General features: G+C 52.7%; 47 protein-coding genes (2 of these 47 cut by a window edge). 25 read left to right on the top strand and 22 right to left on the bottom strand.

Features of this window, described 5'->3' with window-relative positions; all coding sequences use genetic code 11:
- A protein-coding gene (locus B3007_RS10090) for an ATP-binding protein (protein ID WP_301378159.1) crosses the window boundary here: on the top strand, positions 1 to 1,020 show its 3' portion. The gene continues 1,002 nt to the left of window position 1, outside the view; the window shows 1,020 of its 2,022 coding nt (coding positions 1,003–2,022); its start codon lies beyond the left edge, outside the window; its stop codon occupies positions 1,018 to 1,020.
- Here the strand turns inward: B3007_RS10090 and B3007_RS10085 are convergent.
- Entirely contained in the window at positions 992 to 1,384 is a 393-nt protein-coding gene (locus B3007_RS10085) for a hypothetical protein (RefSeq protein WP_068442175.1), read from the bottom strand. The two genes, B3007_RS10090 and B3007_RS10085, sit on opposite strands and share 29 nt — an antisense overlap.
- An 89-nt stretch (positions 1,385 to 1,473) precedes the next feature.
- Between B3007_RS10085 and B3007_RS10080 the strand changes: the two genes are divergently transcribed.
- Positions 1,474 to 2,643 carry a 1-acyl-sn-glycerol-3-phosphate acyltransferase gene (locus tag B3007_RS10080; RefSeq protein ID WP_068442172.1) on the top strand — a complete coding sequence of 390 codons (1,170 nt, stop codon included), beginning with the start codon at positions 1,474 to 1,476 and terminating at the stop codon, positions 2,641 to 2,643.
- 48 nt (positions 2,644 to 2,691) lie between these two features.
- Here B3007_RS10080 and B3007_RS10075 read toward each other — a convergent pair whose 3' ends face one another.
- Both B3007_RS10075 and B3007_RS10070 read right to left on the bottom strand, forming a co-directional pair.
- Positions 2,692 to 3,486 carry a tetratricopeptide repeat protein gene (locus tag B3007_RS10075; RefSeq protein ID WP_068434731.1) on the bottom strand — a complete coding sequence of 265 codons (795 nt, stop codon included), beginning with the start codon at positions 3,484 to 3,486 and terminating at the stop codon, positions 2,692 to 2,694.
- Positions 3,487 to 3,594: 108 nt separating this feature from the next.
- Entirely contained in the window at positions 3,595 to 4,488 is an 894-nt protein-coding gene (locus B3007_RS10070; protein WP_301378158.1) for a response regulator, read from the bottom strand.
- A gap of 159 nt (positions 4,489 to 4,647) precedes the next feature.
- Between B3007_RS10070 and B3007_RS10065 the strand changes: the two genes are divergently transcribed.
- Both B3007_RS10065 and B3007_RS10060 read left to right on the top strand, forming a co-directional pair.
- The gene (locus B3007_RS10065; RefSeq protein ID WP_301378157.1) at positions 4,648 to 5,514 is read left to right on the top strand and encodes a cation diffusion facilitator family transporter; all 867 of its coding nucleotides are present in this window, start codon (positions 4,648 to 4,650) and stop codon (positions 5,512 to 5,514) included.
- The gene (locus tag B3007_RS10060; protein ID WP_301378156.1) at positions 5,514 to 6,515 is read left to right on the top strand and encodes a hypothetical protein; all 1,002 of its coding nucleotides are present in this window, start codon (positions 5,514 to 5,516) and stop codon (positions 6,513 to 6,515) included. Before B3007_RS10065 ends, B3007_RS10060 begins: the two co-directional genes overlap by 1 nt.
- Here the strand turns inward: B3007_RS10060 and B3007_RS10055 are convergent.
- Together B3007_RS10055 and cysK are read right to left on the bottom strand one after the other, a co-directional pair.
- Positions 6,502 to 7,098: an alpha-ketoglutarate-dependent dioxygenase AlkB family protein gene (locus B3007_RS10055; protein ID WP_301378155.1), complete on the bottom strand. Its 597-nt coding sequence runs from the start codon at positions 7,096 to 7,098 to the stop codon at positions 6,502 to 6,504. The two genes, B3007_RS10060 and B3007_RS10055, sit on opposite strands and share 14 nt — an antisense overlap.
- A 1-nt stretch (position 7,099) precedes the next feature.
- On the bottom strand, positions 7,100 to 8,050 hold the full coding sequence (cysK, locus tag B3007_RS10050) for a cysteine synthase A (RefSeq protein ID WP_301378154.1): 951 nt from the start codon (positions 8,048 to 8,050) through the stop codon (positions 7,100 to 7,102).
- A gap of 83 nt (positions 8,051 to 8,133) precedes the next feature.
- Here cysK and B3007_RS10045 point away from each other — a divergent pair, with 83 nt between their 5' ends.
- Positions 8,134 to 9,399: a GGDEF domain-containing protein gene (locus B3007_RS10045; RefSeq protein ID WP_301378153.1), complete on the top strand. Its 1,266-nt coding sequence runs from the start codon at positions 8,134 to 8,136 to the stop codon at positions 9,397 to 9,399.
- A 31-nt stretch (positions 9,400 to 9,430) separates the two neighbouring features.
- Here B3007_RS10045 and B3007_RS10040 read toward each other — a convergent pair whose 3' ends face one another.
- From B3007_RS10040 to B3007_RS10020, 5 genes are read right to left on the bottom strand one after another with little or no spacing between them, the layout of a single operon-like run.
- Positions 9,431 to 10,315: an acyltransferase gene (locus B3007_RS10040; protein ID WP_301378152.1), complete on the bottom strand. Its 885-nt coding sequence runs from the start codon at positions 10,313 to 10,315 to the stop codon at positions 9,431 to 9,433.
- A gap of 10 nt (positions 10,316 to 10,325) precedes the next feature.
- The gene (gene pta / locus B3007_RS10035) at positions 10,326 to 12,440 is read right to left on the bottom strand and encodes a phosphate acetyltransferase (RefSeq protein ID WP_301378151.1); all 2,115 of its coding nucleotides are present in this window, start codon (positions 12,438 to 12,440) and stop codon (positions 10,326 to 10,328) included.
- Complete coding sequence (locus B3007_RS10030; RefSeq protein ID WP_297533174.1) at positions 12,433 to 13,617, bottom strand: acetate/propionate family kinase; 1,185 nt, start codon at positions 13,615 to 13,617, stop codon at positions 12,433 to 12,435. The genes pta and B3007_RS10030 overlap by 8 nt, the downstream gene beginning before the upstream one ends.
- A gap of 37 nt (positions 13,618 to 13,654) precedes the next feature.
- Complete coding sequence (locus tag B3007_RS10025) at positions 13,655 to 13,990, bottom strand: PilZ domain-containing protein (protein ID WP_297533173.1); 336 nt, start codon at positions 13,988 to 13,990, stop codon at positions 13,655 to 13,657.
- Positions 13,987 to 14,781: a glucosaminidase domain-containing protein gene (locus B3007_RS10020; RefSeq protein ID WP_297533172.1), complete on the bottom strand. Its 795-nt coding sequence runs from the start codon at positions 14,779 to 14,781 to the stop codon at positions 13,987 to 13,989. The genes B3007_RS10025 and B3007_RS10020 overlap by 4 nt, the downstream gene beginning before the upstream one ends.
- A 334-nt stretch (positions 14,782 to 15,115) precedes the next feature.
- On the opposite strand from B3007_RS10020, the gene B3007_RS10015 reads away from it, so the two are divergent.
- Positions 15,116 to 16,054, top strand: coding sequence for a GGDEF domain-containing response regulator (locus B3007_RS10015; protein ID WP_301378150.1), 939 nt, complete (start codon positions 15,116 to 15,118; stop codon positions 16,052 to 16,054).
- 35 nt (positions 16,055 to 16,089) lie between these two features.
- On the opposite strand, the gene B3007_RS10010 is transcribed toward B3007_RS10015, so the two are convergent.
- The gene (locus tag B3007_RS10010) at positions 16,090 to 16,845 is read right to left on the bottom strand and encodes a GNAT family N-acetyltransferase (RefSeq protein WP_068434755.1); all 756 of its coding nucleotides are present in this window, start codon (positions 16,843 to 16,845) and stop codon (positions 16,090 to 16,092) included.
- Between the two features lie 132 nt (positions 16,846 to 16,977).
- Here B3007_RS10010 and B3007_RS10005 point away from each other — a divergent pair, with 132 nt between their 5' ends.
- Positions 16,978 to 17,541, top strand: coding sequence for a hypothetical protein (locus tag B3007_RS10005; protein WP_301378149.1), 564 nt, complete (start codon positions 16,978 to 16,980; stop codon positions 17,539 to 17,541).
- A gap of 51 nt (positions 17,542 to 17,592) precedes the next feature.
- On the opposite strand, the gene hemN is transcribed toward B3007_RS10005, so the two are convergent.
- The gene (hemN, locus tag B3007_RS10000; protein ID WP_301378148.1) at positions 17,593 to 18,969 is read right to left on the bottom strand and encodes an oxygen-independent coproporphyrinogen III oxidase; all 1,377 of its coding nucleotides are present in this window, start codon (positions 18,967 to 18,969) and stop codon (positions 17,593 to 17,595) included.
- A 366-nt stretch (positions 18,970 to 19,335) separates the two neighbouring features.
- On the opposite strand from hemN, the gene B3007_RS09995 reads away from it, so the two are divergent.
- Positions 19,336 to 19,998: a TetR/AcrR family transcriptional regulator gene (locus tag B3007_RS09995; protein WP_076514057.1), complete on the top strand. Its 663-nt coding sequence runs from the start codon at positions 19,336 to 19,338 to the stop codon at positions 19,996 to 19,998.
- A gap of 31 nt (positions 19,999 to 20,029) precedes the next feature.
- Here B3007_RS09995 and B3007_RS09990 read toward each other — a convergent pair whose 3' ends face one another.
- Both B3007_RS09990 and B3007_RS09985 read right to left on the bottom strand, forming a co-directional pair.
- Positions 20,030 to 20,326: an EscU/YscU/HrcU family type III secretion system export apparatus switch protein gene (locus B3007_RS09990; RefSeq protein ID WP_068443640.1), complete on the bottom strand. Its 297-nt coding sequence runs from the start codon at positions 20,324 to 20,326 to the stop codon at positions 20,030 to 20,032.
- Positions 20,323 to 22,335, bottom strand: coding sequence for a flagellar hook-length control protein FliK (locus B3007_RS09985; protein WP_301378147.1), 2,013 nt, complete (start codon positions 22,333 to 22,335; stop codon positions 20,323 to 20,325). Before B3007_RS09985 ends, B3007_RS09990 begins: the two co-directional genes overlap by 4 nt.
- A gap of 153 nt (positions 22,336 to 22,488) precedes the next feature.
- Here B3007_RS09985 and ccmA point away from each other — a divergent pair, with 153 nt between their 5' ends.
- From ccmA to ccmI, 9 genes are read left to right on the top strand one after another with little or no spacing between them, the layout of a single operon-like run.
- A complete protein-coding gene (gene ccmA / locus B3007_RS09980) occupies positions 22,489 to 23,133 on the top strand; it encodes a cytochrome c biogenesis heme-transporting ATPase CcmA (RefSeq protein WP_068443647.1) in 645 nt (214 codons plus the stop codon).
- Positions 23,130 to 23,798 carry a heme exporter protein CcmB gene (gene ccmB, locus B3007_RS09975; RefSeq protein WP_068435549.1) on the top strand — a complete coding sequence of 223 codons (669 nt, stop codon included), beginning with the start codon at positions 23,130 to 23,132 and terminating at the stop codon, positions 23,796 to 23,798. Before ccmA ends, ccmB begins: the two co-directional genes overlap by 4 nt.
- Positions 23,799 to 23,804: 6 nt before the next feature.
- A complete protein-coding gene (locus tag B3007_RS09970; protein ID WP_068443649.1) occupies positions 23,805 to 24,551 on the top strand; it encodes a heme ABC transporter permease in 747 nt (248 codons plus the stop codon).
- The gene (ccmD, locus tag B3007_RS09965) at positions 24,551 to 24,739 is read left to right on the top strand and encodes a heme exporter protein CcmD (RefSeq protein ID WP_068443651.1); all 189 of its coding nucleotides are present in this window, start codon (positions 24,551 to 24,553) and stop codon (positions 24,737 to 24,739) included. The genes B3007_RS09970 and ccmD overlap by 1 nt, the downstream gene beginning before the upstream one ends.
- The gene (gene ccmE, locus B3007_RS09960) at positions 24,723 to 25,196 is read left to right on the top strand and encodes a cytochrome c maturation protein CcmE (protein ID WP_068443654.1); all 474 of its coding nucleotides are present in this window, start codon (positions 24,723 to 24,725) and stop codon (positions 25,194 to 25,196) included. Before ccmD ends, ccmE begins: the two co-directional genes overlap by 17 nt.
- Positions 25,196 to 27,160 (top strand): heme lyase CcmF/NrfE family subunit, encoded by a 1,965-nt coding sequence (locus B3007_RS09955; RefSeq protein WP_301378146.1) that lies wholly within the window; start codon positions 25,196 to 25,198, stop codon positions 27,158 to 27,160. Before ccmE ends, B3007_RS09955 begins: the two co-directional genes overlap by 1 nt.
- Entirely contained in the window at positions 27,157 to 27,678 is a 522-nt protein-coding gene (locus B3007_RS09950; RefSeq protein ID WP_068437540.1) for a DsbE family thiol:disulfide interchange protein, read from the top strand. The genes B3007_RS09955 and B3007_RS09950 overlap by 4 nt, the downstream gene beginning before the upstream one ends.
- Positions 27,675 to 28,139 carry a cytochrome c-type biogenesis protein gene (locus tag B3007_RS09945; RefSeq protein WP_301378145.1) on the top strand — a complete coding sequence of 155 codons (465 nt, stop codon included), beginning with the start codon at positions 27,675 to 27,677 and terminating at the stop codon, positions 28,137 to 28,139. Before B3007_RS09950 ends, B3007_RS09945 begins: the two co-directional genes overlap by 4 nt.
- Positions 28,136 to 29,374, top strand: coding sequence for a c-type cytochrome biogenesis protein CcmI (ccmI, locus tag B3007_RS09940; protein ID WP_301378144.1), 1,239 nt, complete (start codon positions 28,136 to 28,138; stop codon positions 29,372 to 29,374). The genes B3007_RS09945 and ccmI overlap by 4 nt, the downstream gene beginning before the upstream one ends.
- A gap of 36 nt (positions 29,375 to 29,410) precedes the next feature.
- Here ccmI and B3007_RS09935 read toward each other — a convergent pair whose 3' ends face one another.
- From B3007_RS09935 to B3007_RS09905, 7 genes are all read right to left on the bottom strand, one after another.
- On the bottom strand, positions 29,411 to 30,433 hold the full coding sequence (locus tag B3007_RS09935; RefSeq protein ID WP_301378143.1) for a DUF2804 domain-containing protein: 1,023 nt from the start codon (positions 30,431 to 30,433) through the stop codon (positions 29,411 to 29,413).
- A gap of 118 nt (positions 30,434 to 30,551) precedes the next feature.
- On the bottom strand, positions 30,552 to 36,413 hold the full coding sequence (locus B3007_RS09930; RefSeq protein ID WP_301378142.1) for an OmpA family protein: 5,862 nt from the start codon (positions 36,411 to 36,413) through the stop codon (positions 30,552 to 30,554).
- Positions 36,414 to 36,450: 37 nt separating this feature from the next.
- Complete coding sequence (locus tag B3007_RS09925) at positions 36,451 to 37,581, bottom strand: DUF11 domain-containing protein (protein WP_301180012.1); 1,131 nt, start codon at positions 37,579 to 37,581, stop codon at positions 36,451 to 36,453.
- Positions 37,582 to 37,601: 20 nt separating this feature from the next.
- Positions 37,602 to 38,060, bottom strand: a complete 459-nt coding sequence (locus B3007_RS09920; RefSeq protein ID WP_301378141.1) for a hypothetical protein — start codon at positions 38,058 to 38,060, stop codon at positions 37,602 to 37,604.
- 14 nt (positions 38,061 to 38,074) lie between these two features.
- Entirely contained in the window at positions 38,075 to 39,055 is a 981-nt protein-coding gene (locus B3007_RS09915) for a hypothetical protein (protein ID WP_301180011.1), read from the bottom strand.
- A gap of 10 nt (positions 39,056 to 39,065) precedes the next feature.
- Positions 39,066 to 43,838, bottom strand: coding sequence for a hypothetical protein (locus B3007_RS09910; RefSeq protein ID WP_301378140.1), 4,773 nt, complete (start codon positions 43,836 to 43,838; stop codon positions 39,066 to 39,068).
- Positions 43,839 to 44,251: 413 nt separating this feature from the next.
- Positions 44,252 to 45,364, bottom strand: coding sequence for a DcaP family trimeric outer membrane transporter (locus B3007_RS09905; RefSeq protein WP_301378139.1), 1,113 nt, complete (start codon positions 45,362 to 45,364; stop codon positions 44,252 to 44,254).
- A 358-nt stretch (positions 45,365 to 45,722) separates the two neighbouring features.
- Here B3007_RS09905 and acs point away from each other — a divergent pair, with 358 nt between their 5' ends.
- Together acs and B3007_RS09895 are read left to right on the top strand one after the other, a co-directional pair.
- Positions 45,723 to 47,687 (top strand): acetate--CoA ligase, encoded by a 1,965-nt coding sequence (gene acs, locus B3007_RS09900; RefSeq protein ID WP_068435137.1) that lies wholly within the window; start codon positions 45,723 to 45,725, stop codon positions 47,685 to 47,687.
- Between the two features lie 85 nt (positions 47,688 to 47,772).
- Positions 47,773 to 48,456 carry a response regulator gene (locus B3007_RS09895; RefSeq protein ID WP_301378138.1) on the top strand — a complete coding sequence of 228 codons (684 nt, stop codon included), beginning with the start codon at positions 47,773 to 47,775 and terminating at the stop codon, positions 48,454 to 48,456.
- Positions 48,457 to 48,479: 23 nt separating this feature from the next.
- Here the strand turns inward: B3007_RS09895 and B3007_RS09890 are convergent, their stop codons facing one another.
- Positions 48,480 to 51,920 carry a PAS domain-containing hybrid sensor histidine kinase/response regulator gene (locus B3007_RS09890; protein ID WP_301378137.1) on the bottom strand — a complete coding sequence of 1,147 codons (3,441 nt, stop codon included), beginning with the start codon at positions 51,918 to 51,920 and terminating at the stop codon, positions 48,480 to 48,482.
- 173 nt (positions 51,921 to 52,093) lie between these two features.
- On the opposite strand from B3007_RS09890, the gene B3007_RS09885 reads away from it, so the two are divergent.
- From B3007_RS09885 to B3007_RS09860, 6 genes are all read left to right on the top strand, one after another.
- Positions 52,094 to 52,438 carry a DUF485 domain-containing protein gene (locus tag B3007_RS09885; RefSeq protein ID WP_068435142.1) on the top strand — a complete coding sequence of 115 codons (345 nt, stop codon included), beginning with the start codon at positions 52,094 to 52,096 and terminating at the stop codon, positions 52,436 to 52,438.
- A 5-nt stretch (positions 52,439 to 52,443) separates the two neighbouring features.
- A complete protein-coding gene (locus B3007_RS09880) occupies positions 52,444 to 53,919 on the top strand; it encodes a solute symporter family protein (protein ID WP_297533152.1) in 1,476 nt (491 codons plus the stop codon).
- A complete protein-coding gene (locus B3007_RS09875) occupies positions 53,916 to 55,712 on the top strand; it encodes a DUF294 nucleotidyltransferase-like domain-containing protein (protein WP_301378136.1) in 1,797 nt (598 codons plus the stop codon). Before B3007_RS09880 ends, B3007_RS09875 begins: the two co-directional genes overlap by 4 nt.
- The gene (locus B3007_RS09870) at positions 55,709 to 56,323 is read left to right on the top strand and encodes a 3'-5' exonuclease (protein ID WP_068435149.1); all 615 of its coding nucleotides are present in this window, start codon (positions 55,709 to 55,711) and stop codon (positions 56,321 to 56,323) included. Before B3007_RS09875 ends, B3007_RS09870 begins: the two co-directional genes overlap by 4 nt.
- 216 nt (positions 56,324 to 56,539) lie before the next feature.
- Positions 56,540 to 57,232 (top strand): methylamine utilization protein, encoded by a 693-nt coding sequence (locus B3007_RS09865; RefSeq protein ID WP_301378135.1) that lies wholly within the window; start codon positions 56,540 to 56,542, stop codon positions 57,230 to 57,232.
- Between the two features lie 4 nt (positions 57,233 to 57,236).
- A protein-coding gene (locus tag B3007_RS09860) for a bifunctional diguanylate cyclase/phosphodiesterase (RefSeq protein ID WP_301378134.1) crosses the window boundary here: on the top strand, positions 57,237 to 57,671 show its 5' end (the start). It continues 1,944 nt past the right edge of the window; 435 of the gene's 2,379 nt are visible here — the first part of the coding sequence; the start codon lies at positions 57,237 to 57,239; the stop codon falls past the right edge of the window.

The following is a 57,671-nucleotide window of genomic DNA, read 5'->3' as shown; positions in this document are numbered from 1 at the left end:
CCTTACCTTTTTGATGAATACAGTGCCGCCCACGATGAGCGTTCCAGGGCGTTGGGTGGCACGGGCTTAGGCCTGAATATCTGCAAGCGCCTTGTTGAGGCAATGGGCGGTAATATTGGAGTGGCCAGCACGCCCGGTACCGGTTCCTGTTTCTGGATGAACATCCCGTTAACGGCGACCCATGAGGGAGTTGAGACCTCCACGGATCTTAAATTCCGTGACAGGACGCTCTGGGTGGCTGACTCCTACGCGGTAAATCGCTCCTTCGTTATGGGGGTTGCCGGACGCATGGGCATGAATGTGCGTGGCTTCGATCGCCTCAGGGACTGTATTTCAGCCTTGCTGTTGGATAAGCCTGACGTGCTTGTTCTGTCACGCCGTTTTTTTGCGGCACCTGATATGCAGCTTCAATATGACTCTCTGGGAGACGTCAAGTTGTGCGTCAGCTGCGATGAAAGTTTTTCTGAGAATTGGCAGCCTCCGTCTGAGCTTGTTCGTGGTGCCTGGGCCTGGCCAATAGATCATCGCCATCTGAGTTCGCTTTTAGGGCGTGTTCTTGAAACAGAGCCTGTTGGTGATCAGGTGATCCGGCCGTCGGGCACAGAATCAAAACAGGTAGTTCGTTCCTCCCTTTACTTATTACAGGTTCTTCTTGTCGAAGATAATCCTGTGAATCAGAAGGTTCTGGAGCAGCTACTGAAGCGGCAGCAGTGTCAGGTGATCGTGCGTAGTAGTGGTATCGAAGCTATCGAATATCTGACCAACAACGCTGGTACAGAGCTGGTCATAATGGATCGGCATATGCCCGGTATAGATGGCATAGAGACCATGCGACGTATCCACGCATTGCCGGGGTACGAAACTCTGCCGGTCGTTGCCTTATCTGGAGATGCTCTGGAGGAGCAAAAGCTTGAGTTTCTTCAGGCGGGAGCGATTGACTACCTGCTTAAGCCAGTGAGCCCACAGCGCCTGAAGCAACTGGTTGATAGCTTCAGGTCAGAGCATCGCCGTGCGGTATAAAGCGGTTGTCTGTTTCTGCTTTCATTTTGCGCACGATGTCTTTTTCTGGTTTCCGGCCTTGCGACTTCAGATATCGGAATATACGGATGGCTGGGTTATTTGACCCAGATTCAAAACCACTCAGCGTCTGTTCTGCGCGGATATAAAAAAAAGCGATATTAATGAGCTCAGCATCCGTCAGGTCTGAGAGAGATTGTTCCCAGTCACCCTGGCTGTTGCGAATCCAGTTCGCCGCCTGATTTCTGAGTTGCTCCGCTGCGCTAGCGGGATTGTCTGCGGCGGCTGCAAGCTGTCGTAACTCGTCGTTCGTTGGAACGTTCTCAGTCTTTGTTGTGGTCGCTGACGGGTTCCATTCACCGATCATACATTCTACTCCGCAGTTTTCTGCCGTTGCTCTGTCGTATATGGTAGCGATATTACCACAGAGCGAAACAGGTCGGGACGCAGGGCATCATGAGTGACATTGAAGAAGATCGTTATCATGACATACGGCCATATAAGGACGAGGAAGTCAGGCAGGTTCTGGAAAGATTAGGGCAGTCTTTTGAACTACATCGGGCGTTGGTGTCCTATCGCTTTGCCCGATATCCGCAATGGCTGCAGCGAATACTGGCTCGGATGGTTGGCTGGCAGCTTCGTCGCCATTTTGCACCAATGACAACCGTAGATGCCTTTCAGGGATGGTTGAAAGACTGGATAACAGCCCTGATAGACTCGACCACTGCAAATGTGGAGGTTCATGGCCTGGACCTTCTGAACAAGGGCCAGTCGTATCTTTGGCTGTCCAATCACCGCGATATTGCCATGGACCCCACGCTGATAGGTTACGCCCTTGTCTCGTCTGGGTGGCCAACAGCAAGAATTGCGATTGGCGATAATCTGCTGGCCAATCCGGTACTGGCGGATCTGATGAGGCTGAACAAAAGCTTTATCGTTAAACGTTCAGTTTCAGACCGTCGGGCACGGCTAAAGGAATTTCAGAAACTGTCAGGTTATATCCGCCACTCACTCGAGGATGGCCACTCTGTCTGGCTTGCACAAAGAGAAGGGAGGGCGAAAGATAATCTTGATCACACGGATACCGCAGTTCTTAAAATGCTGTCTCTTAGCGGGCGGGATGACCGGCTCACTTTCGCTGAAACTTTGCAGCGGCTGCGGCCAGTACCTGTATTAGTTCAGTACGAGTGGGATCCTTGTGATGTATTGAAAGCCCGCGAACTGGTGGCACTGGAGGAGAACGGTGTTTACAAAAAATCTGAAGGAGAGGACACACACAGTATTCTCCTTGGTATGAAAGGGCAGAAGGGCAATATCCGTATTTGCTTTGGGCGACCCCTGGCGATGGCTGACATGCAGGACGCGAACCTGATGGCAGCAGCAACTGACCGGGAGATTGATCTGATGAAAAAACTGTTTCCGGTTAATTATGCGGCTTTACGCTTGCTGCAGAGTGAGCACCAGCTCTATCAGGACCTGAACTGGCAGTGCCCTGTTGGTATGGAACTACCGTTGAATGAGTTGAGTATGCGGTGTTCGGGAGAGCCGACCGCAGTGAAGATCAGAATGTTAAAAACTTACGCCGCGGCATTGATCAGCCGCTTGTCGAGCCCGAGTAATCAGTAATTATCCGGCGTCTTAATCGCCGGATAATTACCAAATCTACCCGCTGCACTATTGCGCGTTCAGAAGCTCAGTAATACGAAGGTCAACGTTTGGACGAATACTGACGTCAGGGAACTCCTCAGTAATCATACGGAAGTATTCCAGTGCCTTCAGACGACTACTCTGGGAGTTGTATGGGCTCATGTAAATCAGTCCCATCTGGTAAAGAGCTTTAGATCGGATCTCTTTTCCTGACGCCTCATTCTCATAAACGATGGTGTATACGGTAACGGCTTCTTCGATGCGGTCTTCAGTAATCGCACGTTCACTCATCGGATTCAGTTCATCGTCATATGGAATGTTTGGTCTTGACAGTAATTCCTCACGATTCAGATTATTCAGAAGTTCTTTTGCTGGCACGAAAACCGGATTTTCTGCGCGTTGGTTGAGCTCTGCAAGGTGCGATTGGATGCGGCTGGAAATACGTGAAGACGGGAATTCCTGGCGGTGTTTCGTGAAAAACTCACGTGCCTTGGCGTCATCACGCTGATCATTGAAGCGATTCATGTAAATCAGGCCAATCTGGTACAGAGCTAACGATTTCATGTTATCGCTGTAATCCGGGTTGTTGTAACCCATCATGTAGGTATCGACCGCTTTTTCAGTCTGGCCGCGTGCAATTGCCTGAATGGAAAAGGTTAGTAAGTCTGGCTCGTCTCTCAAAGCCGCAGCTGCTCGGAGGCGAATGTTTTCTTCATATTTAGCGACTTCATACGCTCCTGCGCCCGCGACGGCAAGTGGTGCCGGTGCAGCACATGAAGCAAGTAAAAAAGGTGTGACGATAAGTAGCAGACGGATCAGCATAGTTATATCCCTGTTGTTGTCATAATGCCCACTGGATCAGAGTAAGCTTGTAGCCAGTCTAAATTGATGACAACGGGAAGGAAAGTCAGTTCATCGGGAAAGCGTAGATCAGCGTATCACCGATGCGGCCAGGACCGCGGCAAGAACACCGATCGAAGCCCCGGCAATGGCTGCTCGCAAAGCAGTGGATCTGACCATTCTGACGGTGGCTCGACGGTGATCCTCGAGTGCAGAATCAAAAGCCATTTTCTGAACCTGAAGCTTGCTGGTCAGTTCATCAGTGGCACGTTTTACCATACGGTCTGCGACGGCAGCGGCCAGTTTCTGGTTCGCTGTTTTAGTTCGGTTAAATAGTCGTTCAGATTCAAACTCCGCATCCAGCTCTTTCTGAACTTCGCCGACTTGTTGCTGTAGTTGGCGGCGCATTACTTCAAGCTGATGACGCTGGTGCTGCTGAAGTTGAGAGGCAGTGGTGTCAATGCCAGCGGTAATTTCTCCTTTGGCCTCCGTCAAGGCACTTCTGAGGTGCTTCTGTACCAGGCGGTCAATCTCTACTAAGGGAATAGAAGCAGTAGGCAAAGTAGTCACGTCCTTATTCGCGTCATTTGCAGCGGGCTTGTCGAGAGAGCGAATGACTGCCATGACGGCTTCCTGATCCGCTGGTTTGCAAAGAACACCGTTGGCGCCTTTCTGCAGTGCAATCCGGAAATAGTCTTCGCCGTCTTTCGACGTATACATGATGGTAGGGATGGCAGAGGTCTTGGGATTTGCCCGAATCATCTGGGTGGCCTCAAGCCCATCCATTCCCGGCATCATATGATCCATGAATATGATGTCTGGCTGACGATGCTCAAGGAAAGCTAATGCAGCTTCGGCGCTCTCGACAGTGTCGACGTTTACCTGAATGCGAGCGAGGAGTCTTTGCAGCACCAGGCGTGCAGACTTGGAGTCATCAACAATGAGGGCACTTTTTATCAGCATGGCTATATTATTGTTATGCAAAAATGCAATCTTTAGTCGATTCCATATCGAAATCAAGGATTTATTACGCCTAACTTGAACCAGGTCACAGGGGGGGAGTGTGAGAATGGCCCGGGGAGCATCAGAAATTGAATGGATCTGGCATAATAGATAAGCGAGATATCTGGCAGGGGGCCAATAATGACAGTACAAGACCATGGGCATTTAATTAAGCGGGCTGCTGTAGCGTCTCTGGTGACTGCGACAGTTCTGTTGCTTTCAAAAGCCGCGGCGTGGTCTGCCAGCGACTCGGCGAGTGTTCTGTCCTCTCTGCTTGATAGTCTGATGGACATTGCAGCCTCCCTGATCAACTTTTTCGCAATACGTTACGCATTAATGCCACCAGATGACGAACATCCTTTTGGTCATAGCAAAGCAGAAGGACTTGCTGCATTAATGCAGTCAGCTTTTATCCTTGGCTCGGCGACTATGTTGCTGCTTCATGTGATCGACCGCTTGCTGAAACCTCAGGAATTAACGGCCCTGCCGGAAAGTATTGGTGTGATGGCTTTTTCTACGTTAGCCACTGTATGCCTTGTGATGTACCAACGTTATGTCTGGCGAAAAACCGGATCACTCGCGGTTAAAGCAGACTCGGCACACTATCTCAGTGATATTCTGACTAATATTGCAGTTATCGTTGCGCTTGTCGGTGCTATGTGGGGGGTGTTGTGGCTCGATGCCGTCATTGCGTTACTCGTTGCTGCGATACTGGTGTTCGGAGTTATTACTATCGTTAAAGAGGCTCTTGCCGTACTTATGGATCAGGCACTGGATGCAGATGATGAGGCGGAGCTGATCAATATCATTAATACCACTGAGGGGGTACTGGGTTACCATGACCTGAAGACGCGCCAGTCGGGTGTGGTTCAGTTCGTGCAATTCCATCTTGAGCTTTCGGCAGATCAGTCGCTGAAGCAGGCACATGCAACCGGGGAAGCGCTTGAGCAGAGAATTCTGGAGCGTTTTCCGCGAGCTGAAATTCTGATACACCACGATCCTATCTGATGATTCGCAGTGTATTTTTAATAGTTTCTCTGTTGGTATTCTGCTCATCAGATTGTCTGGCCAGCGGCTTCGACGAGCCAACGCTTATTCCTTACGGAACCGTATGGCCCGAGAAACCAGAAACTGAAGAAGACGTTCAGACAGAAGTTACTGATGATATGGCAGAACGGTCACGTCGTTGGTTGATTGATCATCTGGATAATCTGTCGGGTGGCATCGACAGTTTTTTCGTTGATCGATTTTTTAACGATGATGTGACCGATATTCAGGGACATGGCAGCCACGCTAAATTCTCTTTTTTTACGCGTCGTGAATTGGGTGACCCAGTGGACTACAAGTTTGGAGTCAGCCTCAATATCGAACTTCCTCATACTAATGACAGATTAAATCTCCTACTGGAATCGGAAGACGAGGACGTTCGGGAGTCACAGGTATTAGAAAGCCCGGATAACGTTACCTACAGTTCAGCACTGCGATTTATTATCCAGCAGACAGAGCGTTGGAGCTCGTCGGTTGATGCCGGTATACGCTGGGGAATTCCGCCTGATCCGTTTGTACGCTTTCGGGCTAAGCGTCCCGTGTATTTTGACTACTGGAACTTCACTTTTCGTCAGGAGCTGAATTACTACACCTCAGATGGTTATGGTTCAGTGACGGATCTGACATTTGACCGTCCGATTGATACGCAGCGCTTATTTCGCTATGAAATGGAGAGCGAATATCTCCTGAATAATGATTATTTTACTCTTATGTACGGTGCTGGCCTGTACCATGAAATTAACCCTATTTATGCCTATGCGATTCTGGCAAAAGCAACGGGGGATACGGAATACGGAGCTACGTTTGACGCCTATGAATTCGGCGTGCGTCTGCGTCGACGTATTTATCACGACTGGATGTTTGCTGAGTTACATCCTCAGTATATCTGGACTCGTGAAAATGACTGGGAACCGACGCCGGTACTGATGCTGCGTTTGCAGGCTGAATTCAGACGGCAATAATTCTGCGGAAAGTCAGATTGATGCGCGGCTCTGTTACCCGTGCGCGGCGGGGAAGGGCGTGCTGCCAATCGGACTGCATGCCAGCCTTCATGATGAGCAGGCTACCGTGTTGAAGGGCCAGGCAGTGTGCCTGTCGCGTTGCTCCAGAAGGTCGTAGAGTAAAGTCTCTTGCAGCTCCCAGGCTTACAGAGGCGATCACTGGTGCTTCGCCTAATTCAGGCTCATCGTCGCTGTGCCATCCCATGCTGTCCTGTCCATTGCGATAGAGGTTAAGCAACACCGAGTTAAATTCAACGCCTGCTATTCGGGAGAGGTCTTTCGCTAACGAGGCAAGGTAGTCTGGCCAGATAACAGAAGTGAAGTCTGTTCCTGAATATCGGTAAGTATGAGGGCGATCTCCCATCCAGGCCTGCAGCCGTGGAATCGGGTGTCTTTTTCCGTAGATGGTGATGCTTGGCTGCTGCCAGGCAATGTCAGACAGCAGGCGACTCAGTAATTTATCGCTGTTCCCGCGGGATAACCAATGGGGAAAATATTCCATGCTGCCATCCGGCAGCATGGTTTGCCCGAACAGGTCACTCATCTCAGTTATCGAAGAAACCTTCAAACAGAGGAGAGGTCAGGTAGCGTTCGCCAGAGTCTGGGAGAACGACAACGATGGTCTTGTCTGCATAGGCGGGATCTTCGGCCAGGCGCAGAGCACCAATCATAGCTGCACCGCATGAAATACCCGCGAGAATACCTTCTTCGGACATGAGCCGATGTGCCATTGCCATCGAATCGTCATTGGAGACAGGTTCGACTCTGTCCAGCAATGAAATATCGAGGTTGCCCGGAATAAAGTTGGCGCCAATGCCCTGAATCTTGTGTGGTCCAGGAGTCAGTTCTTCACCTGCAATTTTCTGCGTAATAATGGCTGAGTCAGCAGGTTCAACAGCAACCGCTTCGATAGAGCTCTTCTGGCTCTTAAGGTAGCGGGCACAGCCACTGATCGTGCCACCAGTACCGACACCTGCAACGATAACATCGACGGTTCCGTCGGTATCATTCCAGATTTCCGGACCCGTTGTTTTCTCGTGGATAGCCGGGTTGGCCGGGTTTTCGAACTGTTGCAGCATAATTCGGGAGTCAGGCGACTCGGCCAGAAGTGCTTCTGCTTTCTGAACTGCCCCTTTCATACCTTTAGGACCTTCAGTCAGAACCAGGTTAGCGCCCAGGGCTTTCATGACTTTACGGCGTTCCATGCTCATGGTTTCTGGCATGCATAGGGTGACCTTGTAGCCGCGTGCTGTCGCGACAAAAGCAAGAGCAATACCTGTATTGCCACTGGTCGGCTCGACAATTTCCATGCCGGGCTTGAGAAGCCCATCCTGTTCAGCTTGCCAGACCATGTTGGCGCCGATGCGGCACTTCACAGAATGCGCCGGGTTCCGGTTCTCAAGTTTGGCGTATAAACGTGGGTGTTGCGTCAGTTTACTGATGCGGACGAGTGGGGTGTTGCCAATTGACTGGGTAATGTCGTCGTAGACCTTCATAGTTTCCTCAGTGACAATATTTCTGGTTGGGCTAAACTTAGGCCGATATGTGATGTACTAACGACAGCAAACCGGGAGAGAAGTTGCCCAGTTCCAACGTTCAGCGAGACAGCGATACCTTACGGCCCCTTGAAAGCCAGATCAATATGCTTACAAGCCTGATCGAGCGTAAAAAAGCTGGGGGGCGCTTCCCGGCAGCCCTGGAGGCCAGTTATCAATCGTTTCGTCTACGCCAGTTTTTCAGCGTGGATCTGCGTGTCATCATGTCTGGCCTGCTGGTCTTCGTGGTCTTTGGCTGGGCGGATTTCTCATTTGGAGGTGCCCAGTCAGTCATGTTGTTCAGTGTCAGGGTGCTGATCGCTGTGCTTCTGATGTTGGCTATTATCTGGATTCCCCGCAGTCGCTTTGCACCATACTCTCTCTACGCTCTGGTGGTTGGGGTGTACATATGTTTCCTTTCAGTGCTCTGGAATATATATATCGTTGATCTGCCGTGGGGCTATTTTTACCATCTGGGTATGATTCCCATGCAGGTCTTTGCTTTACTCGGCTTGCGTAGCAACTATCGCGCGATGTTTTCCTGCTCGTTGGCTATGTTGCTGAGTTATACCGCGTTTATCGTGTTGCTGCCGGGCCCTGCGGAGCTAACCGAAGTGAAGCGTCTGGCCATGGCCATGGCGCCTTATTACATCCTTTTCTGGGCGATACTCGTCATTATGGCATCCTATTTGTCGTATACGATTGAGTCTGGTACCCGCACTGACTTCATCAAAAACCGCTTATTGGCACTTGAGGCGGATAGGTTGCAATACCTTGGTAGGCGCCTGCAGCAGTTGTCGACGACGGATTCGCTGACAGGGATTGCCAACCGGCGCCATGCAGAGACTCAGCTTTCTGAAGAGTGGAGACGTTGTCTGCGCAGCAATGAACCGCTTGCGGCACTGATGGTCGATGTGGATCTGTTTAAGGCTTACAACGATCAATATGGACATCAGCAGGGGGACACCTGCCTGCGCAGTATTGCTCAGAAAATGGCTGAGTTCTGTCGGCGCCCTGGGGATGTTTGTGCGCGTTATGGCGGAGAAGAGTTTGTGGTCGTTTTACCTGAGACGACGCTGAATCAAGCCGAAGAACTGGCGCAGGAACTGTGTGAGGCCATAGCCGGTCTGAACATTCCTCATGCCCGTTCCCCTCACAGTGTTGCGACTGTGAGTATTGGTGTGGCTGCTGAGATTCCCAGAGCAGGTGAAAATTATGAAGGGCTTCTGAAGCGAGCAGACGTTGCGCTCTATCAAGCTAAAGACAACGGTCGTAATCAGGTAAAACGCCAGTCAGTCACACAGGGCTGACTGACGTTTTCCGGCAGCTACTAGCTAGCTACTACTGGCGGTTGCGCAGTGCTTCCAGGCGGGCATCTTTCTCTTCCCAGAGCTTCTGTACCCATTGCTGAAAGTGCAGGCGGTAGCTGTCGTCTGTCTCGTAGTCACCGTTAATCAATTCGGCTGGAATCGGCTTCTCTTCGACTATCACATCACAGCGTGGCATTTTTCCCTGCATAAAATCCCAGAACGTTGGAATGCCATCCGGGTAGTTGATAGTCACGTCCAGGATTGACTGGAACTGATCACCCATAGCGCTCATGGCGAATGCCATGCCACCCGCTTTGGGCTTCAGCAGGTGCTTGAAAGGCGAGCCGGTTTCGTCATGCTTCTTCTGAGTAAAGCGTGTGCCTTCGAGAAAATTCATCACGCTGGTTGGCATGTCTTTGAACTTTTCACAGGCCGCGCGTGTTGTATCCAGGTCTTTACCCTTCATTTCCGGGTGTTTCGCCAGGTACTCTTTGCTGTAGCGCTTCATAAACGGGAAGTCGAGTGCCCACCAGGCCGCGCCCATAATAGGCACCTTAATCAGTTCCTGCTTGAGGAAGAATTTCAGCAGGGGGATACGGCGATTCAGCGTGTGCTGGAGAACCAGAATATCGACCCAACTCTGGTGATTACTCAGAACGAAATACCAGCCGTTTCGGCTCAGGTTATCGGGGCGCTCTATTGTCCAGTTCATTTTCTGGGTCAGGGTCATCCAGCCTGAGTTGCAGCTGATCCAGGCATTGGCGACAGCTGCCAGTAGGTAGGTAAGGAGCTTACGTACCGGAGCGACTGGAATGATCACTTTCAGGAAGGTCAGTGGAAACAGTAAGCACGCCCAGAACAGGGTGTTAATCAAAAGCAGCAGGCTTGCAATAATGCCGGTTACGATCGGTGGCATGTCAGATACCTTATTTCTGATGTTGGGACTGAATCGCTGTCAGGGCGATGGTGTAGACAATGTCTTCTACCAGAGCACCTCGTGACAGGTCATTTACCGGTTTCGCGAGGCCCTGCAGCATCGGTCCGATACTGATGACGTTGGCACTTCGCTGCACCGCTTTATAGGTCGTATTACCTGTGTTCAGATCCGGGAATATCAGCACGGTTGCCTGTCCTGCGACGGGGCTGTCCGGCGCCTTACTCTTGGCAACGCTGGCGGTGGTGGCCGCATCATATTGCAAAGGCCCATCAACTACCAGATCAGGACGGCGCTCACGTACGATGGCCGTAGCCTCACGGACTTTCTCTACATCGGCGCCGCTCCCGGATTCGCCTGTCGAGTATGACAGCATGGCGATCCGTACCGGTATATTCATCTGCATGGCCGATTCAGCGCTCTGAATCGCGATATCCGCCAGCTCTTCCGGGCCGGGATCCGGGTTTACAGCACAGTCACCGTAGACGAGAACCTGATCTGGCAGACCCATAAAGAACACAGAAGAGACAAGCTTGGCGTTCGGGGCTGTTTTGATCAGCTGCAGAGCAGGGCGGATCGTATTCGCCGTTGTATGGATGGCGCCGGACACCAGCCCATCAACTTCATCCTGTGCCAGCATCATGGTGCCGAGCACGACGTTGTCCTCGAGCTGAGCGAGTGCCATGGGTTCTGTCAGGTTCTTATGCTTGCGGCGTTCAACCATGCCTGCAACGTACTGATCGCGGACGTCGTCCGGATTTACGATGCTGAGATCATCGGGAAGCTCAACTTCCTGCGCGCGTGCAACCTGACGCACGCTCTCCTCGTTGCCGAGCAGAATGCAGTTGGCAATGCCGCGGCTCTGACAGATGGCTGCAGCAGCAATGGTTCTTGGTTCTTCACCTTCCGGGAGCACGATCCGGCGCTTATTGGCTCTGGCATGAGACACCAGCTGGTGACGGAAAGCCGCCGGGCTCAGGCGCGGTGTATGTGGCGCGCCGATACGTTCTGACAATGTTTCAACATCAAGATGCTGGGATACCGCATTCATGATGCGCTTAACCCGCTCGGTGTCATCAACCGGAACGTGCGTATCCATGTGGGTCAGGGCGCGGGCGGTGGAGTAACTGTCGCTTTCAACACTCAGAACGGGGAGGCCGGTTTGCCATGCGCGCTCGCACAGGTTGTGCAAGGCATCGGTTGGTGTGTACCCCGATGTCAGCAACAGGCCAGCGAGAGGGGTGCCATTAGTCGCGGCCATTGCACTTGCGACAATAATGTCATCGCGATCCCCTGGGGTCACAACCAGAGTTCCCGGGCGAAGGTGGTCGATCATATTGGTCAGTGTGCGGGCGCAAAGAGTAATGCGCGCCACGCGTCGCTGATCAATGTCCCCCTCACTGATAACGTCTGCGTTCAGTGCGCGGGCAATATCAAGCGTGCGTGGGCTGAGCAGGTCAGCCTGCCATGGAATGACGCCGAGCACAGGGCAGTCATCAATACTAATCTGCTCGCATTCTTTGGCGCTACAGCCTGCCGGCGGCATGTCCGCCGGAGACTCCTCCGAGGTGGGCAGAGCGCCATGAATATCCGGTGCACCGGCTTTGTTGATAATACAGCCCATCATGCTGGCTTTTTTACCGCCAAAGAGACCGACCTGTAGCTTCAGGTCTGAACGGATCTGGCTGGCACTTTTGCCCTCTGCACTGGTGACCAGCAAAATGTCGGCACCCATGGCTTTGGCAATTTCAACATTAAGTTTGGCGGTATAGGGCTCGCTCCGGTCTGGTACCAGACCTTCGATGATCACCACATCGCAGCCTTCGGCCACCTGAGCGTGAAGGCCGACGGCATCCTCCAGAGTGCGATCCAGCATGCCATTACTGACCGACTGCTGAACATCCGCCAGTGCCATCGGTTCTGGGGTGTCGAGGTGGAGAACACTGCGGATGAGCTGAGTGGAGCGTTCGTTGGCCGAAGAACCTGGGGCGATCGGTTTCACAAAGCCGACTTTCAGGCCCTGAGCATCGAGGGCCTGAATCAGGCCAAGGCTGATGGTTGTCAAGCCGCTTTCAGTATCGGTCGGGGCGATGAAAATATTAATCATGGTCAGATGTCAGCCTGTATGTGTCCTGCGCGATCATGCGCTCTTCGTCGGTGGGAACTACCATGACCAAGGGGGTGCCCTGTTCACTGATTCGCCCGGTTTCGTTGCCGTTCGATTGGTTAAATTCGCTATTGAGACGATACGGAATGTTCTTCCAGCACGCCAGAATGCGCTGCCGAATGTTGGCCGAATGCTCGCCAATGCCGCCGGTGAATACGACTGCATCGGTGTGCGTGAAGTTGGTGCTGAGTGCAGCTAGGTGACGGGCAGTACGGAAGCAGAATGCATCGATCGCACGTCGCGCGGCTTCATCCCCCTCAGATTCCGCTTCAAGAAGAGTCCGCATGTCGTTGCTGAGCCCACCGGAAAGTCCTAACAGACCGCTTTCCCGGTTGAGCGAAGTCATCAAGTCATCGAGTGGCTGCTCCGCGGCCTTACTCATAAATTCAATCAGCCCTGGGTCAATATCACCACTGCGTGTGCCCATAACCAGGCCTTCAAGAGGAGTCAGCCCCATGGTCGTATCAACGGACTGACCCTGGCGGATTGCGCAGGCACTGCAGCCATTCCCTAAGTGAGCAATGATCAGATTGAGGTCTTCGGGCGACTGCTTTAACCGGCGCGCGGTTTCAGCAGCAACAAACCGATAACTTGTACCGTGAAAACCGTAACGGCGGACACCGTAATCTTTGTACCAGGCATAGGGTACGGCATAGAGGTACGTAGACTCAGGGATGGTCTGGTGAAATGCGGTATCAAACACAGCAACGTTGGGCACGCCCGGGAGTAATTCGCCGCAGAGTTCGATTCCCATAAGGTTCATCGGGTTATGCAGTGGTGCTAGTCCAGACACTTTCTTGAGTTCTACAATGGTTTCCTGATCCAGGGTACAGCTCTGGATAAAAGATTCGCCGCCATGGACAACCCGGTGTCCAATACCTCTGAGCCCTTTCAACTGAGCTTCCGCGGCCTTGATGAATGTTGTCAGTGCGGCACTGTGATCCATGCTACCCGAGGTCTGAAGTTCAATCTCCCCCGAGACTGACAACGAGGCTTGTTCTGTTCCCAGGCGGTCGGCATTAGCCTCTATAACCGGGTTAGTTTCTTCAGCGTTATTGTATAGGGCAAGCTTGAGAGAGGAGCTGCCACAGTTAACTACCAGTACCGAGCCTTCCATCGGTGTTTATATCTCCTGTCCGTATGTTGAGTCGGGGTTAGCCTGGCCGGATATTCTGGCTTGCCAGGTACCCCAATAATCTCAGGGTGATATCGCCGTCGTGCTGTAAAAGTCGCTCTTTATGGAAGCGGAGGCTGTAACGACTGCCCTGTGCTCCGGGCTCCGCTCGAACGATCTGAGCCGGGATATTCTTCAATTCATGTTCTGCAGCGGAAATTGTCAGGTTGACCCGTGCGCCAATTGGCAATTGCCCCTGGCTTATGACTGTTATGCCGTCGGTGGAAAGCCAGGTTACTGTGCCTGAGATACTGCGTCGCTTCAGAGGAAGCCAGTGATGACGAAACAGCGTGACCTCGATATGTGACTCTGTCATGAATCTGAGGTTTCCGGCTGATCGTACTTTCCCAATTTGTTGAATCTGATCATGCTGCGCACTTCATCTATGTATTCATGGCCTCGTTCGGAATAACTTTCGAGCCCACCTGCGACCACAGTGCCGCTGGCAAAGCCTTTGCTTTTCATTGCTTCTGAGCGGATGCGGCGTAATTCGCGATACGCGTCATGGCGGTTAATGTTCAACATGTAGCTGCGCACGCTGGCGTACGGACTTTTGAAAGAAGCCACTTCGTGAAATGCATCGCCTGCTCGCTGCTCAGGCACAATACCGCAGCCCTTGCTGAAGCACCACTGACCAAACAGATTGTTACCTTTCACGGCAAACCTTGAAGTTCCCCAGGCCGATTCGTTGGCTGCCTGCGCCATGGCGAGGCTTGGCGGGACCGGAGCTACGCGCACTAACAGGCGTTCTATCAGCTTACTGGTCTCTTTTACGTCCTCGAGTCGGTACTTTGCGGCCAACGTCTGCAAAAATTCGTTCGCTTTGTCATCCAGCTCGTCGTACTTCCCATACTCCTTTATAGCGAGAAGGGCTGAACGTTCGGCCATAATCTCCCGGTTCGCTTCATCTGCCAGGCGTTCGATAAATGAGAAGAAGGCCTGCTTCTTTTCTTTGACATTGGTGTATGAAGAAAAGTCCGGGAGTTTCTCTTTGCTGATCGTTTTATCCACGGTGAAGTCTGTTGCGACATCGGGTTGATTGCTGCATCCGGAAAATAGAAATGCCGCTATCACGAGGCCATACAGACAGATCGTACGTACGAACATAGGGAGAAACTCCTCTTAAAAACATGAACTTAGTTTATCAGGTTCCTCTGTGGGGGTTGAAGGTGCCTGTAACAATGGCCTTCTGCAAGTCACTGCTGGGGCCCGGAATAGGACAAATCGGGTTAAGGTTGACAATATCCTGACGGAAAAAAGTGCTTAACTTTTAATTTAACTGGCGTCCAGTAATTAAACGTTAAATTTTATTAACAAGGCGCAAGAATACGATATGCTGGCCGATAATATTCAAGGCAGGTTTGAGAGTTTTCAGTGCAGACAGTGAACGGTTTTGCGACTCAGACCAGCCTAACTTGGACAACGGTCGGGGCACCGGAATATGGCAACAGAACCCATTATTTTAATTGCAGATGAGACTCTGTCTGTGCAGGCTCAGCTTGGTGAAGCGCTGGGTAAGCAAGTATCGCTGGTAAGCGCGATGAATCAGGAGCAACTGGATTACTGGATCGATCAACCAGACCGCAAGCCAGACCTGTTAGTCGTAGATCAGAATTTTACCGGACAGCAATTGTCGCGCTTCTGCCATTATTGGAAGCAGGACCCTGAAACCCGTCAGATCGGTCTGATTGTGATGGGCCCTGATGATGACGATGTGGAAATCTCTTCACTGGGTGCAGGTGCTGATGCGTATCTGCGTAAGCCGCTTAATTCTCAACTGTGCCGTCTCCGGATTGATCAGTTATTGGCAGCGCGCAAAGAAATGCAGCGTCTGGAATCATTGTCTGTTACTGATGGCCTGACTGGTATCGCAAACCGCCGCTATTTCGATGATTTTCTGAAAGCCGAATGGCTGCGAGCGAAGCGTGAGGGCGGCAATATCGGCCTGATCATGGTGGATATCGATCATTTCAAAGCGTTTAACGACCACTATGGTCACCTTGAGGGCGATCACTGTCTGCAGAAAGTAGCAGCGACGCTGAAAGAGCAGGCGCAGCGCCCGCGGGATCTGGTCGCCCGCTTTGGCGGTGAAGAATTCGCGGTGGTTCTGCCATCCATTCATTTTGATGGCATGAAAGTGGTGGCGGATCGAATCCGTTCTTCACTGACAGAAGCAGCCATGCCTCACGAAGCGTCGGATACCAGTGATATTCTGACGGTAAGCATGGGACTGGCATGGGCAGAGCCGTCTTCGTCTGACAGTATGGAAGCCTTGATTGAAGCAGCAGATGAAGCCTTGTATGCGGCTAAAGCAGGCGGGCGCAATCGTTACAGCGAGACGGTTGATCTTGCTTCTATCCGGTCGTTGATGACCAATTGAAAGACAGGGGGCAATTAGCCCCACTGTCGGATTCTTCAGCCGCGCAGAATGCGGCTGAGGAAGCGGTAGTTCATATCTTCCCGGCGCAGCAGAATCATAGCGTCGGCGACTCCGAAGTCTGCATCCAGGTACGGTTCACCACAGATTTTTACGCCAATTCTCAGGTAGGCCTTCAGCAATGACGGAACCAGGGACTTACCGTCGAGTTCAGTATTGGTCGCAGGCACCGGAATTTTGGGAACAGCGCGCAGGTTGTCAGGGGTCATATGTTTTTCACGCAGATGATCCATGATGGCGTTGGCCTGCTCGAAACCACCAGATACAGGAATTGAACAACACCCCATCAGGTAGTCGATGCGGTTCACTTCCATATACTCTGCAAGGAATCCCCAGAGATAGCCAATGGCGGCACCCGTGCGGAAATCAGGATCAACACAGGTACGACCGATTTCCATGTACGTCTTGCCCGGTTTCAGGACTTTACTCAGGTCAAACTCGGTAGACGAATAGAAGCCGCCGGCGCGGGCTGCCAGGTCATTGGTCAGGATACGACTGTAGGCAACGACGGTATCGGTATCGTTGTCCTTTACGATCAGGTGCATGCAGATGTCATCGAAACGATCTTTATCGATGCCCATGTCCGCGCCTTGAACGTCGGCACCCATGTCTTCGGCAAAAACACGGTAACGGAGCTCAAGCGCCTGACGAATCTCACGCGGATCTGAAGTAATGCGTGCCACCATGCCGGTTGCTGGCTCTGTGGCTCTCAGTTGGGCATTAGACTGTGCCATGTGTTTTCCTGTTTCTTTTTTCACGCCGGAATTTATAACAGTTCTGTGACAAACGGATGACATTTCCGTGCAGAACCTTACCTCTCGTGTGGCCTGTCAGAAAGCGGCTATCCTAAGTGCATGGAGGTAATTATGAAACCTTTGTTACAGATATTTTTATTGTTTTTCTGTGCGTCTTCACATGCTGTCCCCTATATCAGTCCGGAAGCAGCGATTGAGGTACTCAATCGTGATTACGCTGGTGAAACTTTATACTGGAAACCAGCTTCCTTGCCATTGACTCTATCGCAGTCAGATCGCAGCGCTGAGGCCAGTCAGCTGGCGGAACTCTTCGACATGGAGTTGATCGGGCGTGAGCGGAAAATTTCGACTGAGGAAATAGAAAAAGGGCGCAAGCGTGTGGTCGTTGCCTGGCGTTACTACTGGTTAGATGACGCAGTTACTGGGATGCCATACGGTACGCGGCGTGTAAAGTCTCTGGTGACGATGACGGACCCGATCGAGCGCGATGCCCGATGGTTTGTCGAAGTAAATATTCGGTGGTTTGTCGACGGTCTGGCAGACTGGATCAGCGAGCCGGTCTTCAGGCGTGCAAGACCTCTCAGGCGCGCTATGGAGTCCGAAGAAAAGCCCTTTGAAGCGACCCTTTACCTTGAGTACGTCGATCACCACTGGCGTTTGTGGCAGCCAGAGTAGGTCTGGTGCCACATCGTTCGATGCATAGCTCTGGCAGGGCGATAAAGCGATTCAGATGGCCTTAGAAAACCGCGGAGTTTCGTTCTCATCCCGGTATGCATCAAACGCCATACATACCTGACGGACCATCAGGCGTCCGGCATTGGTAACACTGATGGCTTCACTTGTAACCGTCACCAGTCCATCCTTTTCCATTTCACGCAATTGTTCTGTCGAGCGACTCAGATAGGAGCGGCTGTCGATGGCAAAGAGTGTATTCAGATCATCGAACTTAACCGTCAGATGACAGAGCAGGCTCATAATGACTGTCTTTCTGATCAGGTCGTCTGTGGTTGATGAAACTTGCCGCATCGTTGGAAGCAGCCCCTTGTTGAGTTGCTCGCCCCAGTTGCCCAGGTCCGTCTGGTTCTGGAAAAAAGAAGAGCCAATCTGACTGATGGAAGACACGCCGAAGCCGATCAGGTCACAGTTACCATGAGTGGTGTAGCCCTGGAAATTACGGTGTAGCTTGCCTTTCTGTTGAGCAATGGCCAGCTCATCGTCCGGTAGGGCGAAGTGGTCCATACCTATGTATTGATAGCCCGCTTGATCGAGCCTGGTGATGGCCGTACCGAAGATGGCCAGCTTCTCAGGCGCATCCGGGAGGTCCTCTGAGTTAATGCGACGCTGAGGCATAAAACGCTCTGGCAGGTGAGCGTAATTAAAGATGGAGAGTCTGTCCGGGCGCATATCGATGATGCGCTCCAGTGTCTCGGCAAAGGTTGATCGGGTCTGGTGAGGTAAACCATAGATAAGATCAATATTAATAGACCTGAACCCCAGCGCCCGCGCGTCTCGCATCACAGCCTCAATCATTTCCTCTGGCTGAACACGGTTCACAGCAATCTGCACACGCTCGTTCAGATCCTGAACACCAAAGCTGACGCGGTTAAAGCCTAGGTCCCGTAGGGTCTTCAGGGTGTCAGGGCCCAGCTCTCGAGGGTCAATTTCAATCGAGAAATCTGAACTCTCGTTATCCTGAAGGCTGAACCTCTGACGAACGTATGTCATCAGTTGTCGCAACTGATCATCACTCAGGTACGTTGGCGTGCCGCCCCCCAGGTGCAGTTGCTCAACCGGACGTGAGCGGTCAACCAATGCCGCTTTCAGATCGATTTCACGGTAAAGCTCTGCCAGGTAGGCTTCTGCGCGGTCTCTGTGTTTTGTCACTATTTTGTTGCAGCCGCAGTAGTAACAGACGTGACGGCAGAAAGGGATGTGAAAGTAGAGCGATAGTGGTTTATCAGAGTCAGCAGCCAGCGCGGAGCGCTCACAGGCATCAGATGTCGCCGGTGTAAATTCCACCGCTGTAGGATAAGAGGTGTATCTCGGCCCGGCGCGGTTATAACGCTGGATCATCAGTGGGTCCCAAGTAAGGTGTTGCGACATGTGCTGGCCTGTTTTTTGAATATTTGAATAAGTATTGAAGAAGTAAGTGACGATGAATTAGCAGAAGAATACGCTTGCGATCAGCCGGGCATCTTGTCCTGAATCAAATCACGGGTAGATTCAAACGTCTCTTAGTCGGTTACTGATGGATGCTGCCAACAGCCTGATGAGGAATTTGGCGGGTTTGGTCTGGTGCTGGACAGGATAGTCCCTTAAAGTGTGGGGGATTGTTGAGGTTAGGCCTCTGATGGCCTTGATTTTATCAATGATTGATCGTTTTATAGTCGCTTTCCTGACTATGTACATGAAGTGCAGCGAAAAATTCTAATAAACATGCGTACATGATTGGAGCATTTGGGGTCAGCTATGCCTAAAAAGCCGTTTACACCGGAAGAAATTGCCGCGCAGCGCGAACGAATTATGGACAGCGCGTCGCACGTGATGGCTGAGGTTGGCTTTCATCATCTGTCGATGCGAAAACTGGCATCTCAACTCGGGATGACAGCAAGCAACATCTATAACTATTTTCCTAACAAAGAATCTCTGTTCGTTTTCACCCGTCGCCGCGGTTTTGAAATGGCGTTCCAGGATATTAACGAGCAGATGAGTCAGCATCTTGACCCGCGTTCGGCACTCTATAACTTTGCCGGGCACCTGATTCAGTTTGCGCAGCGCTCACCGGGCTATTACCAGCTGATGTTCCAGCCACCCAAAATGACGCTGACGGACCCGGAAGTTGTCGATCGTGACGTGCTACTCCAGGTGGATCGTCTGGCCGAAGAATGGCAGTCGCACCTGTTATCTATGCTGGCAGATGCGGTTCCGGCCATCTCTGCTGCCTCAGAGGCACGACAGAAACAACTGGCGTTGTTTTTCGTTTCGTCTCTGCATGGACTCATTGATACTTATTACTACAAAGCCCTGCCTAAACTGCTCTCAGGCGTTGATCTGATTCCTGATGATGTGGTCGAAACACACATCGGTTGGTTGCTGGCTTCCCTCGAACATCAGGCCGAGAGCATTCACTGAGGTGGCTCAGTGCTTCGATAACAGATCGGGTTTACTTGCTGCCTTTCGGTTGACCCGGAAGGCGGCCTTCTAAGCGATAAACGAAGGCCAGGATCTCAGCGATCACCTGATAGAGCTGTTCAGGAATTTCTTCCCCGACCTCAAGTTGCCCCAGCCAGGTGGCAAGTTCTGCATTCTCATACACCGGGACTTCGTGCGCGATGGCGACGGAAATGATGGCTTGTGCAAGATCGTATTCGCCGCTGGCACTGACGTGAGGGGCGTGTTCGCCATCGTAGGCCAGAGCAATGGCTTCGGTTGCGTTCAGCAGGTGCTCAGGAATCGTCATGTGTGAATATCCACCAGTGAATGTCTAATAACTGGCTGCTCGCCGGGTAATTTTCGCCCATGGCGCGCTCGCAGCTCGCCCACGTCTGCTCCGAGTAAGGTCAGGGTTTCTCGCAGTGGTCGCAATGCCTGTTGAATTTCCGACAAGGTATCTGAGGTTTCTGACCAGAAGGTCGCAGATACCGCCGGGGGACATAAGTCCAGTTCGATATCCAGCGGGCCGAGCGTTTCCAGATCAAAGTGCAGGGTGAGTTGCCAGCGCGACTGTTTCTTCTGGTCATCCTCAGGTGCGCCTTGATCGTCATCTCGTTTAAGGCACAGCAGGTCCTGCTTGATCGTGTCGTTGTCCCGCCACATCAGGGGGACCTGATACTGAGTTGTATCCTGTGTCTGCACCAGGCGAACCTGCTCGGATTCGGTCTGGGACAGGGCGGTCTGCAGTAAACGGAAGGTTTCGGGGCGCAGCCCCTCGTTGAGCGCACCTGCCAATGGATTGGTCTGGGCGCCTGATCGTGCCGCTGCCATCGTAGCGCTTCCTGTAGCGCCTTCTGACGTGGCGGCTGGGTTGCTTTGACTGCGCCCCAAAATAAACAGGAGTAATCCTTTGAGGTTATCGCCGGGAATGACCGGCGAGCTTTGCAGTGCTGAACTTGCGGTTGAACTGGCCGATGAGCTACTTAGCAGAGCGGCCAGCTGGGCGGCACTTGTCTCAGAATTAGCCGGGCCCTCAGAAGACAGTTGCTTCTGCAGTGTTTCAATCGCAGATAGCAGCGATGGCTTGGTGATCGCAGAGGTGTCGGTGCTGATGGACTGACGTAAAGACTCTGATGCGCCGTTCGCCGCTGAGCTTGCCGTTGAACTTGTTGGGGCTCCAGCGTGTGCAGAGGCCTTGCTCCAGAGCGCCTTAAAAACAGATGCGACGGTTGTCGGTGATGAAACAGGCTCACCGGACCCGGACGCAGAAGCACTGCCCTGCGGTGTCGCAGCAAGACGAAATAACTGGCTCTCGTAATTCAGTGGGCTATTGGATATGGCTTTGTGAAGGCCTGATGGTGAACTGAGTTGCGCCGCATCGGGCAGGTTTCTGACTAACGACTCGGTCGCTTGCAACAGGCTGGGCTGGCTATTTCTGTTAGCTCCGGCAGATGTCAGGTCATTTAACACGGCGCGCAGAACAGCACTGTAGTCGGGGGTAGAGGTTGTCGCGACAGAGGGGCCTCGCAGTCCCGCACTGCTACCGACTGAATACCCGTTAGATACTGAGGCTGCCTGGGTTGGAGCTTGTCCTGACAATGTTGCTACTGATCCTGACTGCAGTGAACTTCCTTGTGACCAGCCAGCACGCGCCATCAGTAGGGCTTTTATCGTATCCGGTAACGCTGCTGTGGAAGACGTTGTAGCGCCAGCGCCAGAGGCAGATGTTGGGTTCTGCTGCAGGATGGCAGAGGACGCGGTTATGCCATTGCTGGCTCTGGCGAGCTGGAGCGCGGCGGTTAACTGCAACTGTTGCGCCATCGACTGTAACTGTGAGGCCAGCGAAGCATTCCCGGAGGCCTGAGAGGCAGGGTTGGTTGATGTCTGTGACGCCTGACCTTGTGGAAGTTTAATCTCTGTAATTACGACACTGGGAGGCGTTTGCTCGGTCACCCGCAATGATACTTCGGCGCCTACCGGTAAGGGATGCGAGCTCTGAAGGTTCAGCGACTTCCCTTGAGAGGTGACTGTGATCTGCCAGTTGTTTGGGCTTGAGGGGTTTCTGTCGCGTGAGCCGTTTTCTCTGCCGTTATTCTTCGCGCTATCAGTGACGTCAGCGCTCGTCTGGCGACCGGATGTTGGAGGTTCAGAAGTACGCCGACTCGCTGTCACTGTGGCTGAAAACTCGACGTCTGATTTCGCGGAAGGGCCCGACGAAGCAGCTGACGATGAGCGCGCAGAAGAAGCCCCTGACGTTTCGCTGCGTACAGCCTTTGTCAGCGCGCTCTGTATCAGGGGCATATCAGGTGTTTTCATAGTTCACCTTATCGGCGCAGATTGACAAATCTTTATTGCGCTGGCTCAGCGTTGTCGTTGGCTTTTTCGGTATAATGCGTGCGCCAGATTTATTGATGACTCGCTGGCGCTTCACTTATTTGGCCATAGTATGGCCCGGAAATCGAGGTTCTGATGACGCCACAGCAGGGCGCCCAGCAAACATTACTCAGCGCGAGCGAACTCTATTGCGAGCGTGATGACCGTGTCCTTTTCGAAGGGCTGTCGCTGAGTATCTCAGATGGTGAGCTGATCCAGCTGGCAGGTCCTAATGGTGCCGGTAAAACGACGTTACTGAGGTTGCTGGCCGGGCTGAACCGCGATTTCAATGGGCAACTGCTCTGGCACAATGCGCCTATGACGACGGTGTACTCTGAGTATGCCCATCACCGCTTGTATATGGGACATCTGTCCGCGGTAAAAAAATCCCTGACCGCACTCGAGAATCTACGTTGGTTGACCGCGCAGGATAAAGCATCGGAAGAGGAACTCTGGGACGCTCTCGAACAGGTCGCGTTGGCGGGTTACGAGCATACTCCCTGCCTGCAACTCTCGGCCGGTCAGCAACGCCGTGTTGCGCTCGCACGTTTAAAAGTCAGCAAGGCCCCACTCTGGATATTGGACGAACCTTTTACCGCTCTGGATAAGGACGGTGTTTCATGGCTTGAGCGCGAACTGCAGTCTCACGTATCGAACGGTGGTGCTGTGATCATCACCAGCCATCACGCGCTTGAAGGTATTCCGGGATTACGCCGGATAGAGCTCGGAGGTGTCGCATGAGCCTGGTTCGGGCTACGGTTCGTCGAGACCTCTTGCTGGCTGCCAGAAACCCTGGTGAGTGGGCAAACCCGCTGATGTTTTTCCTGATGGTCGCGGCTTTGTTTCCGATGGCGGTCGACCCGAATCCTGAGTTTCTCTCAAAAATCGCGGGCGGCGTGATCTGGGTAGCCGCCTTGTTGGCGACGCTGTTGTCGTTAGACTCCCTGTATCGTGCCGATGTTGAAGACGGTTCACTGGAGCAATGGCTGGCATCGGGTGAATCTCTGTATGCGATGTCGCTTGGAAAAGCCTTGGTGCACTGGTGCATCAGCGGCCTGCCTCTGACTCTGATGTCGCCCTTATTAGGTGTGATGCTGCATCTGCCGGAACACGCCTATTTCGCTTTATTTATCAGCCTGGCCGTGGGGACCCCAGTTCTGAGTCTGCTGGGCGCCGTCGGGGCCGCGCTGACTGCCAGTCTGAGAAGCGGCGGTCTGTTATTGACGCTGTTGATTCTGCCTCTGTACGTCCCTGTGCTGATCTTTGCAGCCAGTGCGGTTTATCACGCCGGGATCGGAATGGCTTACAATGGCCAGGTTGCTATGTTGGGGGCCATGTTAGCGCTGGCTCTCGCATTAACCCCTTTTGCTGCTGGTGCAGCCTTAAAACTGAATTTATCGCGGTAACTGAATATGTGGCAGTGGCTTGTACGACTCTATCATCGACTCGGATCACCTAAGTGGTTCTATGAAATGACCGAGCGCTGGATCTTCTGGCTAGCGTTAGCGGCAGGTGGCTCGGCGATTGTCGGTCTGGTGCTTGGTTTGTTGTACGCGCCTGCAGATTATCAGCAAGGCGATAGCTTCAGAATTATCTACATCCATGTACCTGCGGCTCTGTTGGCTCAGAGTGCCTATATGATGATGGCGGTTGCCGGTGCTGTGTACCTGATCTGGCGTATGAAAATGGCCGCCTGGGTGGCGAAGGTGATTGCGCCTGTCGGTGCGGCATTCTGCCTGATCGCGCTGCTGACGGGGGCTATCTGGGGTAAACCGACCTGGGGCACCTGGTGGGTCTGGGATGCGCGCCTGACGTCTATGTTGATGCTGTTGTTTCTTTATTTCGGCGTAATGGCGCTGCAGCAGGCGATGGAGTCAGAGGAAGCATCGTACAAGGCGGGGGCTATTCTCGCGCTGGTCGGTCTGGTGAATATTCCGATCATTAAGTATTCGGTGGAGTGGTGGAATACGCTGCATCAGCCAGCCACTCTCAAGTTGACCGAGAAACCGTCCATGCACCCGGATATGCTCTGGCCACTGCTGATCATGATTGTCAGTACTTATCTGTTTTTCGCACTGGTCGTCATTTTGCGTACACGTAACGAAATCCTCTGGCATGAGCGTAAACGCCAGTGGGTTCGAAAGATTCTGGAGTCCTGATGGAATTTTCTTCGTTAGCTGAATTTATTGCGATGGGAAAACACGGTTTTTATGTCTGGCTTTCGTACGGACTGACCGCCGTGATCATCGCCTTTGTTGTGATGCAGCCGATTCTGCATCGCCGTCGTTTATTGAAAGAGCAGGCCCAGCGTCTGCGTCGGGAGAAGCGTAATGCACCCTCAGCGTAAAAAACGTCTGCATCTGATTCTGTTTCTGGTTCTGGCTGTAGCATCTGCGGTCGGACTAGCCATGTACTCACTGTCACAGAATATCAACCTGTTTCAGACGCCGACACAGATTGCTAACGGCGAAGTGCCACCGGGCCGCACGATTCGTGCGGGTGGTCTGGTCGTTGAAGGAAGCGTTGAACGCGATCAGCAGGGGCTTGGGGTTACCTTCCGTGTGACCGATGGTCAGTCTGAAGTGCCTGTTTTCTATGACGGTATCCTGCCGGACCTGTTTCGTGAAGGTCAGGGGATTGTGGCCTTGGGTGAAGTGAACACAGAAGGACTGTTTGTTGCTTCAGAGGTTCTGGCGAAACACGATGAAAATTACATGCCGCCTGAAGTTCAGGCAGCGCTGGAGCAGGCCCATCAGGACGGTAAAGCCCAGATGGAAGCAGCGGCCAAGGAGGCAAGCTACTGATGCTGAATACCGCAATGCTTCATCTGCCGGAGATCGGGCAGTTTGCACTGATACTGGCCTTCATTATGGCCGTCCTGCAGGTCATCATTCCGCTCTTCGGTGTAAACCGCGGGCAGCTCTGGTTGATGGGCTATGCGCGCCCATTGGCCGTGGGTCAGGCGCTGTTTCTGGTGATCAGTCTGGTATTGCTGGCGACCAGTTTCGTGATGGATGATTTTTCGGTTGCTTACGTGGCCGCTAACAGCAACAGCCTGCTGCCGACACCTTATAAAATAAGTGCTGTCTGGGGGGCTCACGAGGGCTCGCTGCTGCTATGGGTCACTATGCTGGGTCTGTGGGGCGTAGCCGTTGCTTTACTCAGCCGCTCACTGCCATTGGATATGGTTGCGCGTGTGCTGTCGATCATGGGGATGGTATCGGTTGGTTTTATCCTGTTTACCCTGGAAACCTCAAACCCTTTTGCTCGTATTCTGCCAAGCCCGCCGCAGGACGGTGCTGACCTCAATCCGCTGCTGCAGGATTTTGGTCTGATCGTACACCCTCCAACACTTTATATGGGCTATGTGGGTCTGTCGGTTGCGTTCGCTTTCGCACTCGCAGCACTTATGAGCGGCCGCCTTGATGCTGCCTGGGCACGCTGGTCACGCCCATGGACCACGGCTGCCTGGATCTTTCTGACCGTCGGTATTGCTCTGGGAAGCTGGTGGGCGTACTACGAACTCGGCTGGGGCGGCTGGTGGTTCTGGGACCCGGTAGAGAATGCATCGCTTATGCCCTGGCTGGTAGCAACGGCGTTACTGCACTCTCTTGCTGTGACAGAAAAGCGTGGTCTGTTTAAAAGCTGGACGGTGCTGCTTGCGATTTTTGCCTTCTCTCTGAGTCTGTTGGGGACTTTTCTGGTGCGTTCTGGCGTTCTTACGTCGGTGCATGCATTCGCATCCGACCCGGAGCGGGGCGTATTCATTCTTGCCTTGTTAGGGATATGTGTTGGCGGCTCCTTGCTGCTTTACGCGCTCAAGGCGCCGACCGTCGCCTCGGTGGGGCGGTATGACGTTGTCTCGCGGGAGACCGCACTGCTGGTCAACAACCTGTTGCTGGTGGTGATGGCTCTGGCGGTACTGACCGGCACACTGTACCCGCTGGTGTACGATTTTATGGGGCTGGGTAAGCTGTCGGTAGGCGCGGCCTGGTTCAATACCATGTTTGTTCCTTTGACCGTGGCGCTGGCGCTATTGATGGGCGTGGGTGCTATGACCCGCTGGAAGTCCGATCGTGTCAGTCGACTCGGCGGCCAGCTTTGGATCGCAGGCGTTCTGGCCATCGTGTTCGCGATTGTTGTGGCGCTGCTGCTGTCTGAGGCTGTGAACGGCAGTGTGGTTCTTGGGCTGGGTATCTCTTTCTGGCTGATCTTTGCAACCTGTGCCGATGTGTGGAAAAAATCGAGAGGCCGTTTAGGCAAAATACCTTCACTCGGTGTGAGTTATCTGGGCATGGTGATCGCTCACGTGGGTGTTGCTGTGACGATTATCGGCGTCACTATGGTGTCCAATTACAGCATCGATAAATCGGTGCGCATGGTACCGGGGCAGGTAGAAACTCTGGGTGATTATCAGTTCGAATTTACTGAAGCCGGAACGATAGATGGGCCTAACTACACATCGCAAGCGACGCGTTTCAACCTCTATAAAGAAGGTAAGAATATTGAAGTGCTGACTGCGGAAAAGCGCCGTTATCACGCCCGAGGCAGCGTTATGACCGAGGCTGCGATAGACGTCACTCTGTTCCGTGATGTTTACATCTCTATGGGTGAAGCCCTGGAAGGTGACGCCTGGGGGATGCGTCTACAGGTTAAACCTTACATGCGTTGGGTATGGCTGGGCGCTATCTTTATGTCGCTCGGTGGCTTTATGGCCGTGCTGGATAAGCGTTACCGCCGTCGTCAGAAAAAGGAGAAGCTGGCATGAACCGTCTGCTGCTATTTATCCCGCTGGTCATCTTCGCTCTGATGGGGTTGGTCTTCTGGGTTGGCCTGGGTATCGAAGATAAAACCAGTCTGCCGTCACCGCTTATCGGTAAGCCATTTCCGGAATTCGAGCTGGGTGTCGTCGAAGACGGCAGAACCCTGACAACGAAAGATCTGCAGGGGCAACCGGCCCTGGTGAATGTGTGGGCAACCTGGTGCCCGACATGCAAAGCCGAGCACGCCTTTCTGAATGAGCTGGCAGAGCAGGGCATCCGCATCATCGGAATTAATTACAAGGATGATGTGATGAAAGCACGGGACTGGCTCAAGGCTTACGGCAATCCCTATGCATACAACCTGTCTGATCCTCAGGGAAAGCTTGGCCTCGAGCTGGGCGTGTATGGCGCTCCTGAAACCTTTCTGATTGATTCAGAAGGCATTATCCGCGGTAAGCACATTGGCGACCTGAACCCTGTGGTCTGGGAATCTCTGGGTAAACAATTCGGAGAGATGCAATGAAACACTGTCTTTGGTTGTTGTGCCTGATTGCATTGCCTTCATGGTCGGTGATTGATGGGCACAAGTATCTGTTTCAGGACCCGGAAGATGCAGCACGGTTTGAGCAGCTTGCAGAAGATCTGCGTTGCCCTAAGTGTCAGAACCAGAACCTGGCCGATTCCAATGCGCCGGTCGCTGCGGATCTCCGGGACAAGGTGTATGAGCTGATGCAGGAAGGTAAGTCTGACGATGAAGTCGTGACTTATCTGGTTGATCGCTACGGTGATTTCGTTCGTTATAAGCCACCATTCCGGTTGGATACTCTGCTGTTGTGGGGAGGCCCTGCGCTTCTTTTGCTCTCCGGAATTCTGCTGCTGGCGCTGTTGCGACGTCAGCAGGCTCAGCCCGTTGCCGAGTTGTCTGCGGAAGAGCGGGCCCGCCTCGAAGCGTTGAAATCCAGTCTCGATGAGGAAAACAAATGATTACTGGTCTGATCGGCCTGTTGGTTGTACTTCTGCTGGTGCTGTTATACCCAGCCATTCGAAATGCTCAGGCTGAAGCGGCAACCCCCGGTAAACTACAGGCTCAGGAAAACCTGAGACTCTATAAAGAGCGGGTAGCTGACGTCGAGGCGATGGACATCAGTGAAGACGACCGTAAGGCTATGATGCTTGAGCTGGACCGGGAGCTGCTGGCTGCTGCGGACAAAGCGGCAGGATTTCACACCGGGCCGGGTAAGGCTGCGCGTTTTGCCTTCACATCATTTCTGATTCTTCTGTCTCTTGCGGCGACCTACTCACTGTACATGAGCTGGGGGGCTGGCAACGAAGTCCGGGCGACACAGCTACTGGAATACTCGGCAACGTCAGAGCTATCTGAAACCGAATACAAAGAATTGGAGAAGCGACTTGATTCTGCCGGTGCTCGTGACCCCGAGAATCTGGAGTGGGCGTTTCTGAGAGGGCGGCTACTGGAAGCAGAAGCACGTTTTGCCGAAGCGGCAGAAGCCTACGAAAATCTGCTGACCAAGCTTCCGGATGAACAGGTGCAGGACCGGGCGGCCATCATGACGTCAATGGTTCAGGCGCGCTTCTTCTCGACTGGGCAGCAGGCTACGGATGAGCTCTACAATACCCTGAAAGAAGCGCTGGCACTGGCGCCAGGGCAGCGTAAACCGCTGGGTTTAGCCGGGATCATGGCTTATGAGCTGGGTAATTATCAGCAAGCCATCGAACACTGGAAGGCTCTCTGGATACAGTTGCCGGAAGGCAGTATGGAAGCCCGAACCATTGCTAATGGTATTGGTCGCGCTGCTGAAGTCTTGGAAGAGCAGGGCACTCGTGTTGACCTGAGCTGGATGGTCCCTGCGCGAGTTGAAGTGTCCGTTGCGCTGGCAGACGACGTTCGTCAGCAGGTGCCAGTCAATGCGACCGTATTTGTTCTGGCGCGTAAGCTGGATGGGCCGCCGATGCCACTCGCAGTTCAGCGTCTTGTGGTTTCCCAGTTGCCGACCACGGTCGTGCTGGATAACTCGATGGCGATGGCAGCAGGCGCCAGTATTGGTGACGTTGATGAGGTGACCATTACTGCCCGAGTTTCTCTATCCGGCCAGCCAATGGCTCAGGCGGGAGACTGGCAGGGGCAGGTCTTTAATGTTCCGACCAGAGGCTCTGAGGCCATTCAGGTGACTATCTCAGAGCAGGTCAGCGGCGAATAACAAAGCCACAAAGCCAGATAGAACAAGCAAAGATCATTACCAGCGCGCGTAATGGTCTTCGGCCAGTCCCCAGAGATTGTCGATATGGATGGTCTCGTGGGGAAGGTCGATCTCACCGCTGTATCTGCCCAGGTACTGGCGGAAGTTACTGGCGGCGATGAGGGCGTTCGTGTGATCGTGATAATTCACTACCGGATCGAAGTGGAGACGTACGCTGTTGTCGTGTGATGTGACTGACCAGCCAGAGTCTGTATCTTCTCGGTTAAACTGAAAATGGACGCCGGGCATGACCGTCGGTACCCCATCTATCCATAGCGTATTTTCACTGAAGCCAGTTTCGTTCACGCCAGCAGACAGGTTCAGCCCGATCTTACGTTGATCGTTCAGGCGCCCGGAAATACTGGCCCAGTTCCAGCTGGTTTCATGGCGCATGTAGCCACCTGTCCAGTCGACACCGGCCAGTGCCCGAAGTGATTCGAGATTATAGGTGCGACCTTGCCACTGCACTTCACCCTGACACACCCGAGCATTGCTTTTCTGGGTATATGTCCAGCCACTGAAGCCGGTGCGGGTACAGACCGACATCGGGAGGTAATGCGTGCTCTCATCGATACTGGCCCGAATACTGGTGCCATCGGCCATACTGACGCGCACCTGTCGCACGCCGGGTCGGTTACTGGCTTTTATGGTCAGTCGGTTGCGGCCTTTTACGAAGCTGACGATGTCCTGATTAGGTTGCTGCCCGAAACGAAGTCCACGACGGAAGGGGCGCGTGAACCGATATTCTTTCCAGCGTTCTGCTGACTGATCATACAAATACAGAAAGGCATGACTGGCGAAACGAAGGCGCACAATAGCCAGACCGATGAACAAAGGATCTGCAGAAATAGAAACAAACTGGAACTGATTAAAGTGCTGGTCGCGCTTTTTCGGCAGGATTGGCTTTCCCATCGGGGTGCGCAGCTTGTAGTCGCGAAAATTTATATCGCTGACAGGGGTGTCAAAGCGCCCAAAAAGAGGTTGTCCATGTTCATCAATCAGGCGGTCACGCGGCGTCATCATCTTTCCTGTAGCTGTTTACGCATGCGGCTATTAAAACAGAAAAGATGGCCTGATTAGAGGTGTCTTATGAGACCTGCGTCACACCCATTGAAGTCCCTGACGGGTGTGAGGCGTATTAACGGAAGGCGGCGCGCATGGCTGCCAGAGAATCCTGGTCGGCTTTGAAGCGCAGTTTCAGGTAGACACCCTGTGCGGTGAAGTTCGCGGCAGAGAAGTCGCTGTCGATGAAGCCCGTGAAGTTATAGCCCACGCCAACCCAGGTGTTAGTGGCTGGAATAAAGCCAACGGAGAGGCCTGCGCCGTGGCTTACCTGGCCTGCTTCGTAGGCGTGTAGACGGCGACCATGGGCACCGACATCCCAGCGGTCTGTCAGGTGGTGGCGCCATTCTGCGGCCATGAAATCGGTGGTCGAGGCGTAATTATCGCCATCGTATTGGTTAAGAACACGCTTGATGCCATATTGCCCAGCGAGCTGATCGCGGCCGGTAATCATCCAGTTCAGGTGCGCATTGTTAATCAGTTTGCGGGTACGGTCAGGGGCACCGATACCGCCGATGGTGTCCTGAACCCAGCGCGTCTGCCACAGCAATGCATACGGGTTTACGCGAGGGCGCAGGGCCAGATCAAAACGCAGGTCGAGTTGGTTTGCGTAGTACTCAGTGCCTGATTCATTGAACCAGTCGACGCTGCCGCCCGCCGCCAGCGCATCGTTCAGCGGATGATACAGATTACTGCGTGCTACCCACTTATCGAGGGTCGTGCCGTTGCGGTATTCGAGGCGGTTGTTCCACTGCCACTGCTCGGTTCTGAACGCCGAGCCTGCGTGGACTGCGTGGAAGTTTTCTGTGGTGGCATCTTCCACCGGCACGCTGTTCTCAAGGTCTTTGGATTGCTCAAAGCCAGCGCTCAGGCTCCAATTATCGTTGAGTAGGAAGTCCTGAGTTAAGCCAGATACAGCAAAGAGACGGTAGTTATCATCGACTTCAACCTGTTCAATGCTTTGTTCTGCGCGTGCGCCGGCCCAAGGCGTCGCGCGAATACCCATAATAGAACGCTCCGGCGCATCATCGCTGAACCCGGTTTCGTGCTCGGCGAAAATACTGTAATTGCGTGAAATCTGGTAATCAGCGCCAAGCAGCATACGATCGTAAGCATCTGAGCGTTCAGAGATATTTGTCAGAAGCTGGCTGCTCAGGGTCAGTCTATTATTCAGGACGCGCTGGCTATAGCCCAGGCTCAGCTGATCGGTATACAAGGTGTTATCCAGACTCTCCTGCTGAGCTGCAATCAAGCCCAAAGAAACCTGTTGGTTGTCGCTCAGGCGGTGAATCCAGTCGGTCTGAGCCTGATAGCTATCGAAGCCTGTGGTCAGACCCAGACGGTGGAAGGTCATGACCTGCAGGCGGTTATCATCATTGATGTACCAGTTACCTTCGATACCTTCTTTGCGGAAGTCATTTTCGCCGACGGATGTCTGGTCCAGACCAAAGCCATCTTCCTGTTCGCGGATATACGCACGGGCATCAAATTTATCGTCGCGGTGAGAGACTTCAACCAGATGAGCGTTCGCAGTATCAGTGTTACCGGAAACCACTTCTTCAGATTGAGCAATCTCGGCTTTGACTTCGGTTTTACCGAGTTTGAGCGTCGCGTCAGCAGCGCGCAGATGACGGTCGTCTCCGCTCTGGTTCTGCGTAATCGTCGTCACGCCGGCACGAACCTTATCGTCAAGCAGCTTTACGCCTGCGCGACCACCGGCGATGTAGCCCAGGTCTCCGTCTGATTCGACTTCGTATTCGACAACGATGTACTGAGGGTTAAAGCTGTCATCGGTGCTGGCGACTGGCCCTTTGAAGTAGAGCGTGCCGTCAGAGTAATCGATTACGTAATCGACGTTACGGGTCAGGGTGGTGGTCGACAGAATGTTCTCACTGCGGTAACGGTCACGGACGATCAGGCGAACCTGCTCGCTGTTGAGTACCAGCTGCTGATTTTTCAGGCGATACAGACCAGAAGTACCATCCCCCTGAATCTCCTCACGCATAAAGCCCTGATCCGTCTGGCTGACGAAACCGGAGAATTCAGCAATGTCGCCCTGATACACGGTCTGGATACCGGTCAGTTTACGACTGTAGCGGCCAAGCTCCGTGACGGTCAGGTTGGTGTCGATATCACCAAATACTGTGTAGAAACGCTCTTTTTCAACCCGGACATACAGTTTACGGGCTGAGCTGGCATCGAGTTGCTGCTGGCTGGCGTCACCGTAGAGGGTGTAATACCGGTCTGGCTCAATGAGGCGCGCGAAAGGCTCGGCGTCTTCTTTGCCCGAGTCGTACGCTGCAGTGACCAGCCACTCGCCCAGAACCTGACCCTGAGCGAAGAAGGCCAGACGCCCGTCGTGGTAAATGTTGTCATCAACCCCGGCGGCTTTCATTGAGTCACTGTTGCCACCATTGGCGTTATAGCCGACGGCCAGATCACCCAGACCCACAAAGATCCATTCACGTTCTTTTGGCTTCAGCCAGGCGCGGATTTCGTCGGTCTGACCATTGCTGTGCTTGAAGCGCATGACCACCTCTCCCGAGCGGAAAGTCGGGGCCAGACGAATATGTGCAATACCATCCTGACCAACCTGATAGGCAGGTTTCTGCATGTCGGTCAGCGGACTGATCTCTTGTTCGCGTTGTTCACTATAGAGAGTGTATGGCTCAAGGATTTCGACCTGACCCTGAACGTTAGCGCGAATCGGGAAGCCTTCTTTGTCAGTCAGGCGCACGGCTACGACAGGTGGATTAATACCGTCGGCGACCAGCATGCTTTCGTCTTTTATAAACTCGGCCTTGGCTGGCGCTTCGGCAAAGTGCACGGTTTTCTTGATACGTTTGACGACACGACCGGCCGTATCCATCACTGTCACTTCGAAATGGTTAGGGCCAGACATCAGGTCAACACCACGCCATTGGCTGATCACCAGATCGCGGGTTTTACTACTGGTGTTGCCGTCGAAGTTCAGGGCACTCACAGGTTTACCGTTCAACGTCAGTGTGGCGCGTTGTTTCTTGGAATGAGATACCGCAATCTTGGTTGAGCTGATTGATGGGCTGCGATCCAGAGGTGGCCAGATCCACTGAGCTTCATCCGGCGCGGTACGGAACCAGTTTTCGTCATATTCAGGGATGGCCATTTCGGATGGCAGGCGTGCTGGATTACCTGCTGCTGTGGCTAATAGGCCGGTAAGTCCGGGAATCAGGGATTGTACTTTAGCGACCTGAACATCACTGCCAGCACTCGCCAGATCAACCACTGCATCAGCGTTGAGGACTTTCACTTCAACACGTCGGTTCTGTGCGCGGCCTTCGGCGGTTCGGTTTGAAGCAACAGGTTCAGAAGGCCCTCGCCCCTCAGCGATGATTTGTGAGCGTGGAATACCCAGTTCATTGGCGAGGAAATCCGCGACCGAGTCAGCACGCGCTTCAGACAGCACCTGGTTATTGGCAAAGATATGCTGCACGCGGCTGGAAATCCGTGAGCTGTCGGTGTGGCCAATCACTTTGAGTTCGAGGTTGCCGAGACCATCCAGTGCTTCAATCACATTCACCAGGTTCAGCTTATCTTCTTCCGTCAGAATGTCTGAGAAGTTGGCAAACTTTGGCGGTACGACAGGTTTCACGTTTTCTTCTTTCGGCGGCAGCACCAGCTTGATTGAGGTGCTGACCGGCTGAATCTGTTGCGGAGACTGAGCATCTGCCTGGAAGCGGGTGACCGCACGAGTGATGAGTTCACCCATGGGAGCGCGGTCACTGATGTACGCATTGAACTCAATGACGTTCTGCCATTCTTCAGGTTTGTCGTTCAGACGGTAAACGAGAGTACCGTAAGTGACCGTCGGGTCTTCAATCGCCCGGCCATCCAGTGTGCTTGAGCCAGTTTCGTATACAAGGCCCTCTGGTAGCGAAATCATGCCTGTCACATTCTGCAGGGGCAGGCCGTTGCCATCCAGTGTAAAGCGGTAACGTACCTTATGGTCAACCGGTGATGCGTATGGACGCTCGTTTATTTCTTCCGCTGTGAATGGCAGCAGAGCGTGGTCAAGTTGTTGGCGAATTTCGCCGACTTCCGGTTCGCGCATCTTCAGGAAGAAATCAACGCGCCAGAAGCTACCCGGCTGCACATCAACGAACTGGCTGTAGCTGCGACCAGCGTGGAAGCCGCGCTGCGGACACTCCATCAGTTCCATGTATGGCGGGATGGTGGCCGTGTCCATCTGCACAACGTGGGTGCCCGGAGTGACGTCTTCGATGTGCCATTCGCCATTTTCATCTGACACGACATAGGTGCCGTCTTCCATAAACAGGCGGATATCCGGGACACCGTCGACCGAGGCCTGGTTGCCTTCACAATCATCAAGGTAAATACGACCGAACAGGCGGGCCGTATCTTTGAAGAATTCATCGCGGATAATGACCTTAGCGCTGGCATCGTTTGCGACCAGTACATCGTCGTTCAGAGATACCCGGTTGACCACTTCACCTTTCGCCAGTGCTGTGACCTGCGCAACATAGGTCAGTTGCAGTCGCTCGAAGGCCTGGATGGTGGCAATGGGCAGGGTCAGGGTGCGACCGTCACGACTGAGGTCGAAGTCGACTTTCTCGTTGTTCAGGCGGGCAGAGCCTTCCATGTAGCGAAGACCGGCGGGCAGCTGGTCGACAAGAGTGACGTCGCTAGCATCAACTTCGTTGTTAACGAGGTTAATGGTGAACTTGAGGCTGTCGCCAATGCCGGCTTCATTGTAATCAGACTGCTTGCTCAGCAGCAGGCTGTTATCCAGCGGGTCAGCACCGATATCTGTGCGGAATACCTGATTGTTAACGCTGAACGTTTCGCCGCGCGAAATGCCTGTGACATCAAACGGGCCGTTGAGCGTATCGCGCAGGGTCTCGTCATCAATTTCCGAAGGCACCCGGAAGGTGGCCGGGCCTTCGATTTCAAGGAAGTAGTTACCGTCTTCAACGTACGGGAACCAGAACTGACCGGCAGCAAACTCGGGTTTCACCGCAGTGGCCTGTACACTGCCAGCCTGCATTCTACTGGCCTGAAGATTACCCGCCGGACCGCTGACAACCGTAACAGGGTAGGGCGTTACACCGTCTTCGTAGAATACCTTGTCAGTTGCTGGTAGTCCGGTATCTGCATTCATCAGAGTTACGCTGACACCGTTCACCGGGCTGCCATCGCTGGAGCTGAATACTCGGGACACCGGATTAAACAGAGTCTGAGCAGCAACGCTGTCGGCAGGGTCGGTCGGGTCGGTATAGCTTACCGAAAGCTCTGTGCCTGTCTTCACCGAAATAATACCGTCGTAGGGCTGTGTGCCCTGATTGGTATCCTGGCTCGGCAGGACGGCAGCGAAAATACCTGTATTATCGCCGGTTTCAAAAAGGGTCAGTTGTTCGGTATCACTGCCGCCTGGTGTTGTGATAGTCACAACTATGGTGTCCGGACGGGCGGGATTCAGGTTCTTGTCCTGATCTTCAACAATGATGATGACCGGCTCACCTGCACGGTAACCGAATTCATCATCCGAAATATTTACGGTGGCCGGGAAGTTAATGGTGTTGCCATTTTCATCTTCAAAGCCGGTATACGGAGTAAAGTTACCCTGCCCATCGCCATAGTCGGTGCCATTGAGAGTTAATGGCGTGCCGTCGTCATCAATATGAGCAAGACGGATATTGGCTGGGGTAGGAACCACAGGACCCGGATTTACTTCCTGAGTCGTCAGGCTGGCCGAGTCACTGCGGGTAAAGCTTTCTGCGTTGACAGAATAGGTCGCGATAACCGTGTTAGTGATCTCTGTTCCGGTTGGCGTCACTGCCGCCTGCGCGGAGTGTGCCAGCAACACAGACAACAGGACGCCCAGAGCGTGCTTGGCGCTCCGGTGCAGTCGGGTTGTCAGTGTCGGGAACAGAGATCTCATTAACATTTTCTGTCAGTTAACCTGGTTAACCATCGTTTCAGTCAATCGTTACCTGGAAGGTAATGACGTTGGTTTCCTGATTCGCAGGGTCAGCATCGCCATCGACGGTGCCCAGATTCACGGTGACTGTGTCGGTACCAGCGTCGTAGCTTGCAATTGCCGCATCGACAGCAACCGGGGTCGTTGCACCGTCCATTGCGACCAGCAGGCTGTCTGCTACGTAGGTGGTATCAGCAGGAATCGCATCGGTAACGACCACATTGGTCGCATCCGCGGTACCTGTGTTTGTCAGAGTGATGGTGTACTCAACTACAGCGCCAGGAATGGCTTTTGGATTATCCGTGCCGTTCAGAGGATCACTGATGATTGCCGATGTTTTGGTCAGGTTGCCCAGCCCCTCAAGGTTCGGGAATACCAGAAGCAGCACATCGGTGAGTATTTCCTGGTTGTCAGCGTCGGTGTCGGCGTAGACCACTTCGATGCTGGTCGCACCGTTGGCGATCGCTGCGTCGTCTTCAGAACCGTTGGTCGGATCGTTGTCGCCAGTATCCAGCTGATATGTCGTTCCGTCGATGGTTGAAGCGACACCGTTGACCGTGACTGTGGTCAGAGCGACATCTTTGTCTGCGCCATCGATTTCCGCCTTCGGTACTGTGATAAATACAGTAATTGTCTCGTCGGCTAGCACTTCTGCCGTCGGGCCGGTGAGCAGGGTATCGGCGGCGTCAAGGACTCCGGGTGTTCCATTTACAGGATCATCAACGTAGTAACTGTATGTCGTACCGGTATCGATGTTATCCGTGTAAGTGGTGCCATTAACGTCAAGAGTCGTGCCTGTTTCGTTGCCAGCAGCCACAGTGAACGACGTTGGCGAGTTACCATCGTTGGTAATCTGAACCGCAGCAATGGTTACGTTGTCAGCCTCAAGAGAGGTCTGATTGGGTTCTGTGGTCAGCAGACGCGTCAGGGCATAGTCGACTTTGATGTCGACGTTGAAAACGTCCTGAGCCTCAACAGCATCCTGATCTACTCCATTTATCTGGTAGTTCAGAATGGCCGTGTTAGTGACCTCGGTCCCGGCAGCAGTTCCGGCGGCGTGAACCTGAAACGACATTGTACTGAGTGTTGCCAGTACAACGGGGCTGATCAGTTTTACGTGCTTATTCATATTTCACCTCCAGCCTGGGATTACTTAACCCGGACCTGAAATTCGACAAAGCCAGTTGCAGACGGCGCTAAAGGCGCATCAACAATCCAGCGAATACTTTGGATATCTTTCGCACCGGCAGGGCGGATTTCGCCGTTTTCCAATACGTTCAGCTCACTCACAGGAGCAAACTGAGAACCATCCACCGACAGGGTGATGGAGGTACCTGCGCCGTTGGCACTGTTCATGATGTAAACAGTGTTTTCCGGCACAGGGTTCTTGATGGTGACGCCACTGACCGGCTCGCTTCCGGTGTTGACGTACGTGATGCGGTAGCCGACTTTGTCGCCAGGAGCGATTTTGTCGGCTTCCAGCCACTCTTCAGCCACGCTTCCGTCGTCCTGGGTAGCCATCACCACCTTATAGGGCTGTGATTCCAGGCTGACTGTGGCAAATGCCGACAAAGGCAGGAGCAGGAGTAATGTGGTCAGTAAGCGCATATGTCACCTCAATATCAGTTGATTTCAGCCTGAAGGCGGATTTCTACCGTTGTGTTTTCAGTCAGAGTGCCCAGGGTTACTGACACGTCAGAACCTGCAACGTCGACTTCGTCGTCACCGGCAAGGTCAGTTTTTGCTGCACCGTCGATCGTTACGGAATCGGCTACCAGCGTCATAGACAGTGGAATGGAGTCAGCCACGACCAGGTTGTTAACGTCGCCGTTTACCGCAGTTGCAGTAATCAGGTAAGTAACGATGGTGCCTGGGATGTCAGTCGTGCCACCGAATGGGTCAACGCGGCTCTCAATAGATTTATCCAGATCGATGTAGGCATCAGTGATCAGAGTGCCAACCACGAAGGTACCTGTGTCTGTATCGGTAACCGCAGTACCAACCACAGCGCCTGCTGGAGTGTTGGTGCCCTGACCTGGCAGCAGAGTACCCGGAGCAGCGGTTGCAGCGCCCGGCGTTGCTGATGTCGCAGTCAGTTCAAGTTCAGCTTGCTGGCCAGTCGCCGCAGTACCTGGGATGTTACCCACGATAAATACGGTGGCTGACTCGTCAGCGTCCAGTACCAGGTCAGCAGTGACTACCTGATCGCCAGTGTTGAACACGCCGTCGTTGTTGCTGTCGAGGTAAACAGTCACGCTTTCAGCGTCAAAGTCATCACCAGCCAGGTTGGCTGCTGTCAGGGTGAAGGCTTCGGTACCGTTACCTGTGTTGGTGACGGTAAACTCCAGCACCTGATTCGCACCGCCCGGCTGAGTTTCTACCGGTACTGTGTTTTCGGCTGTGACGTTAACGTTAATCAGCTCGGCAACAGTGATATCTGGTGCTGTTGCTGATGTGCTGCCAGGGTTGCCCGTTGCCGGGTCATCAAAGGTAGCGGTTGCGGTGTTGGTAATGATTGAACCTGCATCTGTACCTGCAGCCCAGGTTGCCGTAGAGGCAGCCAGGCCCGCAGTCAGCAGGGCGATTTTACTGATGGTCTTCATAGGGATCTCCTTAGTTGACCTTTACTTGATAAAAAATGCTGAATTCAGGACTGCCGTCTTCGTCCGTACCCGGCATAGAGCCTCCGAGACGGATTCGGATATCTGTTATCAGCGGATCGAAACCTTCGGCATCCGGCGTTGGCTGGTAGTCAAACGTCGTGCCGTTGTTGTTTGAGAACTCGATGTCGTCTGCAGTCGATGTCAGGTTTTCAAAATTCAGGGTCAGGGTGCTGGCGGTCGCGCCTTCTGTCAGAGTGATGGGGCTGACACTGGCGTCAGTACCAACGAAGAAAGCCGTGTCAGCCGGTAAGCTGTCAGTAATGGTGACTGTATCTGTGTCGGCGGTACCCTCACCTGTGTTAGTCACCGCCAGTTCATACTCAATCAGAGCGCCTGGAATGGCCTTAGGGTTGGCACTGCCGTTAATCGGGTCACTGGTTACCTGAAGCGATTTATTCATGGTCAGCTGCGCCGGTTGAAGCAGAGGGACGGTTACCGTCCGTACGTTAAATACGGTGCCTTCGTAGCCTTCATCAGCCCTGACGGTGAACAACCAGTCGCCGCTCTGAGCGTCGGATGCTGTGGTGTAGGGGTACTCAACTGTCACGGTTGATGGCGTGGTATTCACCGAGGACATCACAGCCAGGCTGACGGGAACCTCACCACTGGCAGCATTAATGGTCAGGCGGGTATTCGTAACGTCGTAGGCTCCAAAGGGGTCAGTGACATCTGCACGGACAAAATATGCGGTTCCAGGATTGATTGAACTGACAGGGCTGCCATCTGGGTAGGCCTGATCGTATAGCTCAACAAGATCGACACTGATCACTGTGTTAGAGGTCAGTGCCACCAATGAAATAACGCCATTATCAGAGCTGTAGACCCTGAGGTTGCGGTACTGAGGGAAGTCTGCAGAACCGCCAACCCGGCTCTGGGTGACAGCCAGACGCAGGGCATCCCCAGCGAGTAAAGGCTGGTTGCTGGAGACGGCCATATCAAACTGGAAGGTCCGCACAGAATCACTTGAGACAGTATTCGCTGCCGTCAGCAGACTCACCTGTTGGGTATCTGACGCAATGGTTGTTGAAGACCCGTTGCTTACTCTGATCAGAGAGACGGTTACGTTGTGCTGATATTCGTTGTTATTGCCCTGGCCTGCCGTCAGGTTGTTCTCGAGGCGCAATGTCACCGGAATAGGGCTGGAGTAATCCAGTTCCACATCGGTCTGGAGTGCCGGAGTCAGGGTCCATTGAACCGTCTGCTGATCATTCACTACCTGAAAACCGCCTGACGTATCGGCAATCCGGGTCAGGGTACTGTCGGGTTGCAGGTACAGGGGCTTATTACCGCTGTTGCCGAGGGCATTGTTGATAGTGACTGTGGGCGAGGTCATCGGATAATTGACCGCCGGATTACCCACAGTCGCGACGTTGGTAATGGTCTCACCGTCTTGCGCCCCGGCGGAAATAACAGCGTCAACGACAACATTCACTGTTGCCCCGGCAGGAATCGTCAGGTTACTGATCTCGACGATGCCAGTGCTATTGTCACCAGCAGGTGCAGGCTGACTGTTATTGATTGAACCACCTGGACGGCTGAACACACTGAATGAGGATATCAGCGCTGGCATCGGGTCGGTCAGAGTCACAGCGGTCGCGTTGAAGTTACTGCTGTTCGACAGACTCATGGTATAGCGCAGGGTGTCTCCGGGCAGGACCTGACCACCATTGAGATCGAGCACGCTTTTGACTGATGAGGACAGGTTCGCGTCCTGCAGCTGAACAGTAAGATCATTGGTATTGTTGGCCAGGCGGTTGTCGAAGTTCACGCCTTCAAGGCTGGCATTGCCACTGATCTGGCTTTGTGTGGTCGCCGACGTATCAAAAATAACGGTCAGGGGCGGTGCTTGATTACCGACAGGGATAATCTGATTGTAGGTACACAGCAGCTCACTGCCGCTGACTGAACAGTTCCAGTCAGTACCTGAGTAACTATCGAGCGTCAGGCCGTCATTCAGTGGGATGCGGATGACACTTCCCTGAGGCGCGTCCAAAGGACCATTGTTTGACGCGGTGAAGGTATAGATTGCATCGGCTCCGCGGGATATGCGGGCAGGTGCGCTGGTATCCAGTATGAGGTCGGAGACAGGTTCATTCGGTACACTGATGATTTCTGCAGTAAGAAAAACCAGATCCTGACCGGAAGAGTAGGTGGTTGTTACTGAGGTGTTACCCGGCGTTAGATATTGTCCTACCTGAAAGTCATCAATATCGACGCCCGGCGAGTTACCTTTGATATTCGAGAACGAATTAAACTGATTATTCGTTGGATTACCTCCATCGGTGAGGCTATTGCCCTCGAATACCAGAGCCTCATTCTGACCATTGAAGCTTTGTGAATTGCTATCGTCGCCTTCCCAGGTGATGTGCGCGTGTTTCGCGCCGAGAGATTGGGCGTTCTGCGAAATAATAAAATTATCGGGGGCTAATGTAATCGACTGCCCACGGAACGAGCGGAAGCCATCGTAGAGGTTAACCACACGTAGCGGCTCACTGGCATTTTCATAGATAATCAGAAGTGCCCAGCCACCGTATGCTGTCGCATAATCGCAGTAAGGGGTCTGTGCTCGCGTGAAATTTACACCACTGACTGTGTATGTGCCCGAGCCGTTGACCAAGCCGGTGACATTAGCGCGCGAACTATAGTAAATGGAATTAAAGCTTTGCCCCTGTTGTCCAGGGATGACGTAAGACTGCTCGTACGTATAGCCCGCAGTGACCTGAGCGCCATTCAACGTAGCCGTGTTGTCGGCGTTACCCGAACCGGACCAATACAGGTAAGCAGCTTCGACGTTGCTTCCCGCGGGAAGTGTAATGGAATCGCTTGACGAGGCCAGGGGAGTCTGACATCCATTCGTACCCTGACGGAAATGGCCACCTAATAACTCGTAATTCAGATTGCCCGCGAGGCTGTCCCGCAGAAGGATTTCGCCATTGCTCAGGCTCTGCGAGGCCACCGTAATGGGTGGAGCGGCGATTTGCGTATCGGAAGAACCCGAGCTAACCACTGCTATATTGGAGATTACAGCACCCTGTGGCGCACTGGCCGAGACCGTCGCATCTATAACAATTTCTTCGCTGCCGTTGGCGGCAACCGACATATTATTGATGACCACAACGCCAGTGCCATTAGCCCCCGCCGTCGCTGGCTGGCTGTTGTTAACACTGCCCGCAGGCTGGCGGATAACATTAAAGCCGTTTATGTACTGCGGCATATTGTCGGTGAGCGTCACGTTGTTGGCGTTGAAGCTGCTGTTGTTGATGAGGTCAATGGTGAAACGGAGAGTGTCACCGGGGTAGAGCTGACCACCATTGAGATCGATGACGCTTTTTACAGACGCAGAAAAATCCGCATCCTGAATATCGATGCTGACCGCGTCTGTGTTATCGAACAGGTTGTTGTCAAAATTGACGCCGCTGACTGTGGCTTCCGTCGTGACGCTGCTGGCGGTACTGCCTGAGGTCGACAGCAGCATGGAAAGCGGTGGCGTTGTGGTATTAATGGTCAGAGGTGAGTTATAGGTACATGTCACTTCTGAGGTGTTTGCGGAGCAACCCCAGTTCGTACCTTCGGCACTGACGAAGCTGGTATCAGAGCCCAGGGGAATGGTGACGACGCTTCCAGCAGGCTCATTACTCGGCCCCTGGTTTGTTACTGATAAGCTGTAGGTAATATCAGAGCCACGGGATACGAGGGTATCGAAGCTCTGAATATCGACCGCCAGATCGCTGACAGCTTCATTCGGGATACTGATGATTTCGGCGCTGAGGAAAACCCTGTCCTGACCAGAGGAATACGTTGTGGTGACGCTGGTCTGGCCTGCCTGCAGGAAATTACCAATCTGATAAACATCAAGGTCTACCCCTGATGTGTTCGAGCTGGTGCTATTGGAGTACGAGTTAAACTGATTGCCCGCGGGATTGCCCGTACCAGTCAGGTTGCTGCCGTTGAAGATCAGAGCTTCGGACACACCGTTGAGTGTCTGAGAGTTCCCTGTGTCACCTTCCCAGGTGATATGGCCGTGGCGACCTTGTTTCAGTGAAGGATTGTCAGAGACGATAAAGTTGCTTGGGGTAAGAGTAATTGATCTACCCCAGTAATCGCGGAAGCCGTCAAACAGGTTGACCACCCGCAGAGGCTCATTGGTATTCTCATACACCACCAACAACGCCCAGCCGCCATAGACATTGGCGACATCACAGTATGGCTGGCTGGTATCGAAGGTCAGACCGCTAACACTATAGATACCAGAACCATTGATTCGATTACTGACATCCGCGCGGGCACTGAAGTAGTTACGGTTTTCAACAACCAGACTGTAGGAGACACCCGCATTTACTGTGGCGCCGTTCAGAGACACTGTATTGTCGGCCTGGCCTGAACCCGACCAGTAAAGATACGCGGCACGAATGGTACTACCAGCCGGAATCTGTAACGCGGCGCTGGAGGATTGCAACGCCTGGCATTGGTTGAATGAGCTGCCGTCTCTCAGAGAGGCCCCGGTCAGAGCAAAGGCAATGTTGCCTGCATAGCTTTTATACAGCTCTATCTCTTTCGCATGGGAGAGGGCGCTGAAGAAAAGTAACTGAATCGTGATAACGCAGAAAACCAGAGCGGATATCCATCGGCTCTGGTTATGGTTGGCACAAGACACCCGCCCGCAAATACTAGCAGGTAGAGCCAGATTCAAATGATTACTTCCCCAAGCAATATTATGCGTCACGCACTCGCCGATGACTGCACACCGGTTAAATTGCGTCACAAATCGAAATTTTGCGTAATATTAAGGCCGGTAATGTTACGCGTCAATTAACTGATAAAGTGTTAATTAAATGAGAAATATACGTAAAAACAGTTAGTTGGCGAAGATCTCTACAACTGAGTGGTAGCTATGTTGTAATTCTGACAGTTTGGGTCTTATTGTTGCGTAAATCATCCTAATAACGGCGAGGAACTCACATTAAGATCGCTCTGTCGGGATTGGCCACTCCGGAGAACTGTTTGTCAGGTGAGTGTAAATCAGCAATATCGGGGGGGGTTTCCTGCCAGTGGTATCCGGCAAGGAGACTGGGTGTAACATAATGTAAAAAGCCCGGCACTTGCCGGGCTTTCGTTTTTCTGGGGTATTCCGACGAATCAGAAGGCGTATTTAGTGGTAAAGTAAAGACGGTTCATACTGGCTTCGTCGCCACCTTCACGTTCTACGGTGGCTGTACTGAATTCCGCGCCGTAGGTCAGTTTCGCAACGGGGGAGCGCATGACATTTACGCGTACACTGGATGCGTCTGTAACAGGAGCACTGGTAAAGGTTGCATCATCATCATAGTCTGCGGACAGCATGCCGTAGATCAGACTTGAGCGCCATTCGCTGTTCCAGTGGTGACGGTAGGAAATAAATGCAGCGGTTGTTTCACTGGCTTCGAGGTCGTCGCCTACCAGAGAGGCATCCGCGACGGCACCCAAGCCAACGTAACGGCCAACACCGCTACCAGCGGTTGCGCTGAATTTCAGATCGTCTTTACCGATCATTACTTTACCGGACAGATTGACGCCATAACCGATAGTTGTGGTGTCGTCGTCTTCAAGAGCACCGTCGTAGGTTAGTTGACGCACCAGAGCAGCAGCTACGAGATCAGCGTTGCCCGCTTTGATTTTGTAGCTGGCAGTGATATCCGGAATCATGCCGTTGTCACCGCTATCGCCGGCACCGGTTGTCTGCGGGTTTTCCAGAGCAATCGCGAGGTCGCCCATGGTATAGCGCACCTGAGATTGGCGGATAAATACGGTGGATTCACTTGGGCCAATAAAGTCAGCAGACTCAGGGAGAGCGCCCACATTCATAAAGTTTGACCAGGTTTGACCGACGAGTAAGCCGTCGTATTTGATAAAGGCATGGCGCAGGCGTGGACCGTAGGAATTCGAAACGACCTCGTTACCGCCCGCACCTTCAAAATCCAGCTCGATAAATGTCGTGACGGATTTGTCGTTGCCGACGTCCGTGACAGTTTTGAAGTTGAAACGCGACGTTCGGGCTGTCAGATCAAGCTCTGTCGTGTCTGGCTCGACTCCAGGCTGGATGGTAGACGGAACATAAAATTCCCTGCCCAGTCCGTCATTCACGTTGCCATCGGAATATGAACTCAGCATGGCATCCATTTTAATGAAACCGCCGAAGCTGAACTCGGTGTTAGCAGCATTCACAGCCATGGGTAGTGCTGCGGCCATCAGAATTAAGGGTGTTTTGCGCATGCTTACTCTCCTGATTATTGTTTGAGCAATTTCACTATGGTGCACAAAATCTGTGCAGCGGAATTAGCCAATAGTCGAAGCCACTTAAGTCGAAGGCATATATACGGTCACCAGCAAGTCTGGCCTGAAAGAGAGAACTGCTTTGGGGAATGGGTGCTTTTGTTGTCTCTTGTGACTTAACTGACTAGTCTGTGAGTAAGTAGAAATGAAGACCTGAAGTCTCAGAACGGGGCGGGCAGTTGATTATCCGGGCAAACCATCGCTAGACCATCGTCTAATTCAGGTGTGGCGCAGGATTGCAGACACTGAAACCAATCGGAAGCCGTGACAGGGCCGTGTTTTCACAGGAGAAATAATAATGAGTGATCAGCCAAAGGCGAATGAAAAGATTTACAGCGTGAAACCAGAATACGCCGACAGCGCCTGGATCAACAATGAAAAGTACCTGGAAATGTACCAGCAGTCAGTGGTGAACCCAGAGGGCTTCTGGCGCGATCAGGCTAACGACCGTATCGACTGGATCAAACCTTTCAGTAAAGTCCGCAACGTATCGTTTGATGATCACAACGTGGATATCCGCTGGTTTGAGGACGGTACACTCAACGCGGCTGCCAACTGCCTGGATCGCCACCTGGAAACCCGTGGAGACCAGACCGCTATTATCTGGGAAGGCGACAACCCAGAAGAAGATCGCACTATTACCTATCGCGAACTGCATGACGAAGTATCCCGTTTCGGTAACGCACTGAGAAGTCAGGGTGTGCGCAAAGGTGACGTCGTATGCATCTACATGCCGATGATTCCCGAAGCGGCCGTCGCCATGTTGGCGTGTGCCCGTATCGGCGCCATTCATTCGGTCGTCTTTGGCGGTTTTTCGCCGGATGCACTGGCAGGGCGTATTGAAGACAGTAATGCCAAAATCGTGATCACCGCAGACGAAGGTGTCCGCGCTGGCCGGGCCGTTGCTCTGAAAGCTAACGTAGACGAAGCCTTAACTCACCCAAGCATTCGTTCACTGGAAAAGGTCATTGTTGTTAAGCGGACCGGAGGTGACATTGCATGGCATGATGCGCGCGATGTCTGGTACGAAGATCTGGTTAAGATTGCCTCTCCAAATTGCCCAGCTGAAGAGATGGGTGCAGAAGATCCGTTATTTATTCTCTATACCTCGGGCTCGACCGGTAAGCCGAAGGGAGTACTGCACACTACAGGCGGTTACATGGTCTGGGCGTCAATTACGCACGAGTATGTATTTGATTATCACGATGGTGATGTGTACTGGTGTACTGCAGACGTAGGCTGGATTACCGGGCATACGTACCTGCTGTATGGTCCGCTCGCTAACGGTGGTATCACCGTAATGATGGAGAGTGTACCGAATTATCCGACCAGCGCACGTATGTCGCAGATCGTTGATAAGCATAAGGTCAATATTCTTTATACCGCTCCGACAGCGATTCGTTCGCTGATGGCTGAAGGTACAGCTCCAGTAGAGGGTACCAGCCGGTCTTCTCTGCGTCTGCTTGGTTCGGTCGGTGAGCCGATCAACCCTGAAGCCTGGGAGTGGTACTACAAAACCATTGGTGACGAGCGTTGCCCAATTGTTGATACCTGGTGGCAGACGGAAACTGGCGGCATCATGATCACGCCATTACCGGGTGCGACCGATATGAAGCCGGGCTCGGCAACCCGTCCGTTCTTTGGGGTTCAACCAGCGCTGGTGGACAACTCGGGTATGATTCTCGAAGGTGCTACCGACGGTAATCTGGTGATGGTTGATAGCTGGCCGGGCCAGTCACGCAGTGTTTATGGTGATCATGAGCGCTTCGTGCAGACATACTTCTCTACTTTCCGCGGTATGTATTTCACCGGTGATGGCGCACGTCGCGATGCCGATGGTTACTACTGGATTACTGGACGGGTCGATGATGTTCTCAATGTATCCGGACACCGCATGGGCACCGCAGAAATTGAAAGTGCGATGGTTGCTCACAGCAAGGTCGCAGAGGCTGCGGTTGTGGGTTATCCGCACGACATTAAAGGGCAGGGCATCTACGTTTACGTAACGTTAAATGCGGGCGAAGAAGCCTCAGACGAGCTGGCAAAAGAGCTGCGTGACTGGGTGCGATCAGAGATCGGGCCGGTGGCGACCCCTGATTTAATTCAGATCACGCCGGGGCTGCCTAAGACTCGCTCAGGTAAGATCATGCGCCGGATTCTTCGCAAGATCGCCGCCAACGAGCATGATGCCTTGGGGGACACTTCCACACTCGCTGATCCAACGGTGGTTGATACTTTGATTGATCAGCGGTTAAATCGCTGAGGTCGGCCTGAAAGGAATACCGGACAAACTGTCCGGTTTTCTGTATCTGGCCCATAATAAAAATAAATCTTTGCCGGAGTTAGCTATGCAACTAGCGCAAAAGATCATTGTTGCAGATGATCATCCTCTGTTCCGTACTGCGTTACAGCAGGCTGTCAGCCAGATAGCACCAGATGCTGAGATCGTTCAGGCTGAGTCCTTGCCGGAGCTTCAGACCGTGGTTGAAGGCCATGCAGATACAGACCTGATTCTTCTGGACCTCAATATGCCTGGGGCGCACGGTTATTCGGGTCTGGTATTCCTTCGTTCTCATTACCCTGAGATACCGGTGATGGTTGTGTCTGCCTGTGAAGACCCTGCCGTTATGTGTCAGGCGATTGATCACGAAGCATCGGGGTACATCGCTAAGTCTTCGTCGCTGGAAGAGATCTCTGCTGCTATAGGTGAGGTGCTCAAAGGGGATATTTATCTACCCAAGCAAGCCCGGCAGCATCAGCATGCACCAGACACAGTATCTATGGATCTGGCGCAAAAACTGGCAAGCCTGACGCCCCAGCAGTTCAGGGTGCTGACAATGATGTCGGAAGGTATGTTGAATAAGCAGATCGCCTATGACCTGGAAGTCAGTGAAGCGACGATTAAGGCGCACGTCACGGCAATATTTCGCAAGCTGGGCGTACGCACCCGGACTCAGGCGGTGATTGCTGTACAGACGCTCGACATAGAACGTAATGACCTGGCATCAGATCCGGTTGGTGAGGCCGAGTAAGGCCTCTATGTCTGTCTGCCGTATCAGTGTTTGGCAATGCGGCGCATCAATGCCCTGAGGGATGCCGGTCTTACAGGCTTACCGAGGAATTGATAACCATCCTGTTTCGCTTTTTCAGCCACTTGTGTGCGCGGGTCTGCAGTAATCAGAATGCCCGGAATTTCAATATCACCAAACTTTTCCCGCAGTCGCGACATCACATCCAGCCCCGTAACATCGCCGTCCAGTTGAAAATCAGCCAGCATGATGTCGGGTTTAAATGGGATATCTTCCGCATCAATTTCATTCTGGGCTGCGAAAATGTCGCAGCCCCAGCTTGAGAGCAGAGCTTTCATGCCTTCCAGGACTTCCGGATCATTATCGATGCAGAAGGCCTTCAGATGCGCGAAGCTGGCAGCCTGCGGCGTGGTATGAACTGCTACCGCCTCTTCAGCCTGAGCTGCGGTTAAGGGCAGAGTAATAGCGAAACAGGTTCCTGCTCCTGGCTTAGATGTTACCTGAATCGGATGATCCATCCGCTTTGCCATACGCTCAACAATCGCAAGCCCGAGCCCCAGCCCCTTACTGTCTTGCCGTGTGTTATTGAGACGGCGGAACTCGCGAAAAATCTCCTCAATTTTATCATCCGGTATGCCGGGACCTGTATCCCATACCTCAAGCCTGAGATTGTCGCCACGATGACGACAGCCGACCAGAATGCCGCCTTTTTCGGTGTAGCGCACAGCATTACTGATAAAGTTCTGGATGATGCGTCGTAGCCAGTGAGCGTCACTGATAACCCAGGCGCTGGTGTGCCTGACCTTAAAGTTGATACCGCGCTGTTCGGCCAAGGCACCAAATTCATCCCGAAGAGGTTTAAGGATTCGCTCCAGCGACAGGGGTATGGGCTTAGGTTCCATGTTGCCGGAGTCGAGCTTAGATATTTCAACAAGGTGCGAAAGTACTTCCTCTGCCGATTGCAGTGAGCCCTCCAGATGCTCCAGCAACTCACTTTGTTTTTCGGACAGGGACTGTTGCGCCAGAGTCGATGCAAACAGCTTAGCGGCATTCAGAGGCTGCATCAGGTCATGGCCTGTGGCAGCCAGGAACCGGGTTTTACTCTGGTTGGCTTCGATAAGCTGTGCGGCCAGTTCATCCAATTCTTCGGAGCGTTTTTCAACGCGGCGTTCGAGGCTGATGTTCGCTTCTTTTAATGCACGTTCTGCCTGCCTGTGAACGGTAATATCCGTGAAACTGGTTACAAAACCGCCGTCGGGCATCGGGTGTCCCTGCATGGACACGACGACGCCGTTGGGGAGCTGTCGCTCGAATTCGTGCGCCGAACCGGTTTTCAGGAACTGCATACGTCGCTGGACCTGGTCTTCGACTTCGCCCTGGCCACAGAAACCACGCATGGCGTTGTAGGCGATGACTTCTTCAATCGGTTTACCCACATGTATAAACCCACTGGGGTATTCGAATAATTCTGAGTAGCGGTTATTCCAGGCGACGAGCTTGAGGTCGCGGTCAATAACGCTGACACCTTGTCGAATATTTTCCAGCGCTGCCTGGAGTTGTTCCCGACTCAAAGCATAGGCGTTAGATGCTTCGCTGGCGAGAAGAGTAAGATCCTTGAGCTGGATCTGCTCGCCGCCCAATAAAGTAGAAAAAATCAATCGTGCAGAAGATGACCCTACGACAGAGCCGAGCAGCTCTTCAGCATCATGTAAGAGTTCATTTGAAGCGGCGGCATTGTCGTACTGAAGGCCGTGCGTTCCCTGATAAACGTGGAAGAAGCTATCAGATTTTTCCTGACCAAGAATACGTTCCAGAACGACCCTGACATCGTCGACTTTGCAGTCCAGGCTGCTTTTCGGGCGTCGCTCTGGTGCTGCACGCATACTGGTGAACTCGTTCGCCAACATACGCTCTCTTACAGGAGCTGTAGAGACCACAGAAAATACAATATATAGCGTGATGTTAACCATCAGGCTGACAATGACAGCGAAGCTGAAATCGTCCATATCGAAACCTAGCAGGGCGTATGGTATGAGCACATCGACGCTGTCTGCGCCCAGCTGTTGGCTGACAACGGGCCAGAACAGCTGCTGAAACCAGATAAATATGCCACCGAGAATACCCGCAATGGCCCCCTGACGATTACCGCCTTGCCAAAGTAATCCGCCAAACAGCGCGGGCGCGAACTGAGCGATGGCAGCGAACGACAGAAGACCGATCGCTGCCAGAGACTCCAGCCCTCCGGCGAAGCGGTAAAAGACATATGAACTCAACAGAAGCAGACCAATAACAAGACGACGGACTGTCAGAACCAGCTGTTGAACAGATTCCAGCTGCTGTCCGTCACGTTGCTGACGGCGGAAAATAACAGGCAGCACGACTTCATTTGAAATCATGGTGCTGACCGCAATGGTTGCGACAATGATCATACCCGTGGCAGCACTAGCGCCACCGATGAAGGCAAACATGGCTAAAGCGTCTGCCCCCATGGTCAATGGCAGGCTGACAACGTATGAGTCGGGCGAGAAGCCAAGGTCTTTCATAAACAGATGGCCGGAGAGTGCCAGTGGCGCAACAAATAACAACATGAGTGCCAGGTAGAGAGGAAACATCCATCGTGCCGACTGGATGTGGCGCGTGGATTCATTCTCGATTACTCCTACCTGAAACTGTCGTGGTAAACAAAGAATGGCTATGCCGGCGAGCAGGGTCTGGAGCATAAAGGAGACAGAGATGAAACTGCTGTTAAATAACGGATGGTCGGGGTCAGTTTCACGGGCAATACGTACCACATCGCCCGGAGTATCGTAGAGTGAATAAATCGCCCAAAGGCCAACCGCCACCATGGCGACGAGCTTTACGACAGATTCAAATGCGACAGCCAGTATCATGCCGGGGTGTTGCTCGCTGGCATCAATATCCCGGGTGCCAAACATGACAACGAAAAGCGCCATCAGGAGCGTGATATAGAAGGCTGTGTCCTGAAATATAAGCTCGGGAATAGGGTGGCTGAACCCTAGCGGCTGGGTCAGTAACTCGTAGGTCGTCGAAATGGCTTTTAATTGCAGCGCGATATACGGAATCACCCCAACAACTGCAACCACTGTGACCAGAATGGCCAGTGAATGGTCTTTACCATATCGGGTGGCAATAAAATCGGCGATAGACGTCAGGCGCTTCTCTTTGGTGATACGGATAATGCGTTCGAGGAGTGGCCATAACAGCAACAGAAATATAATCGGGCCGACATATATCGCCATAAACAGCCAGCCACTGCTGGCGGCCTGACCGACCGCACCGTAAAACGTCCAGGACGTGCAGTAGACTGCGAGTGAAAGGCTGTACACCAGTGGGCGGTTATGGACGGGGTTACCTGAAATCGCACGCTTGTCGCCGTACCAGGCAACTGCGAAGAGAATGGCGATATAAGCTAGTGAAAGAAGCAGTAGATGCCAGTCAGGAATCATACATTTTTCCGGTTATTTTCTTTCAGCCTAACACTATTTTCATCAGATGCATCTTCAATTATTGGGCCAGAACGCAGCGATATGATAGAGCTTTTCACTTCTACTATGGTAGGGCAGAGAAAAGCCAGCTCAGGCGGTAAACTGATAGTCCAGTATTTGCCCGGGACCGGCCAATGCCCTCGCATCTCAACTTCAGTCAAAACTCGAACGCCAAAGAGTATCGTGCGAAGCTTCTGATACATCCAGAGTATCAGCGATTGCGGGTCCGTATCCGGCAGTATCGTGCAAGTGTCGCCGTCGTGTTGCTTACCTGTTACCTGAGTTTTCTTTTTGTCTTTGTCTCTTTCCCTCAGGTACTGTTGCAGCCGGTCAGTGCACAGAATCCGACTCCTTGGCTCATTCCTGCAGCCATCATGCTTATCCTGTTTCAGTTCCTGGTGACTGGCGTTTACGTCAAACAAATGAACACTGTATTTGATGATGAGCTCGAACGGATCAGGCAGGACGTCGAGGTTTAATGCTGATGAGTAATACGGCACTGTATTTTGTCCTGACTGCACTTCCTTTAATGATTCTGATGATCTGGAGTGCTAATCGGATTCGCACCGCCGCTGAATTCTACGCCGCAGGTCGCGAGTATGGCGGTCTGAGGAACGGACTCGCTATTACAGGAGATTATCTGTCAGCAGCATCATTACTGGGCATTACTGGTCTGATACTGTTTTCCGGTTACAGCGGACTTCTCTATGCCGTCGGATTTTTTTCTGGTTGGCCGATTATTCTGATTTTGCTTGCAGATAAGCTGAGAACAATAGGGCACTTCACGCTCGCTGATGTGCTTAAAGACAGGTTTTCTGATCGTCGCGTCGTGCTTGTCGCGACATTGGGTTACTTCCCTGTGGTCGTGATTTATCTCTCTGCTCAGTTTATTGCGATGGCGTGGCTACTTAATTACATTTTCGATGTCGGCTATGAGTTGTTAGTGACGGCATTGACCGCGCTGGCTCTGGTGACGGCTTTAACAGGTCGCATGATATTTTCCTCCCGGGCGCAGATGATAAAAGCGGGGTTGGTCATCACTCTGATGTTGGTGATAACGGCACTGGCTTTTGATCGCGCAAGCTCCAGTCTGTCCGAGTTATTCAGCATTGATGTCTGGAAAGCGACCTCAGTGATTAACGGTGGCGCAGTGAGTAAGGACTCACCTTTAGCCTTATTCAGCCTGGGGATTGCGTTAATTCTTGGCCCAGTCGGGCTCCCTCATGTAATGAGTCGCTTCTTTTCTGTTGCTGATGAACGGCGTGCGCGGATGTCGGTGTTTTACGCCACGGGTATGATCGGTATTTTTTATATTCTGATCATCCTTCTGGGTTTTCTTACCATCAACCTTCTTGATCAGACTGAGACTCCGGTGACCAATGCGGGCAGCAACCTGATATTGGTGCACTTAGCGCAAAGTATCGGTGGCGAGTTTCTCACTGCTGTGCTGGTGGCAATACTTGTTGTCGTTCTGTTTTCAGTGATGACCTCGTTAGTCCTTACAGGCAGTTCGGCTTTTTCACACGATTGGTATGCACGAACCCTTAACAACGCAAATAAAGGCTGGAATGAGCGCCATTTGCATCGGCTAGCTTCGACTGTGACCGTTCTCAGTTCAGCTTTCCTGGCATTATTCTGGCAGACTGAAAATGTCGCTTACCTTGTTGGTCTTGCGTTTGCTTTCTCAGCGAGTGTGAATGTGCCACTGCTACTGGGTGCTTTGTACTGTGATCGGTTAACTTCCGCTGGTGCACTTGCCGGTGGTCTCGCCGGTCTGGCTGCCACTGTGATTGCGGTGGTGTGTGGGCCTTTGGTCTGGGGATATTTTTCCGCAGACGGAGAGCCTCTCTTTGCATGGCGTCACCCGGCACTCTTTGCTTTACTCACGGCGGTTGGCGTTATGTGGCTGGTATCCAGGCGCGGCCGCCAGGCTCAGGATGAAAAAGGGAATGGCCTATGAGCTTACAGATTAATCTTGACCAGCCTCCTTTCAGCTTCCTTGCAGAAAAAGAATTGGCGTGGCTTAAAAGCCGGCTTGATCTTGTATTTTTTCCTGCCGGAGAAGTGATTCTTGAAGTGGGGCAGGAATCCCCCGGTATTTACATCTTATACAAAGGCGTTGTGGAAGAAACCGACGACGATGATCAGGTGTTTACTCAGTATGGTACTGAGGACATGTTCGATGTTCGGGCGGTACTCGAGAGCAGCTGTAAACACAGGTTTACTGCCATCGAAGAAACGCTTTGCTACCTCCTGAAAGCGAAAGATTTTATTCAGCTTCTTAATAGCTCGGATGATTTTTCTGTGTATTTCAGAACGGATCTGGGAACCCAGCAATCTCTCGTGGAGCAGCGTGGTGGCGAAGTTTCTGAGTTTATTCTGGCGCAGGTTGATGGCGATACGATGCGCACGCCCGTCTACGTTACGGGGCAGACGACACTGGTCCGTACCGCCAGAATGATGCGTGATGAAAAGCATGATGCACTGTTAGTCCGTGATGGCGAGCGACGTGGGATCGTGACAGGCTCTGATCTGTTGCACGCCGTTCTTAACCACTCTCTGCCGAAAGAAACACGGGTTGCAGAGGTCGCCTGTTTTGATCTGATTACGGTAGAAGAAGGTGAGTACCTGTTCAATGCCTTGTTAAAAATGACCCAGCATCAGATTGAACGTGTCGTTGTAACCAGAAACAAAGAAATCGTTGGTGTACTTGAGTTGATGGACATGCTCAGTACGTTCTCAACGCACTCTCATATTGTTGCGATGCGAATTGAACAGGCTCGCTCAATAGAGGATCTGGTGATTGCAGCAGGGCGCCTTGAAAGCCTGATCGCGAACCTGTCTGGGCAGGGTGTAAAAGTCATGGCGATCATGTCGCTGATTACTACGCTGAATCGACGTCTTATTCGTAAAGCATTCGAGTTATTAGTTCCGGATAAACTGAACTCTCAGGTCTGCTTACTGGTATTAGGGAGTGAAGGCCGTGGTGAGCAGATTCTGAAAACGGATCAGGACAACGCCATCATCATCCGCGATGACCATGTGAAGGATGCACTGATGCCGTCTCTTCAGAAGTTGCATCAGGTACTTCTGGATTTTGGTTATCCGCGTTGTCCTGGTGGCGTTATGTTTATTAACGATGCCTGGATACACACGGCGGGCGAGTGGCGCGCACGCGTAGGTAAGTGGTTAAACAACTCATCTCCCGAGGCCATGATGAATATGGCGATCCTGATGGATGCGGAGCCCATCGCAGGCAATAGCGAATTATTTGAGGAAATTCGTGGCGCCTGGCATCACGAGTCGCTGAGATCGAGTATCGCTGCCTCCTGGTTCGCGAGACCTGCTTTGCAATTCGAGACTCCACTGACTCTTCTGGGCAATATCCGGGAAGATCACGGCGCCATCGATATCAAAAAAGGAGGCATCTTCCCTCTCGTTCATGGCGTGCGGGCTCTGGCGTTCGAGCATGGGTTGTATGAGACCAATACCTTTGACCGTATCGACCGTCTCGCAGAGCAGGAGGTTCTGAGCAAAGAGGTTGCCCAGGGCCTGAAAGACTCACTCGTATTATTCCTCAGAATCCGGCTTCGTCATCAGTTGGAAAAGGCGGAAAAGAATCCTGGACTCACGCAGCAACTGAAAGTATCTGACCTGCGCAGTGTTGATCGGTCGTTATTGCGTCACGGATTGCATAGGGTGAAGAAGTTCAAACAGTGGTTGGTCAGTCATTATCACCTGGAGAACCTGTGAGACTTCCTCTCTGGTTAAAGCGGCGGCTGCCGGGGTATCGGCCACCACCCGAGCGCTGGGCACATATGGAGGAGCCCTACACCGGCGATGACGTCGTTGTTGTGGATTGCGAGACCAGTGAGTTCGACAAAAAAAAAGGTCAGTTGTTAAGTCTCGCTGCGGTCGTTGTCAGTGGTCGGTCGATTGAGCTTTCATCGGCGCTTGACCTCACCGTTCGTTCGGATGCTGTAACACATCCCGACGCCGTCAGGATTCACTACCTGAGGAAAGAAGATCGTAAACACGGCGTTGCTACTGCGGATGCCGTGCAGCAGTTTCTCGACTTCGTTGGCAATCGACCCATCTGTGGTTTTTATATCGAATACGATAGAGCAATCCTTAATCGTTATATCCGAGACTTATATGGCTTTGAATTGCCTAATCGATTTATTGAAGTGTCGGAGCTTTATGTCAGGCAGAAGCGGCGCTACATACCTGAGGTAAACCTTGATCTGACGTTTGAGGGCTTGGCACGCGATCTCGATGTCCCTGTGATTGATCGGCACACGGCACTGGGCGATGTAGTATCCACAGCGTTGATGTTCATCAAGCTGCAGAAGGGCTCGTCCTAGCTCCGCTGCGACCATGCACTGGCTCGAAAAGAGAGGCCTGAAAGCCTATTTCAGGTGCACACATTACATATCTGACTTTGCGCGACAGACACTTGTTGACTACCTTTAATATAAAGCGGTGAAACAACCAACAGCCAGACGTTAATGCTCGCTTCACTGCCTCTGAATTTAACCGCATGCCGGTTTGTTGACTGTATTTCAGGAGAACAAAGTCGTATGAATGACAAGCTGGGAGGCTGTTGCATCCGGGTACTGATTCTGTCTTTCTGTCTTCTTTTCGCCTTTCGGCTCTCTGCTCAGGAATATCGGATAAAGATCACAGATATGGCGGGGCAGCCGATGGGAAATGCCGTGGTCTCTGTACGCACTGACAGTCCGACTGAAGTAGCACCGACGATCGCTCTGATGGATCAGGTTGAGCGTAAATTTGCTCCCCGTGTGCTCTCGGTCAATCAAAGCGATCTGGTTTCCTTCCCCAACAGCGATAACATCCGCCATCATGTTTATTCGTTTTCTGCTCCGAAGGTATTCGAAATCAAACTGTACGCAGATGTCCCTGAGGCTCCGATCGAATTCGGTGAGCCGGGCATTGTTGTGCTCGGATGCAATATCCACGATGACATGATTGGCTATATCTACGTAACACCGACTGGTTTCAGTTCGGGTGTTACCGGTCGAAATGGCGAAGCACTGATCCGGGCTGAGGGAAAAATAGAAGAATTGCGTATCTGGCATGAGCGCTTGTCGGCAGTCGAAACCGACCAGATAACGCTGACGGCACAAGGCCTGCAGAATTATCAGAGTGGTGATTCAGACTACTTGATTGCTATTAACCCTGAGCTCCCTCCTGTCGAGACCAAAGCTAGTTGGCATAACCACGGCGGTTTTGGCAATGGGATGAGAAGGTAGATCCGTGCTTGGTTTAAAAGGCGCACCTTTCAGCCTCAGGGCTCAGTTACTAACGTTTACAGCAGCACTGGTTGTCGTATCTTCCTGTACGGTATTGATACTTGTTTTGTTGAGCAGCGGCAGTGCCATTCGTGAAACGGTCAATCAGGAGATGCGCGAAGGTGTAAAGAGCTTCACAACTGCAATTTACGCAAGGCGACAACAACTGATTAATAATGCGACCTTGTTGGTCTCTGACTTTGGTTTCAAGCAGGCTGTCGCTACTAATGACGCAGAGACGATTCTCAGCATGTTGCAGAACCATGGTGAGCGTGTCAGTTCGGATCTTATGGTCATTGTAAATCTGGATGGTCGGGTCGTTGTATCGACCGAACCTGCACTGACCCGTGGGCAGCGCTTTTCGTATGATCGTGCCATAGGGGAAGTTCGCACCGGAAAA

Origin of the sequence: Thalassolituus sp. UBA675 (assembly GCF_002297765.1) — a bacterium.
Lineage (GTDB): Bacteria > Pseudomonadota > Gammaproteobacteria > Pseudomonadales > Oceanobacteraceae > Thalassolituus.
Note: the sequence above shows the minus strand (reverse complement) of the source record. Positions and strands in the feature narration are given on the sequence as shown.

Excerpts from the sequence above, each read along its gene's own strand:
- B3007_RS10085 (WP_068442175.1), bottom strand. The coding sequence starts at position 1,384 with ATGATCGGTGAATGGAACCCGTCAGCGACCACAACAAAGACTGAGAAC.
- B3007_RS10080 (WP_068442172.1), top strand. The coding sequence starts at position 1,474 with ATGAGTGACATTGAAGAAGATCGTTATCATGACATACGGCCATATAAG.
- B3007_RS10075 (WP_068434731.1), bottom strand. The coding sequence starts at position 3,486 with ATGCTGATCCGTCTGCTACTTATCGTCACACCTTTTTTACTTGCTTCA.
- B3007_RS10065 (WP_301378157.1), top strand. The coding sequence starts at position 4,648 with ATGACAGTACAAGACCATGGGCATTTAATTAAGCGGGCTGCTGTAGCG.
- B3007_RS10060 (WP_301378156.1), top strand. The coding sequence starts at position 5,514 with ATGATTCGCAGTGTATTTTTAATAGTTTCTCTGTTGGTATTCTGCTCA.
- B3007_RS10055 (WP_301378155.1), bottom strand. The coding sequence starts at position 7,098 with ATGAGTGACCTGTTCGGGCAAACCATGCTGCCGGATGGCAGCATGGAA.
- cysK (WP_301378154.1), bottom strand. The coding sequence starts at position 8,050 with ATGAAGGTCTACGACGACATTACCCAGTCAATTGGCAACACCCCACTC.
- B3007_RS10040 (WP_301378152.1), bottom strand. The coding sequence starts at position 10,315 with ATGCCACCGATCGTAACCGGCATTATTGCAAGCCTGCTGCTTTTGATT.
- pta (WP_301378151.1), bottom strand. The coding sequence starts at position 12,440 with ATGATTAATATTTTCATCGCCCCGACCGATACTGAAAGCGGCTTGACA.
- B3007_RS10030 (WP_297533174.1), bottom strand. The coding sequence starts at position 13,617 with ATGGAAGGCTCGGTACTGGTAGTTAACTGTGGCAGCTCCTCTCTCAAG.
- B3007_RS10025 (WP_297533173.1), bottom strand. The coding sequence starts at position 13,990 with ATGACAGAGTCACATATCGAGGTCACGCTGTTTCGTCATCACTGGCTT.
- B3007_RS10020 (WP_297533172.1), bottom strand. The coding sequence starts at position 14,781 with ATGTTCGTACGTACGATCTGTCTGTATGGCCTCGTGATAGCGGCATTT.
- B3007_RS10015 (WP_301378150.1), top strand. The coding sequence starts at position 15,116 with ATGGCAACAGAACCCATTATTTTAATTGCAGATGAGACTCTGTCTGTG.
- B3007_RS10010 (WP_068434755.1), bottom strand. The coding sequence starts at position 16,845 with ATGGCACAGTCTAATGCCCAACTGAGAGCCACAGAGCCAGCAACCGGC.
- B3007_RS10005 (WP_301378149.1), top strand. The coding sequence starts at position 16,978 with ATGAAACCTTTGTTACAGATATTTTTATTGTTTTTCTGTGCGTCTTCA.
- hemN (WP_301378148.1), bottom strand. The coding sequence starts at position 18,969 with ATGTCGCAACACCTTACTTGGGACCCACTGATGATCCAGCGTTATAAC.
- B3007_RS09995 (WP_076514057.1), top strand. The coding sequence starts at position 19,336 with ATGCCTAAAAAGCCGTTTACACCGGAAGAAATTGCCGCGCAGCGCGAA.
- B3007_RS09990 (WP_068443640.1), bottom strand. The coding sequence starts at position 20,326 with ATGACGATTCCTGAGCACCTGCTGAACGCAACCGAAGCCATTGCTCTG.
- B3007_RS09985 (WP_301378147.1), bottom strand. The coding sequence starts at position 22,335 with ATGAAAACACCTGATATGCCCCTGATACAGAGCGCGCTGACAAAGGCT.
- ccmA (WP_068443647.1), top strand. The coding sequence starts at position 22,489 with ATGACGCCACAGCAGGGCGCCCAGCAAACATTACTCAGCGCGAGCGAA.
- ccmB (WP_068435549.1), top strand. The coding sequence starts at position 23,130 with ATGAGCCTGGTTCGGGCTACGGTTCGTCGAGACCTCTTGCTGGCTGCC.
- B3007_RS09970 (WP_068443649.1), top strand. The coding sequence starts at position 23,805 with ATGTGGCAGTGGCTTGTACGACTCTATCATCGACTCGGATCACCTAAG.
- ccmD (WP_068443651.1), top strand. The coding sequence starts at position 24,551 with ATGGAATTTTCTTCGTTAGCTGAATTTATTGCGATGGGAAAACACGGT.
- ccmE (WP_068443654.1), top strand. The coding sequence starts at position 24,723 with ATGCACCCTCAGCGTAAAAAACGTCTGCATCTGATTCTGTTTCTGGTT.
- B3007_RS09955 (WP_301378146.1), top strand. The coding sequence starts at position 25,196 with ATGCTGAATACCGCAATGCTTCATCTGCCGGAGATCGGGCAGTTTGCA.
- B3007_RS09950 (WP_068437540.1), top strand. The coding sequence starts at position 27,157 with ATGAACCGTCTGCTGCTATTTATCCCGCTGGTCATCTTCGCTCTGATG.
- B3007_RS09945 (WP_301378145.1), top strand. The coding sequence starts at position 27,675 with ATGAAACACTGTCTTTGGTTGTTGTGCCTGATTGCATTGCCTTCATGG.
- ccmI (WP_301378144.1), top strand. The coding sequence starts at position 28,136 with ATGATTACTGGTCTGATCGGCCTGTTGGTTGTACTTCTGCTGGTGCTG.
- B3007_RS09935 (WP_301378143.1), bottom strand. The coding sequence starts at position 30,433 with ATGACGCCGCGTGACCGCCTGATTGATGAACATGGACAACCTCTTTTT.
- B3007_RS09930 (WP_301378142.1), bottom strand. The coding sequence starts at position 36,413 with ATGAGATCTCTGTTCCCGACACTGACAACCCGACTGCACCGGAGCGCC.
- B3007_RS09925 (WP_301180012.1), bottom strand. The coding sequence starts at position 37,581 with ATGAATAAGCACGTAAAACTGATCAGCCCCGTTGTACTGGCAACACTC.
- B3007_RS09920 (WP_301378141.1), bottom strand. The coding sequence starts at position 38,060 with ATGCGCTTACTGACCACATTACTCCTGCTCCTGCCTTTGTCGGCATTT.
- B3007_RS09915 (WP_301180011.1), bottom strand. The coding sequence starts at position 39,055 with ATGAAGACCATCAGTAAAATCGCCCTGCTGACTGCGGGCCTGGCTGCC.
- B3007_RS09905 (WP_301378139.1), bottom strand. The coding sequence starts at position 45,364 with ATGCGCAAAACACCCTTAATTCTGATGGCCGCAGCACTACCCATGGCT.
- acs (WP_068435137.1), top strand. The coding sequence starts at position 45,723 with ATGAGTGATCAGCCAAAGGCGAATGAAAAGATTTACAGCGTGAAACCA.
- B3007_RS09895 (WP_301378138.1), top strand. The coding sequence starts at position 47,773 with ATGCAACTAGCGCAAAAGATCATTGTTGCAGATGATCATCCTCTGTTC.
- B3007_RS09890 (WP_301378137.1), bottom strand. The coding sequence starts at position 51,920 with ATGATTCCTGACTGGCATCTACTGCTTCTTTCACTAGCTTATATCGCC.
- B3007_RS09885 (WP_068435142.1), top strand. The coding sequence starts at position 52,094 with ATGCCCTCGCATCTCAACTTCAGTCAAAACTCGAACGCCAAAGAGTAT.
- B3007_RS09880 (WP_297533152.1), top strand. The coding sequence starts at position 52,444 with ATGAGTAATACGGCACTGTATTTTGTCCTGACTGCACTTCCTTTAATG.
- B3007_RS09875 (WP_301378136.1), top strand. The coding sequence starts at position 53,916 with ATGAGCTTACAGATTAATCTTGACCAGCCTCCTTTCAGCTTCCTTGCA.
- B3007_RS09865 (WP_301378135.1), top strand. The coding sequence starts at position 56,540 with ATGAATGACAAGCTGGGAGGCTGTTGCATCCGGGTACTGATTCTGTCT.